Annotated in this window: 66 protein-coding genes and 2 tRNA genes (2 of these 68 running past the window's edge); 38 read left to right on the top strand and 30 right to left on the bottom strand. The window is 35.0% G+C overall.

Going from position 1 to position 56,553, the window contains the following annotated elements; genetic code table 11:
- Positions 1-568: the 3' portion of a hypothetical protein gene (locus SACI_RS06070; protein ID WP_011278116.1), read on the top strand. It extends 77 nt beyond the left edge of the window; only the last 568 of its 645 coding nucleotides appear in the window; the start codon falls outside the window, past its left edge; it ends in the stop codon at positions 566-568.
- 267 nt (positions 569-835) lie between these two features.
- Here SACI_RS06070 and SACI_RS06065 read toward each other — a convergent pair whose 3' ends face one another.
- On the bottom strand, positions 836-1,729 hold the full coding sequence (locus SACI_RS06065) for a hypothetical protein (RefSeq protein ID WP_011278115.1): 894 nt from the start codon (positions 1,727-1,729) through the stop codon (positions 836-838).
- A gap of 424 nt (positions 1,730-2,153) precedes the next feature.
- Between SACI_RS06065 and SACI_RS06060 the strand changes: the two genes are divergently transcribed.
- From SACI_RS06060 to SACI_RS06050, 3 genes are all read left to right on the top strand, one after another.
- Positions 2,154-2,774: a carbonic anhydrase gene (locus SACI_RS06060; RefSeq protein WP_230937953.1), complete on the top strand. Its 621-nt coding sequence runs from the start codon at positions 2,154-2,156 to the stop codon at positions 2,772-2,774.
- A gap of 217 nt (positions 2,775-2,991) precedes the next feature.
- Positions 2,992-3,065 (top strand) — tRNA-Ile (locus SACI_RS06055).
- 15 nt (positions 3,066-3,080) lie between these two features.
- On the top strand, positions 3,081-4,121 hold the full coding sequence (locus tag SACI_RS06050; protein ID WP_011278113.1) for a hypothetical protein: 1,041 nt from the start codon (positions 3,081-3,083) through the stop codon (positions 4,119-4,121).
- Here SACI_RS06050 and sucD read toward each other — a convergent pair.
- From sucD to SACI_RS06030, 4 genes are read right to left on the bottom strand one after another with little or no spacing between them, the layout of a single operon-like run.
- On the bottom strand, positions 4,087-4,926 hold the full coding sequence (gene sucD / locus SACI_RS06045; protein ID WP_080504015.1) for a succinate--CoA ligase subunit alpha: 840 nt from the start codon (positions 4,924-4,926) through the stop codon (positions 4,087-4,089). The genes SACI_RS06050 and sucD overlap by 35 nt on opposite strands.
- Positions 4,923-5,936, bottom strand: a complete 1,014-nt coding sequence (locus SACI_RS06040; RefSeq protein WP_011278111.1) for a succinate--CoA ligase subunit beta — start codon at positions 5,934-5,936, stop codon at positions 4,923-4,925. Before SACI_RS06040 ends, sucD begins: the two co-directional genes overlap by 4 nt.
- Entirely contained in the window at positions 5,923-6,639 is a 717-nt protein-coding gene (locus SACI_RS06035; RefSeq protein WP_011278110.1) for a DNA endonuclease III, read from the bottom strand. The genes SACI_RS06040 and SACI_RS06035 overlap by 14 nt, the downstream gene beginning before the upstream one ends.
- Positions 6,639-7,622: a UDP-N-acetylglucosamine--N-acetylmuramyl-(pentapeptide) pyrophosphoryl-undecaprenol N-acetylglucosamine transferase gene (locus SACI_RS06030; protein WP_011278109.1), complete on the bottom strand. Its 984-nt coding sequence runs from the start codon at positions 7,620-7,622 to the stop codon at positions 6,639-6,641. The genes SACI_RS06035 and SACI_RS06030 overlap by 1 nt, the downstream gene beginning before the upstream one ends.
- 37 nt (positions 7,623-7,659) lie before the next feature.
- Here SACI_RS06030 and thrS point away from each other — a divergent pair, with 37 nt between their 5' ends.
- The 3 genes from thrS (at position 7,660) to SACI_RS06015 (ending at position 10,727) form a co-directional block, all read left to right on the top strand.
- A complete protein-coding gene (thrS, locus tag SACI_RS06025; RefSeq protein WP_015385586.1) occupies positions 7,660-9,309 on the top strand; it encodes a threonine--tRNA ligase in 1,650 nt (549 codons plus the stop codon).
- Positions 9,306-9,773, top strand: a complete 468-nt coding sequence (locus tag SACI_RS06020; RefSeq protein WP_011278107.1) for a methylated-DNA--[protein]-cysteine S-methyltransferase — start codon at positions 9,306-9,308, stop codon at positions 9,771-9,773. The genes thrS and SACI_RS06020 overlap by 4 nt, the downstream gene beginning before the upstream one ends.
- 258 nt (positions 9,774-10,031) lie before the next feature.
- A complete protein-coding gene (locus SACI_RS06015) occupies positions 10,032-10,727 on the top strand; it encodes a nucleotidyltransferase family protein (RefSeq protein WP_011278106.1) in 696 nt (231 codons plus the stop codon).
- Here the strand turns inward: SACI_RS06015 and SACI_RS06010 are convergent.
- Positions 10,714-10,917: a hypothetical protein gene (locus tag SACI_RS06010; protein WP_015385585.1), complete on the bottom strand. Its 204-nt coding sequence runs from the start codon at positions 10,915-10,917 to the stop codon at positions 10,714-10,716. The two genes, SACI_RS06015 and SACI_RS06010, sit on opposite strands and share 14 nt — an antisense overlap.
- A gap of 86 nt (positions 10,918-11,003) precedes the next feature.
- Between SACI_RS06010 and SACI_RS06005 the strand changes: the two genes are divergently transcribed.
- Positions 11,004-11,078, top strand: a tRNA-Thr gene (locus SACI_RS06005).
- Positions 11,079-11,334: 256 nt separating this feature from the next.
- Here the strand turns inward: SACI_RS06005 and SACI_RS06000 are convergent.
- Positions 11,335-11,733 (bottom strand): acyl-CoA thioesterase, encoded by a 399-nt coding sequence (locus SACI_RS06000; protein WP_015385584.1) that lies wholly within the window; start codon positions 11,731-11,733, stop codon positions 11,335-11,337.
- A 225-nt stretch (positions 11,734-11,958) separates the two neighbouring features.
- Here SACI_RS06000 and SACI_RS05995 point away from each other — a divergent pair, with 225 nt between their 5' ends.
- Positions 11,959-13,146 (top strand): MFS transporter, encoded by a 1,188-nt coding sequence (locus tag SACI_RS05995; RefSeq protein ID WP_011278104.1) that lies wholly within the window; start codon positions 11,959-11,961, stop codon positions 13,144-13,146.
- Between the two features lie 52 nt (positions 13,147-13,198).
- Here the strand turns inward: SACI_RS05995 and SACI_RS05990 are convergent, their stop codons facing one another.
- The 4 genes from SACI_RS05990 to SACI_RS05975 form a co-directional block, all read right to left on the bottom strand.
- On the bottom strand, positions 13,199-13,774 hold the full coding sequence (locus SACI_RS05990; protein ID WP_011278103.1) for an NADPH-dependent FMN reductase: 576 nt from the start codon (positions 13,772-13,774) through the stop codon (positions 13,199-13,201).
- Between the two features lie 209 nt (positions 13,775-13,983).
- Positions 13,984-14,553 carry a hypothetical protein gene (locus tag SACI_RS05985; protein WP_015385583.1) on the bottom strand — a complete coding sequence of 190 codons (570 nt, stop codon included), beginning with the start codon at positions 14,551-14,553 and terminating at the stop codon, positions 13,984-13,986.
- A gap of 44 nt (positions 14,554-14,597) precedes the next feature.
- Positions 14,598-15,392, bottom strand: a complete 795-nt coding sequence (locus SACI_RS05980; protein WP_011278101.1) for an MBL fold metallo-hydrolase — start codon at positions 15,390-15,392, stop codon at positions 14,598-14,600.
- Between the two features lie 16 nt (positions 15,393-15,408).
- Entirely contained in the window at positions 15,409-15,954 is a 546-nt protein-coding gene (locus tag SACI_RS05975) for an ADP-ribose-binding protein (protein WP_011278100.1), read from the bottom strand.
- A 92-nt stretch (positions 15,955-16,046) separates the two neighbouring features.
- Between SACI_RS05975 and SACI_RS05970 the strand changes: the two genes are divergently transcribed.
- Positions 16,047-16,439 carry a hypothetical protein gene (locus SACI_RS05970; RefSeq protein WP_011278099.1) on the top strand — a complete coding sequence of 131 codons (393 nt, stop codon included), beginning with the start codon at positions 16,047-16,049 and terminating at the stop codon, positions 16,437-16,439.
- Positions 16,440-16,459: 20 nt separating this feature from the next.
- Here the strand turns inward: SACI_RS05970 and treH2 are convergent, their stop codons facing one another.
- Entirely contained in the window at positions 16,460-18,190 is a 1,731-nt protein-coding gene (treH2, locus tag SACI_RS05965) for an alpha,alpha-trehalase TreH2 (protein ID WP_011278098.1), read from the bottom strand.
- Positions 18,191-18,226: 36 nt separating this feature from the next.
- Here treH2 and SACI_RS05960 point away from each other — a divergent pair, with 36 nt between their 5' ends.
- Positions 18,227-19,561: a glycosyltransferase family 4 protein gene (locus SACI_RS05960; protein ID WP_011278097.1), complete on the top strand. Its 1,335-nt coding sequence runs from the start codon at positions 18,227-18,229 to the stop codon at positions 19,559-19,561.
- Here SACI_RS05960 and SACI_RS05955 read toward each other — a convergent pair.
- Positions 19,551-19,748 carry a hypothetical protein gene (locus SACI_RS05955; RefSeq protein ID WP_011278096.1) on the bottom strand — a complete coding sequence of 66 codons (198 nt, stop codon included), beginning with the start codon at positions 19,746-19,748 and terminating at the stop codon, positions 19,551-19,553. The genes SACI_RS05960 and SACI_RS05955 overlap by 11 nt on opposite strands.
- 145 nt (positions 19,749-19,893) lie before the next feature.
- Here SACI_RS05955 and SACI_RS05950 point away from each other — a divergent pair, with 145 nt between their 5' ends.
- A complete protein-coding gene (locus tag SACI_RS05950) occupies positions 19,894-20,604 on the top strand; it encodes a purine-nucleoside phosphorylase (protein WP_011278095.1) in 711 nt (236 codons plus the stop codon).
- 14 nt (positions 20,605-20,618) lie between these two features.
- Entirely contained in the window at positions 20,619-21,815 is a 1,197-nt protein-coding gene (locus SACI_RS05945; RefSeq protein ID WP_011278094.1) for an HD domain-containing protein, read from the top strand.
- On the opposite strand, the gene mvaD is transcribed toward SACI_RS05945, so the two are convergent.
- Both mvaD and SACI_RS05935 read right to left on the bottom strand, forming a co-directional pair.
- Positions 21,802-22,779 carry a diphosphomevalonate decarboxylase gene (gene mvaD / locus SACI_RS05940; protein ID WP_011278093.1) on the bottom strand — a complete coding sequence of 326 codons (978 nt, stop codon included), beginning with the start codon at positions 22,777-22,779 and terminating at the stop codon, positions 21,802-21,804. The two genes, SACI_RS05945 and mvaD, sit on opposite strands and share 14 nt — an antisense overlap.
- Positions 22,769-23,740 carry a phosphomevalonate kinase gene (locus SACI_RS05935; RefSeq protein WP_015385582.1) on the bottom strand — a complete coding sequence of 324 codons (972 nt, stop codon included), beginning with the start codon at positions 23,738-23,740 and terminating at the stop codon, positions 22,769-22,771. The genes mvaD and SACI_RS05935 overlap by 11 nt, the downstream gene beginning before the upstream one ends.
- 9 nt (positions 23,741-23,749) lie before the next feature.
- On the opposite strand from SACI_RS05935, the gene SACI_RS05930 reads away from it, so the two are divergent.
- Complete coding sequence (locus SACI_RS05930; RefSeq protein ID WP_011278091.1) at positions 23,750-24,352, top strand: hypothetical protein; 603 nt, start codon at positions 23,750-23,752, stop codon at positions 24,350-24,352.
- A gap of 3 nt (positions 24,353-24,355) precedes the next feature.
- Here SACI_RS05930 and SACI_RS05925 read toward each other — a convergent pair whose 3' ends face one another.
- The gene (locus SACI_RS05925) at positions 24,356-24,688 is read right to left on the bottom strand and encodes a helix-turn-helix domain-containing protein (RefSeq protein WP_015385581.1); all 333 of its coding nucleotides are present in this window, start codon (positions 24,686-24,688) and stop codon (positions 24,356-24,358) included.
- Between the two features lie 358 nt (positions 24,689-25,046).
- Here SACI_RS05925 and SACI_RS05920 point away from each other — a divergent pair, with 358 nt between their 5' ends.
- A complete protein-coding gene (locus SACI_RS05920; protein WP_011278089.1) occupies positions 25,047-25,469 on the top strand; it encodes a PaaI family thioesterase in 423 nt (140 codons plus the stop codon).
- A 4-nt stretch (positions 25,470-25,473) separates the two neighbouring features.
- Positions 25,474-26,757, top strand: coding sequence for a phytoene desaturase family protein (locus SACI_RS05915; protein WP_011278088.1), 1,284 nt, complete (start codon positions 25,474-25,476; stop codon positions 26,755-26,757).
- Here the strand turns inward: SACI_RS05915 and SACI_RS05910 are convergent.
- Positions 26,737-27,489 (bottom strand): tetratricopeptide repeat protein, encoded by a 753-nt coding sequence (locus tag SACI_RS05910; protein WP_011278087.1) that lies wholly within the window; start codon positions 27,487-27,489, stop codon positions 26,737-26,739. The two genes, SACI_RS05915 and SACI_RS05910, sit on opposite strands and share 21 nt — an antisense overlap.
- Before the next feature lie 165 nt (positions 27,490-27,654).
- Here SACI_RS05910 and SACI_RS05905 point away from each other — a divergent pair, with 165 nt between their 5' ends.
- Complete coding sequence (locus tag SACI_RS05905) at positions 27,655-28,278, top strand: trimeric intracellular cation channel family protein (protein WP_011278086.1); 624 nt, start codon at positions 27,655-27,657, stop codon at positions 28,276-28,278.
- A 45-nt stretch (positions 28,279-28,323) separates the two neighbouring features.
- Here SACI_RS05905 and SACI_RS05900 read toward each other — a convergent pair whose 3' ends face one another.
- The 3 genes from SACI_RS05900 to SACI_RS05890 all read right to left on the bottom strand — a co-directional run bounded on the left by SACI_RS05900 (position 28,324) and on the right by SACI_RS05890 (position 30,103).
- Positions 28,324-28,644, bottom strand: coding sequence for a hypothetical protein (locus SACI_RS05900; RefSeq protein ID WP_011278085.1), 321 nt, complete (start codon positions 28,642-28,644; stop codon positions 28,324-28,326).
- Between the two features lie 837 nt (positions 28,645-29,481).
- On the bottom strand, positions 29,482-29,874 hold the full coding sequence (locus SACI_RS05895) for a type II toxin-antitoxin system VapC family toxin (RefSeq protein ID WP_011278084.1): 393 nt from the start codon (positions 29,872-29,874) through the stop codon (positions 29,482-29,484).
- Positions 29,858-30,103, bottom strand: a complete 246-nt coding sequence (locus SACI_RS05890; RefSeq protein ID WP_011278083.1) for a hypothetical protein — start codon at positions 30,101-30,103, stop codon at positions 29,858-29,860. Before SACI_RS05890 ends, SACI_RS05895 begins: the two co-directional genes overlap by 17 nt.
- Before the next feature lie 923 nt (positions 30,104-31,026).
- On the opposite strand from SACI_RS05890, the gene SACI_RS05885 reads away from it, so the two are divergent.
- The 7 genes from SACI_RS05885 (at position 31,027) to SACI_RS05855 (ending at position 37,588) form a co-directional block, all read left to right on the top strand.
- Entirely contained in the window at positions 31,027-31,437 is a 411-nt protein-coding gene (locus SACI_RS05885; protein WP_011278082.1) for a cupin domain-containing protein, read from the top strand.
- A gap of 168 nt (positions 31,438-31,605) precedes the next feature.
- Positions 31,606-32,139 carry a DUF488 domain-containing protein gene (locus tag SACI_RS05880; protein ID WP_011278081.1) on the top strand — a complete coding sequence of 178 codons (534 nt, stop codon included), beginning with the start codon at positions 31,606-31,608 and terminating at the stop codon, positions 32,137-32,139.
- 48 nt (positions 32,140-32,187) lie between these two features.
- Positions 32,188-32,955 (top strand): SDR family NAD(P)-dependent oxidoreductase, encoded by a 768-nt coding sequence (locus SACI_RS05875; protein WP_011278080.1) that lies wholly within the window; start codon positions 32,188-32,190, stop codon positions 32,953-32,955.
- A gap of 120 nt (positions 32,956-33,075) precedes the next feature.
- A complete protein-coding gene (locus SACI_RS05870) occupies positions 33,076-34,722 on the top strand; it encodes a hypothetical protein (protein ID WP_011278079.1) in 1,647 nt (548 codons plus the stop codon).
- Positions 34,723-34,772: 50 nt separating this feature from the next.
- Complete coding sequence (gene tenA, locus SACI_RS05865) at positions 34,773-35,429, top strand: thiaminase II (RefSeq protein WP_011278078.1); 657 nt, start codon at positions 34,773-34,775, stop codon at positions 35,427-35,429.
- A 293-nt stretch (positions 35,430-35,722) separates the two neighbouring features.
- Complete coding sequence (locus tag SACI_RS05860; RefSeq protein WP_011278077.1) at positions 35,723-36,226, top strand: hypothetical protein; 504 nt, start codon at positions 35,723-35,725, stop codon at positions 36,224-36,226.
- A gap of 6 nt (positions 36,227-36,232) precedes the next feature.
- Positions 36,233-37,588: a hypothetical protein gene (locus tag SACI_RS05855; RefSeq protein ID WP_011278076.1), complete on the top strand. Its 1,356-nt coding sequence runs from the start codon at positions 36,233-36,235 to the stop codon at positions 37,586-37,588.
- 33 nt (positions 37,589-37,621) lie between these two features.
- On the opposite strand, the gene SACI_RS05850 is transcribed toward SACI_RS05855, so the two are convergent.
- Positions 37,622-38,914, bottom strand: coding sequence for a cryptochrome/photolyase family protein (locus SACI_RS05850; RefSeq protein WP_011278075.1), 1,293 nt, complete (start codon positions 38,912-38,914; stop codon positions 37,622-37,624).
- A gap of 221 nt (positions 38,915-39,135) precedes the next feature.
- On the opposite strand from SACI_RS05850, the gene SACI_RS05845 reads away from it, so the two are divergent.
- Positions 39,136-39,666: a hypothetical protein gene (locus SACI_RS05845; RefSeq protein ID WP_011278074.1), complete on the top strand. Its 531-nt coding sequence runs from the start codon at positions 39,136-39,138 to the stop codon at positions 39,664-39,666.
- On the opposite strand, the gene SACI_RS05840 is transcribed toward SACI_RS05845, so the two are convergent.
- Positions 39,647-39,976: a hypothetical protein gene (locus SACI_RS05840; protein ID WP_011278073.1), complete on the bottom strand. Its 330-nt coding sequence runs from the start codon at positions 39,974-39,976 to the stop codon at positions 39,647-39,649. The genes SACI_RS05845 and SACI_RS05840 overlap by 20 nt on opposite strands.
- Positions 39,977-40,102: 126 nt before the next feature.
- Between SACI_RS05840 and SACI_RS05835 the strand changes: the two genes are divergently transcribed.
- Positions 40,103-40,324 (top strand): LSM domain-containing protein, encoded by a 222-nt coding sequence (locus tag SACI_RS05835; protein WP_015385578.1) that lies wholly within the window; start codon positions 40,103-40,105, stop codon positions 40,322-40,324.
- On the opposite strand, the gene SACI_RS05830 is transcribed toward SACI_RS05835, so the two are convergent.
- From SACI_RS05830 to SACI_RS05815, 4 genes are all read right to left on the bottom strand, one after another.
- Positions 40,321-40,692: a helix-turn-helix domain-containing protein gene (locus tag SACI_RS05830; RefSeq protein ID WP_011278071.1), complete on the bottom strand. Its 372-nt coding sequence runs from the start codon at positions 40,690-40,692 to the stop codon at positions 40,321-40,323. The two genes, SACI_RS05835 and SACI_RS05830, sit on opposite strands and share 4 nt — an antisense overlap.
- 286 nt (positions 40,693-40,978) lie before the next feature.
- Entirely contained in the window at positions 40,979-41,638 is a 660-nt protein-coding gene (locus SACI_RS05825; RefSeq protein ID WP_011278070.1) for an ATP-binding cassette domain-containing protein, read from the bottom strand.
- Entirely contained in the window at positions 41,619-42,617 is a 999-nt protein-coding gene (locus SACI_RS05820) for a FecCD family ABC transporter permease (RefSeq protein WP_011278069.1), read from the bottom strand. The genes SACI_RS05825 and SACI_RS05820 overlap by 20 nt, the downstream gene beginning before the upstream one ends.
- 217 nt (positions 42,618-42,834) lie before the next feature.
- Positions 42,835-43,830 (bottom strand): ABC transporter substrate-binding protein, encoded by a 996-nt coding sequence (locus tag SACI_RS05815; protein WP_011278068.1) that lies wholly within the window; start codon positions 43,828-43,830, stop codon positions 42,835-42,837.
- A gap of 152 nt (positions 43,831-43,982) precedes the next feature.
- On the opposite strand from SACI_RS05815, the gene SACI_RS05810 reads away from it, so the two are divergent.
- Complete coding sequence (locus SACI_RS05810) at positions 43,983-44,366, top strand: helix-turn-helix domain-containing protein (RefSeq protein WP_011278067.1); 384 nt, start codon at positions 43,983-43,985, stop codon at positions 44,364-44,366.
- An 11-nt stretch (positions 44,367-44,377) separates the two neighbouring features.
- Here the strand turns inward: SACI_RS05810 and SACI_RS05805 are convergent, their stop codons facing one another.
- Entirely contained in the window at positions 44,378-44,755 is a 378-nt protein-coding gene (locus tag SACI_RS05805) for a hypothetical protein (RefSeq protein ID WP_011278066.1), read from the bottom strand.
- Positions 44,756-45,024: 269 nt separating this feature from the next.
- Here SACI_RS05805 and SACI_RS05800 point away from each other — a divergent pair, with 269 nt between their 5' ends.
- Complete coding sequence (locus SACI_RS05800; RefSeq protein ID WP_011278065.1) at positions 45,025-45,324, top strand: hypothetical protein; 300 nt, start codon at positions 45,025-45,027, stop codon at positions 45,322-45,324.
- 23 nt (positions 45,325-45,347) lie between these two features.
- Here the strand turns inward: SACI_RS05800 and SACI_RS05795 are convergent, their stop codons facing one another.
- Entirely contained in the window at positions 45,348-45,821 is a 474-nt protein-coding gene (locus SACI_RS05795) for a DUF2258 domain-containing protein (RefSeq protein ID WP_011278064.1), read from the bottom strand.
- Between the two features lie 137 nt (positions 45,822-45,958).
- On the opposite strand from SACI_RS05795, the gene SACI_RS05790 reads away from it, so the two are divergent.
- The 4 genes from SACI_RS05790 to SACI_RS05775 are packed head-to-tail and all read left to right on the top strand — an operon-like array spanning position 45,959 to position 51,302.
- Entirely contained in the window at positions 45,959-47,248 is a 1,290-nt protein-coding gene (locus tag SACI_RS05790) for a TM1812 family CRISPR-associated protein (RefSeq protein WP_011278063.1), read from the top strand.
- A gap of 51 nt (positions 47,249-47,299) precedes the next feature.
- Positions 47,300-49,846, top strand: a complete 2,547-nt coding sequence (gene acnA, locus SACI_RS05785) for an aconitate hydratase AcnA (protein WP_011278062.1) — start codon at positions 47,300-47,302, stop codon at positions 49,844-49,846.
- The gene (locus SACI_RS05780) at positions 49,830-51,086 is read left to right on the top strand and encodes a DUF402 domain-containing protein (protein WP_011278061.1); all 1,257 of its coding nucleotides are present in this window, start codon (positions 49,830-49,832) and stop codon (positions 51,084-51,086) included. The genes acnA and SACI_RS05780 overlap by 17 nt, the downstream gene beginning before the upstream one ends.
- A 51-nt stretch (positions 51,087-51,137) precedes the next feature.
- Positions 51,138-51,302, top strand: a complete 165-nt coding sequence (locus SACI_RS05775) for an AbrB/MazE/SpoVT family DNA-binding domain-containing protein (RefSeq protein WP_011278060.1) — start codon at positions 51,138-51,140, stop codon at positions 51,300-51,302.
- A gap of 13 nt (positions 51,303-51,315) precedes the next feature.
- On the opposite strand, the gene SACI_RS05770 is transcribed toward SACI_RS05775, so the two are convergent.
- Both SACI_RS05770 and SACI_RS05765 read right to left on the bottom strand, forming a co-directional pair.
- On the bottom strand, positions 51,316-52,458 hold the full coding sequence (locus SACI_RS05770; RefSeq protein WP_011278059.1) for a VWA domain-containing protein: 1,143 nt from the start codon (positions 52,456-52,458) through the stop codon (positions 51,316-51,318).
- A gap of 4 nt (positions 52,459-52,462) precedes the next feature.
- Complete coding sequence (locus SACI_RS05765; protein ID WP_011278058.1) at positions 52,463-53,083, bottom strand: FHA domain-containing protein; 621 nt, start codon at positions 53,081-53,083, stop codon at positions 52,463-52,465.
- Positions 53,084-53,142: 59 nt separating this feature from the next.
- On the opposite strand from SACI_RS05765, the gene SACI_RS05760 reads away from it, so the two are divergent.
- The 6 genes from SACI_RS05760 to thsA all read left to right on the top strand — a co-directional run.
- Positions 53,143-54,225: a VWA domain-containing protein gene (locus tag SACI_RS05760; RefSeq protein WP_011278057.1), complete on the top strand. Its 1,083-nt coding sequence runs from the start codon at positions 53,143-53,145 to the stop codon at positions 54,223-54,225.
- Positions 54,226-54,262: 37 nt separating this feature from the next.
- Positions 54,263-54,934: a DsbA family oxidoreductase gene (locus SACI_RS05755; RefSeq protein WP_015385576.1), complete on the top strand. Its 672-nt coding sequence runs from the start codon at positions 54,263-54,265 to the stop codon at positions 54,932-54,934.
- Between the two features lie 10 nt (positions 54,935-54,944).
- Positions 54,945-55,325, top strand: coding sequence for a CBS domain-containing protein (locus SACI_RS05750; RefSeq protein WP_011278055.1), 381 nt, complete (start codon positions 54,945-54,947; stop codon positions 55,323-55,325).
- A gap of 72 nt (positions 55,326-55,397) precedes the next feature.
- A complete protein-coding gene (locus tag SACI_RS05745; RefSeq protein WP_015385575.1) occupies positions 55,398-56,003 on the top strand; it encodes a hypothetical protein in 606 nt (201 codons plus the stop codon).
- A gap of 58 nt (positions 56,004-56,061) precedes the next feature.
- Positions 56,062-56,379 (top strand): hypothetical protein, encoded by a 318-nt coding sequence (locus SACI_RS05740; protein WP_011278053.1) that lies wholly within the window; start codon positions 56,062-56,064, stop codon positions 56,377-56,379.
- A 92-nt stretch (positions 56,380-56,471) separates the two neighbouring features.
- On the top strand, positions 56,472-56,553 hold the start of the coding sequence (gene thsA / locus SACI_RS05735; protein ID WP_011278052.1) for a thermosome subunit alpha. Its footprint extends 1,538 nt past the window's final position; only the first 82 of its 1,620 coding nucleotides appear in the window; its start codon is at positions 56,472-56,474; its stop codon lies off the right edge, out of view.

Below are 56,553 nucleotides of genomic sequence, written 5' to 3'. Positions count from 1 at the left end.
TCAGCAAAGTAGAAGTACTTCCGGTAGTAATACTGTTATAACTCCTGTGGAGGCTTCTTCACCTATTTATCGACAAAACCCTTTAGTAGGTCAGTATCCTTTCCTAATAAAAAGCGGAATTAAGTTCTATAACTTAACTAATCTTACCATAGTTACAGCTTTCGTAATATTAAATATATCAAAGATTGAAGTAAGTAAGGACTGGTTCTTACTTTACTCGCCAATAAATCCCAGTAGTGTGGTTCCAAGTTCATTTTTAAATAATCCGTTACTTAATATATCGCTGATCAATGCGACTGTATTTTATATGAATGGACATGAGTACCTTAACATCACAATAAAGGTTTACAAACCTGCAATAAATGAACTTTCAAGTGGAGGTTCAACTTTTCTACTAGATAATGGTTCAGCAAGGTCAGCCACAGTATTAGATCCACTCTATAGGACTACTTTCCTGTGTGTGGTTTTTAAGCCTTTAAACCAATCAGAAGTAGAGCTTGAATTCTACGTTACCCCTGTAAAGAATTCAGGAGGAGTACTAACTCCTTTGTATACACCGAATGATTGAGATAAATTATTTTTTCTATCAAGTGATATTGTTTTTTGTATAATTAAGTCCTACACTATTTCTAAATATGGTCTTTATTTACAGTAACTACATAGTTATCATACCCTGTAATTTATGTTTCCTTCTGTACATAACAAGTTATAACTAACTTAGACCTTATTCCTCACTAGGTATACCACCAGCGGCGATGAATATAAAAGTTTGTAAATTAGAAAAATTACCTGATATAAAACTATATTTCCCTCTTAGTGATTAATTGAGTTTATTCTATATGAGAATTGATATTAAAGAGCATATTGATAAGAAGTACTCTGATGTTTCTGGATTGATAGCAAAGAGTACTGGGATTATAATACCACTAGTTGAGCCTATGTTCTGTGCTATTCTAAGGTTCTCAGTCCTTTCGCCTTTACTGATAAGATACCGTGGTACTACTGCTGTTAGGCTTAGAGAAAATGGGGCAAACATCAGGACTGCGTAAGGAAATATTGTAAATGTGAGTACTCCAGTTATGAGTGTTGTAGTTGAGGCTAACACTGTTGCTAATTTGTAACCAATATTAGCTCCTACTAAAGGCAATAGGATATAAGTAAATATGGAAAGGATATATGATGGGAGTAGGAGGTTAACTAACCCTTCTTTTTCCAGTATGGAAGGGATAACTTGTAGTAGAAACCCTGGTGTCATTGCTGAAAAGTAGAGGAGTAATGAGGTAAATTTTACTGAGTTCCTCTTCTTTCCCTCTTGTACTTTTCTTTCACTTTTTCTTTCAAATTTTTTAATACCTATTTCTCTTATACCGAGTAGAGAAGCGGCTATGATTATTATTCCACTTAATATGTTTATCTCATTCCAATTGTGTATTAGGGAGTATGATATGTAGGATAGTAGCCATCCTATACTTCTTCCTGCTGTTGTTATTCCGGTCATTAGGTTTGATTTAGAGGCTTTATCTAGAGCGTAGGTTATTGTGAGCCCAAATATTATCCCTATAAGAAACCTTACAATAAAGAGAAGGTTTATTTCGTCTTGTAAAATTGTCAGTATTCCCAGTATAATAAAGGGTATTGAAAATGATTTAACGTGGGTGTAAATGAACCCACCAACTACTCTTGATAGGTATGGTAGAGAGAGTATAAGAAAGACCTCCCAATAGGGCAAGTACTTACTTAGGTCATTAACAAAAAAAACTTGGGTATGTTAATACATATGTGGTAAGAGAATAAGCTAGTACAGATAAAAAAGAAAAAGGCATCATCTTTATTTTATCACTTTTTCTCTGGATATGTCCGTTTAACGTCTCCTGCCTAAGAAATTTAGGTACTTTGTAAAGTTTTCTCATCGATATAGGTGTTTTTAAAAATATGGGATAGTTGGCAGAAAGAGATTTTTGAGAAAAACATACAAATAAGTAAGATAGAAGGATAGAGTTAATCGTTTATGAAATTACAATCTATAATTGAATGAATTCTATTACATATCACTATTTTTGTAGAAGATAACAGAATTTTATGAATAAAATTAAATAAAATTAAAATTATAATTTTGGAAAAACTTATAACATCTAAGTAATAATACTATCTTGATGAAACTAGTTATATCTTGTATGGATAGAAGATTAAATAGATATTTAGCAGAAAATTTCAATGACTCCATTGTTATTAGGAACGCTGGGGCTAATGTAAATTCTCTTAAAACAACTCTAATCAAGTACAAAAATCTCATTGACGAAGTTGTGCTTTTACCTCACACAGATTGTGGAGCAATGAAAGTAGTATACTCAAATATAGTTGAAGGTAAGAAAGCCACTTCCACAGCTGTAGAAGATAAATTAATTAAACAGTTTACTAAGACGAAATTTTCTAGCCTTAATGAACTTGAAGGGTTAAATCTAAAACTTCAGGAAGAGAATCTCAGAAAAATATTTTCAGCACCAGTTAGAGCAGAGTTGATTGACGTCAATAAAATATCCTTTGAACAGTCAAAGGAACCTTTCTCAGTTTATGTCACTTCCCCGGGTAAGCCTATAGATTTAGGGTCAAGCGTTTACATCATTTCGTCGGACGAGAGTGAAGTTTGGGACAGTCTAGATATTGCTATATACGTGATGAGAATTAACAAAATAAAGAGTGAGAATCAAAATCTCTTAGATCAAGTAAGAAATAGATACCCATCTATAGCTGTAGAAAAACTAAGTAACAGATAATTTAGCCAGTAGTAAAAGTAGATAGGATATTTAATTTTGATCTATTAATAATTACGTGTATATTTATGATGAGCGATGGGCGGCTTGATTTGTGAAGACATATTGACCTAAAAGCTGAAATATTGTGATTTGAAAGATCTGCACAAACAGGTGAAGTTATTTTTACGTCTACGGAATGACCATAAGTCTTTTAAAACTAAGTTTCTATGATATAAATGGGCCCGTAGCTTAGCCTGGTAGAGCGTCCGGCTGATAACCGGAAGGCCGTGGGTTCAAATCCCACCGGGCCCATGAGAGGGTCCTCCAATGCAGTTCCTCCCCATACTTTTCGTTCTATTAGCATCAGGAAGTTTCTTATCTTACACATTAAGTTCCTATGCCATAGGAAATGGTACAGCGAATATCTATCATTATGTACTTAATGCGACATCCACAGGGACTGAATATAATGTAAGTGTGTTTCTGAACTGGAGTTATTCTAATCTCTATGAGTACGTAAATAAATATGATTACTCAACATTTCATAAAAATTTTCAGGTACCAGATCTATATTATATATTTTATCATAGTAATCCATCTACCTTAGCATACATCCTCCTTTTCAATAATGTCACGTTAACTACTTATAATCTAGGAGGTAACCAGATTCCTGCAATAAAATTCTACAATGGCGATAATTATCTAACTGTTTCAGCTCAATACGGTGTAATGCTACAAGGATTTGCCAAGAACTATGCAGGTCCTTCAGCTGGTACCTTAAATGTATCAATATCACTAAATAGCTACAAGAACTTACCAAGTTTCGTAAGTAATGCAAACATGTACACATTAAACGTGAGTTTTATGCCTAACCCCTCTGCTTTAAGTTATACATTATATCTAGTCTCCCCTGAGGCTAAGATATCAGGCTCAAATATGTATGTTAGTAAGGAGATATCTATAGCATATCTGAGTATCTTATCAAAAGGGTTTACCACTATAATTATACCTTCAGCTTACAGCATCGTGAGACCGATTGGAGAAGTTATAATTAATCAGACCAATTATTATTACTTTTATCTTAACGGCACTCTAACTTATTATGGAACTTACTTTACACCTAAATATTATAATTCTACCACTCCTTTCACAATAGATACGATTGGGAAATACATTGTTATTTTTTTCCCTACTGGTGGTAATATAACAGTATTTCTGAATAACGGAAATAATCCTCTATATGGAGTAAAAGTTACAGGGGAAACAGGAAATAAAAATACGCCCTTAAGCTTATATCTTATTATTATAGGAGTAGTTATAGTATTGGTTGTTGCTATAATAGTTCTAAGATTTCGTAAGGTGTTTTAGCAACTGGTATTCCAGCATTCTTGAAGGCATTTATTTTACTATCAAATGTACCCATACCCATATAAACTACTGCTCCTGCATGTCCCATTCTTTTCTCTCTTGGTGCTGTCATTCCTGCAATATAAGCAATCATTTTCTTCTTAATTTTCCCTTCTTTCTTGAGCTTGGCAACTCTTTCCTCCATAGTACCTCCTATTTCTCCTATTACAATAATCTCTTCAGTTTCAGGGTCTTGGTCAAACATCTGAACTACTTCGTCCATAGTTGTTCCTATTATTGGATCTCCTCCTATTCCTATGACTGTTGACTGTCCGATATGCTTTATGGTCTCAGATATCTCGTAGGTTAATGTACCGGATCTAGAAACTATTCCAATCTTTCCTTTCCTAAAGGGTCTGGGCGGTAGTATTCCCAGTAAGGCTTCATCCGGAACTATTAAACCAGGACAGTTAGGTCCAATAATTCTAGTACCCTTTAATTTAGCATACTTAGATATTCTTAACATGTCAAGGACTGGTATATGCTCAGTTATCACTACTATGAGCTTTATACCGTTATCTATGGCTTCATATACTGCATCAGTTGCGAATTTTGCAGGGACAAATATTATACTTGCATCTATTTCATGTTCTTTAACTGCGTCTGCAACTGTATCATAAACAGGAACGTTGTTAACTTTTGTTCCTCCCTTTCCTGGAGTAACTCCTGCAACGATTTTTGTTCCGTATTTGAGCATTCTCTCTGTATGGAAAGACCCTTCTCTTCCAGTTATCCCTTGAACTAGAACTCTTGTGTTCTTATTTATGAGCGTAGAGCATCACCTATACAACTTCTTGCATCTTCATATACGGGTATCCCATTCTCCCTTAAAATTCTTCTCCCTTCTTCCTCATTTGTCCCAACTAATCTAACGTAAATGGGGATTTTCACGATTTTTAAAGCTTCAACTATCCCCATAGCTACTTCGTCACATCTTGTTATACCAGAGTATATGTTCATAACAATTTTCTTTACTTTCTTGTTAGACGCAATATTTATAATAGCTTCCTTAACTCTCTCTCTTCCTGCTCCACCTCCTATGTCAAAGAAGTCTGCAGGATTCCCACCCATAATTTTGACCATGTCCATTGTAGCCATAGTTAATCCTGCCCCATTACCAATTATTCCAACATCACCGTCTAGCTCCACATAGTTTGATTCTGCGGGTTTTCTTCCTAATTTCTGTATTAAGTCTTCATGTCTAAATAGCGCGTTATCCTCAAGAATGACCTTTGAGTCCAATGCTATTATTTTACCGTCATTCGTTACTGCCAATGGATTAATCTCGGCAAGTTCAGCGTCGAATTCGGTGATAAGCCTGTAAAGTCCTTTTAAGATAGGTTCTATTCCTTTTACACCTAAGTATTTTTCTATATTATAGACGTCGTAACTCCTTATGCCTCTCTCCATGGGTATGTGAAATATTTTAACATTACTATTGCTCTCTATATCGATTCCTCCTTCTGTAGAAGCAGCGATAATCGGCTCAGCTGTATCCCTATCAATAAGAGCTGATATATATAGCTCTCTGGTGTGCGGAATAAATTCTTCCACTAGAAACTTTTGAATGCCCAATTTTTTCATTTCTGCAATAGTCTGTTCTACGTTATCAGTAACTTTAACAAGACCCCTTTTTCCTCTAGCTCCTTCCAGTAGTTGCGCCTTCACTACAGCTTTACCATCCCACTTTATAGGAGAATCCGTTACAACTCCTTTAGGTATTGGAATACCTACAGCCTTAAATAGCTCCTTTCCCTCATACTCATACAGTTTCAAGTCGTTTCACGGAATTATATTTACAGATCTCCTTAAATATACAACTGTTGCATTTTGGGTTTTGATTACTGCAAAAAGACTTTCCTACGGAAACTATTCCTGCATGAAATAATTTTATTTTGTATAAATCGTGACCACAAATATATTCTCCCAAGAGTCTGGCATCATTTTTGCTCAGTCTAATACCAGCGAGTCTACTTAAAACTCGTTTAGAGTATTCCGATCTTGGAAAAAGTGGTATATTCCCTGCGAATAGTAGTATGGCTTCTTTTGTCTCGTCACCAATTCCCTCTATATTGGATAATAATTCCGGGGAAACAACTAGGCGATGAATTCCTATTTCTTTCACTAGCATGGCGAGGTTTTTTAATCTTTTAGCCTTTGCCCTCCTAAAGTTAACTTTCTTAATTAATTCTTCTATTTCACTTTCTTCCAAGGAGGCGAGGTCTTCAATTCTTCTTATACCTCTCTCTTTTAATTTTTTAAGAACTTCCCTCACTGTTTCCCATCTAGTCAATTGAACTAAGATAGAGGAGACTAGTATATCATCTATGGTCTCTAATCCGTCCCACCATCGCGGAGAGGAAGGATCACTCACTATCCATCCCACATTTGAAAGTAAATCCTTATTTTTTTCTAGTATAAGAAATATTTCTTCAGTTCGCAGTGACCTCTTCACTCTCTCTGTTAGCGCTCGTCTCATCACTCTCTAAGAAATTCTGCTAATTCACTTAAAATTATATCTATTAGCTTTGGTGTACCTATTTCGAATTGGTTAGGTTTTCTAACATTTTGGATACTATCTTCTAGTACTTTAATACTGTCCCAGGTCGAGGGATCGTCTAAAAATGTGGCTCCTAGTATTTTAGAATACAGAATTGTGTCCTGTTTAGTTGTTGCACTTTTCCAGTCTTTGTTATAAACTATTATTGTAGGCTTACCGTACATTACAACTGATTCCATTGCAGTTTTACCCTGATGTGTTATAACTAACTCAGCATTCGCAATATATCTTTCAATGTCTTTGTCAAAAGAGAAGAACGACCAATCAGGCTTCTTTTCTATGTAAGGGGTTGGATCAACTTTACCTGTCTGTATCACAAACTTATAATTCCCCCTTAAATTAAGTAGGGAATCGAATAGTTTTTTAAATCCCATACTCCCTGTGGTAACAAGTATGTAACCCTTATTTTCCGATTTATACTTAGGCTTTTCTACTATAGGACCAACTACTACTCCATTATCGTATAACCCTTTTTGTTCATTCCAATGTAAGAAAACATGACGGGAAAATTTAGAGAGTACAGATACTGTTTTACCTCTTGTAATAATTCTGTCTTGGCTCTCTGTTACATAAAGTGCACTTCCCTTTATTTTCTGAAACATAGCAGGAATAAGAGAATGGTTTGAGCCCGTTGCTATGGTGGCTAAATATTTCGGTATCTTACCACTTTCAATAATGATTTTCAGAAAGTTTCTCATTAATACTATATTTCCTTGTCCAGGATCCTTTCCCTTTTTTACATAGTATAATTTTCTAGCGTAATCGAGTAACATATCTTTGCTAAATCGGTCATTTTCGGGTATTACAAAATCTGGTTTAAAAGGAAGATATTCAGCAATAGCTCTAGCGAAGCCAGTGTGCCCTCCTCCACTGGCGATAATCAGTAATGGGTTGTCGATCATTAAAGTATATTATTCACTTTTAGATAAAATGCCTAACATGGAAAGTTATAAAGAGGTATGGTTAAAAGCAGGTTTGATATACGCGTTAAATTTGCTTTCATCCGGTAATTTGAAACCTGTTGAAATAGGACTAGGTGAAAGATACTTTTATGTGGATATTGACTCTCCTGATATACTAACTCTAGATGAAGCAAAGGATTTCGCTAAGTATAATCAATACGACTACCAGTTAGTAGAGGACAATCGGGGCTCAATTACTGTAGTTTACAATGGGCATCAAATAAAGCTAAATGGGGGTAAACCAAATCAAAATGTCCACCCTAAATACTTTCAGATATTGAGTATATCTGTTCATCATCCCTCACCCGAGAAACAGTATGTTCGAGTGTTAGGTGTTGGATTTGAAAAGGAGGAACAATTAAAGGACTATCTCAATTGGTTGGAGAAAGTATCAGAATACGACCATAGAATTATAGGTGATAGACTAGACCTGTTTAGCTTTCCTGAAGAGGCACCTCCAGGAGTTGTGCTGTTTCATCCAAATGGACAAATTATAAGGAAGGAAATGATGAGATTCATGGAAGAGATAAACGATAGTATGGGGTATAAGGAGGTTTACACTTCTCATGTTTACAGGTCTTTATTATGGAAGATTAGCGGTCACTATGACTATTACAAGGATAAGATGTTACTTTTTGAAATTGATAATGATGAGGAGCTTGGAATTAAACCCATGAATTGTCCAGCTCATATATTGATTTACAAGAGTAAGGTAAGAAGTTATAAGGATTTACCAATTAGATTTTCTGAATTTGGTCATGTGTATAGGTGGGAGAAAAAAGGTGAATTGTATGGTCTACTTAGGGTTAGGGGATTCACTCAGGACGATGGGCATATCTTCCTTAGAGAAGATCAAATTAAGGACGAAATAAAATTACTAATGAAGAAGACATTAGATGTTCTAGCCATATTTGGTTTCAAGGGAGATGATGTCAGAGTGAATTTAAGCACAAGACCTGATGAAAGTATAGGAACTGATGAGCAATGGAATAAAGCTACTGATGCATTGATAAGTGCATTGAACGAGCTTAACATTAAGTACGAAGTTAAAGAAAAAGAGGGAGCATTTTATGGTCCTAAAATAGATTTCGACATCAGAGATAGTTTATCCAGGTGGTGGCAATTATCCACTATTCAGGTTGACTTTAACTTACCTGAAAGATTTAAACTAGAGTATGTGGATAAGGACGGAAGTAAAAAAAGACCTGTAATGGTTCACAGGGCAATATACGGATCTATAGATAGGTTTATGGCAATTTTATTAGAGCATTTTAGGGGTAAGTTACCAACTTGGCTTTCTCCGATACAGGTGAGAGTACTTCCTATTACCGATGAGATAGAGGATTACGGTAATTCCCTAATGGCAAAGCTTAGAGAAAATAAAATAAGAGTCGATATGGACAGCGGGGAGGAGACTTTGTCAAAAAGAATTAAGAAAGCATACGATGATGGTGTTCCTTACCTAATTATAGTGGGAAGAAAGGAGAAAGATGAAGGTAAGGTTACTGTTAGAGCAAGAGGAAATATAGAGATAAGGGGCATAAATGTGGAAAAATTTGTCCAAGCTTTAGTTGAAGAGATAAGGAATAAAGATTTGAATCAGAGTGCTGTAAGTAAATTGAAATGATAGTATATGGCGTTTATAATAGTCCTTTAGGGACAATTACGGTGGCTAAAAATGAACGTGGAATAATTATGTTGGATTTTTGTGATTGTGCAGAGAGAAATCTTGTGGATAATTCTACTTTCACAGACCTTTTTCATAAGTTCGATAATTATTTCCAAGGAAAACCAGTTGAGTTTAACGAAACTGTAGATCTATTTGTGAATAATTTCAGAAGGAGAGTCTTTAATGAAGTGAGGAGAATAGGATGGGGGAAAGTAAAAACGTATAAAGAGATTGCTGAAACATTGAAAACGTCACCTAGAGCTGTTGGTATGGCTTTATCAAAGAATCCTGTTCTTTTAATTATCCCTTGCCATAGAATCATAGCAGAGAGCGGTTTAGGTGGATTCTCAAGAGGTATTGAGCTCAAAAAGAAACTCTTAGAGCTAGAAGGAGTTAACATTGAGGCGCTTGTAAGAGGTTAAGTAAGGTATATTGTAATAATTTCTATAATATTAGATTTTTTATTTTTAAGCTTAATTTACCAGTTAAAATTACCTAATATAAAGGTTTTCAGATATTTTTAATATCCTCTAGTTTATCGTTATTTGGAGAATTCAGCATATAGTTTAATTCAGTATATACTAAATTTCAATCTTTATCCTACACCATATATCTCCTTATTACGTTCTCTAATAGTGAATAATTTTTTATATTTATGTCTTAAATTGATAGAGAATCATATGAAAGCTGTTATTTTAGCTGGTGGCTACGGAAAAAGACTTAGACCTTTGACTGACGAGAAGCCCAAACCTTTAGTTGAGATCGGTGGTAAACCTATTTTAGAATGGCAGATCCTCCTTCTGAAGAGGTATAAAATATCATCAGTTTACATTTTAGCTGGATACAAGAAAGAGGTGCTACTTGACTGGGTATCAAAGAACCAAGAAAGATTGGAGGTAAAATTGGCAATCCTTTCGGAGACCGAGCCCCTTGGTACTGGAGGTGCTATAAAGAGATTAGAGGATTTCATAAAAGAGCCCTTTTACGTTTTAAACGGCGATATTATTACAAATTTAGATCTAGATAAACTGAAGATTAGTGAAGATTCTGATGATTTAGCGTCAATTGCGTTAGTACCACTTAAAAGTCCTTATGGAATAATTAGAATGAAGGATGGTGGAAAAATAATCGAGTTCGTTGAAAAACCTATAATAAAGGATTACTGGATTAATGCAGGTATATATTACATGAAGCCCCAAATCTTTGAATTTCTACCAGTTAAAGGTGATGTGGAAAAAACTACATTTCCCTTGTTGGCTGAAAAGGGTATTTTATCTGGTAAAACCTATGATAGCGTATATTGGCGTTCTATCGACACTTTAAAGGACTATGAAGAGGCTGGTCAGGAGGTTTCTGAAGTCTTCAAGAACTTATAATTTCCACGTCTTCCTCGTCATTAAAGTCCTTGTACCATTTTTCAAATGCTTTTTCTGTACCTAGATCTCTAATATCCCTCAAGAACTTCTTTTCCATTTTATTTAAAAGTTCCTCACAATCTGTGGGTAAATTATCTTTTACAATCATTAGTACCCTCTTCACAATCTTTGTCATTTCCTCTTCTTGCATATCCTTTGTTCTAAAAATATCAGAGTCTCGGAGGACTGAAAATAAGGTGAAAAACTTAAAAAGAATGTATAATTTATTTCATATATGCCGCGGTAGCTCAGCCTGGCTAGAGCGTTGCCCTGGTAAGGCAAAGGTCCCGGGTTCAAATCCCGGCCGCGGCTTACTTTTACAATAATTGAAAGTTAGTCTCTTTGTGTAGATTTGACATAAGTAATGTTGTGTGTGAAATTTAGTAAAAGTTTGTGTAAAAAATCCCCAAGTTAGGACCTAATCTACTTCACGCATTAATTAACTATTTGTGATAAGTTACTTCTGTATTTTTCTATAATTTAATGGAATTCGACTCAGTTATCATGATTTGTATCATTAATTTAGTTTATTGAAACCAGTTATCCTAGGTATTTTTAGGTTATTCTACTAAGCTAATTTACTTAATATTTCATTCGGGATGTCGACGGCTTTCCAAATTTTTGGATTTATTGCAACTTGAGTTAAATTGCCTTCTGTAGTAAGTTCTCCTTTCCTAATAATTTTAAGATCGAATTTTATAACTTTGCTAGATAGGATTTTTGGGGTCAACAATATTGTAAGTTTATCTCCAAGTTTAACCGGTTTGTGATAGGTAGCATGTGACTCTACCATAACAAACCATAATTCATCATTCACAATAGGATATGGTATTCCTACTTTTTCATGAATGAACTTTTCAATAGTGTTCGTAAAAAATCTATAATAAGATGCATAATGCGCTATTCCTTGTGCATCAGTATCATAAATCCTAACAACTTCCTCAAAAACATACTCAACAGATTGCATAATCACAATTAATATGGCTGACAAAAATATTTGATTATATAAAAAATCATTCTCAGTAAAAATCTATGTTATAAGGTTTAACCTTCTATGTGATTCTCTTATTTTATAGAGAGACGTATCTAGCATTGCATACTACTATTAGTAACCTCATAACATGTATCTCACATTATATTTACGCTTAAGGAAGAGGTAGGTTTTTTAACAATTAGTATGTTGTAAAATTTTATGAAGTACAAGATACTTACACTGACTTCAATATCTCATTTCATAAATGACGGAAATTCGTGGTTTCTACCAGTATCCTTTACTTTTCTCATAGAATATCTCGATATTTCAAAGTTTCTAGTAGGTGTGTTGAGCGGTATATTTTTCGGAGTCTCGGCACTAGCCTCACCATTAGTTACTAGACTTGTTGATAGGTCTAATACTCATGCTAGAATAATGGGTCTAGGAATATTATTATGGGGTTTTGGCTTGATACTGTTTGGCAGTTCAATCTCCATTAATTCTCTTCCACTCATGATTCTAGCTGTGGCAATAGCAGGCTTCTCTTCGGCATTTTACCACCCTTTAGGTGCAGCTATATTGTCCATAACATATAAGGGAAATGCAGGTACTGCATTAGGGATTAATGGATCCATGGGTAGTTTAGGCAGGGCTATATATCCTACATTAATGCTGGCAATATTTGGATTTTTCTATAGGAATATGTTTCTAACGTCATTAATACTGGGTGTAATTTCCATTTTAGCATCATTACCTTCCTTTTTTGCCAATATTCAACTTGACACTAGAAAAGATGACTCAGCAAATATAAAATCAAACACGAGTAACAGTAGTTTTTCAATAGTAGCAATAATTCTTCTTACAATTTCTGCCCTTTTGAGAAGTATATTTACACAAGGCATATCTCAGTTTCTTCCTACATTATTAGTGGGAAGTTTTGACTATTCCTACTCTGTTAATTTGGGAGAGGCATTGAGTATAGCGTTATCAGCAGCTGTGGTCGGTCAACCTATTTTAGGTCTTTTGTCTGATAGGGTAGGTAGGAGATCAATATATGGTATTTCATCAGTTGGTGCTGTAATCTCGTTTTTATTATTTTTGCGAATTCCGAATATAGTATTCTTGTGTATCTTTGGATTTTTTACTTTTAGTGCGTTTCCGCTAATGTTATCTTTGGTAGGGGATTTTGTTCCGAGAAATTCAACGAGTTTTGCAAACTCGATAGTCTGGGGATTAGGGGTTACAGGAGGAGGCGTTATAGGACCTATATTAATGGGGTCTTTATCACAGGTTTCAAATCTAATATTCGCCAGTGAAATACTAAGTATAGTTGGAGTTATATCTGCCTTAGTTGTTCCATTTATTCCAAAACCACCTAAGAAAAGCAAGGTTCCGTTATTTGGATAATTAAGTTATGGAAGAAAAATAGAATATTGAACCCTTTTCCACAAAAATTAACTTATAAACTTACTACCTGTTTACTTTTTACCATCTTTACATAATCCACAAGGTTAGTTAGCAATTGAGATATAAATTTTTTAGAGTTTTCGTCTACAAGATTTCCATTTTCGTCAAATTTTTGTTGTGCAAAACTTACGAATACTTCTGGCCCAGTTACTACATTTACATTCAGGAATGATAGGATCTGTTTTAGGTGATAATGTGCTAAAGCTCCTCCAAGCATTCCTATCGAGGCACTCATTATTGCAGCGACTTTTCCGTTAAAGGAGTTATCCATATAAGGTCTGGAAGCCCAATCTATTGCATTCTTTAATACTCCAGGTATTGACCTATTATATTCTGGCGTAGCAAATAAGATAGCGTCGCTCTCTCTGATTTTTCTTTTTAGATCTTTTACAACCTGTGGAGGGTTGTTTTCCTCATCTTGATTAAATGGAGGAATTTGGCTTATGTCTTCAAATATTTCCATTTCAACTCCTTGTGGTAAAAGATTTAAGGTGGCTTTTAGTAGTAGTTTGTTATACGAGTTCTTTCTTATACTTCCAGGTATACCAAGTATCTTTATGTGTGACATAGGAATTTACTTGACGAAGTAAATTATAAAGCTATTGTTTGTGGAAGAATTTATGTAATTAATTAAATAACTTTAAGGCGTTATCAATTTATATGTAAAGATAATCATTTTTTGGTCATAGAAGGGGAAGGAGAACTTTAACATTTCAATGAGTTACTAGTTATATATCTAAAAACAAGGAATATAATTTACTTTTCAAATTATAAAATCTACTCCATTATAGTACTATAATTATTACCCTTTTCGAATAAGTATTTTTTCATAAATATTTTAAGGTCTTGCAACTTAAACTCTTCTATCTGTTTATCCAGTTCATTTATTTTATTTAAATCATAATCTGATAAGTTTTGGATTATATTTTCTCTTTCTTCTTTTCCTCTTCTCGTCAATTTCAACTGGAATTTATGACATGTTAAAAAGCTGTTTTTTTCTAGTAAGGAAAGATGCGCATCAATTCTTGGACTGTAAATAAAGTACAGTTTTCCCCATCTGAAAATGAAAATGGGATCTTGAACCGTATATTTCGTGCTCAAATAATCATAAACTAAGAAGGTTTTTACGAAAAATTTATACTTCTTTTCCTCTAAAGTCTCGTTAAAGGATAGGAGAATTAAATTATCTAATGGTATATCATAATCTGGAAAGCTTTGTATATGATCATTAATTTGAGAAAGTATATACTTTAACATATAATACGCACTTTGACACGATCCATACTTTTCCATCTCCTCCACGGCTTCCTTCATTAACTGAAAAATTCTTTTTTCTATTATCGTCACGATTTCAAAATGAGTATCCTACAGTTTTATTTTTGCCCTAATATTTAATGGACTTTCTTCCTAAATACTAGACCTTTAGGTGTTACTTTATATTCAATATTCTCTAGTCCTAACAACATGGATTTTATAGTAATACTGTTTAAAAGAACTCCTGTAGCTGAAATATCAGGCTTTAGCCTTATTGCAATTTCTTCTGACGTCATTTCTTCGGTGGAGATTAATTCTTTTACTCTTTCAACTAACTTATTATTATATTCAATATTATAATCGATTAGTTTTATCATTTTATTGAGACTAAATATTGGTCCATGACTTATAACAACATTCTCCACACTCTTACTTATTTCCTTTATTTTTTGTATGCTATCTAAGGCAGACCAGAAATCTATGTAAAAAGGCACTGAAAAGTTCTGTAGGACTCTTTCACCAAAAAATGTATCACCTGCATATAGTACATTATCAACTATGTACCCTGTATGCCCTGGTGTATGTCCAGGGAGTTTAATACTCTCTACCTCAGAATCCTTATAATCTGCTGTTAGATCAACTAGATTCTCTTTTACGTAATCATAGCTAAATATCTCTGAATTTAAAGAGGTACACCCATAAGTGAGCATTCTCCTGCCTTGCAACGTTATTGACCAATATTCCTCCTTTGGTAGATATTTTACTTTTGCATTGGAGAGTAAGCCTGAAATATGGTCTGCATGCCCATGTGTAGCCAATTGAACTTCTCCTTGAATTTCTGGGTTATTTCGATCTATAACTATGCGTCCATCATAAATTAATGTATTCGGACTTCCGGGAATAATGTTAATTTTCTTCGTTATTTTAACCATAAAATAAGTTTAGTGTTTAGTTCATATATAAACTATTATCAAAAACTTTTTTGAACACAGAATAAGCTTGATCGCCGTAAACCACTACCAGTATCCTTTTTAGGAATTTAGGCTTATACTCTTTCATCACCTTACTCATTATTCTAGCGCATATTTCATATGGGTAGCCATAAATTCCTGTAGATATTGCAGGCAACGCTATACTAGAGAGTTTAAGCTCATCAGCTTTCTCTAAACTTCTCCTTATTGCTGACTCCAACTTATCATCACCCTCTATTCCATATCTAGGTCCTACTGCATGGATAACGTATCTTGCTTTCAATTTACCTGCTGTAGTAACAGCGACTTCTCCGACAGGAACTGGTCCATTTCTTCTAACATACTCATCACTTTCCTCCTGTATTATATAACCCCCACTTCTTACAATTGCAAGAGCTACTCCTCCGCCATGACTAAGATAAGAGTTTGCCGCATTCACAATTGCGTCTGCTTCTACTTTTGTTATATCTCCATTTTCCAGGATAACCTCTAAACCATTTGACAACTTATAGGCTACTACCATTAATTATTTTTTATATTAGACAGCAAAAAAGTTTTGAATGAGCTTTTTGTCAATAGTCATAATTTTTAGGTTTCCCTAAGACAAATAGGAATATGAGACAATTTTATACTTACTATCTTATAGGCTCAGGTCTATCACTACTGGTTGGAGGTTATTTACTGTATAAAGTAGTGCCGGTATTTTTGTCAGTAGCGACGTTTACCCTGGTAGTGGTTCTATTCATTATGTCATATCTTGTGAGGATAAGTAGGTTTGCAATAAACGTTGGGTTTGTTCTAGCAATTTTAGGTATCCTAGTATCATCATTTTCGCCAGCTCATGACAGAGCCTTGATACAGCTTTTTGATAGTTCTATGTATCTCGTATCCGTCGATATCTTAATGATCTTGGGATTTTATTTATTTCCAGTACTCTACATCATCAACTGGATATTGGATTTTGTCAGCTCGAGAAAAGGAGTCGAGAGACGATTCAATAGTAAGTGAAAATATATGTTCCTTTCTGTTTATCTTACTTCATCAAACTCCAGTATACTTAATACCATTCCAGAATGGGGGAACAAATGAGGATAATTGCCTCTTGCCTCACAAGTTTCAGGATCCACATGTTCTCCTATAAGTCCTAAGTCCTGATTACACTTTATCAGAGTTTCAAGTAACCATCTAGCTCTGTCAAATTCTTTCAATCTGATATAAACCCTAGCCATCCATGTTGTAACTAACGTGAATGGATTCTTTGCCAATCCCATGAAATCTTTTTTATACCTCAAATATAATCCATCTGCGACCCTGAGTTCTTCATCTATCTTCTTCAAAGTGTTCATGAAGAGAGTATCTGTTGCTGGTATGAAATCATATATTGGTAGGGTCAACAACGCAGCGTCTATTTCATCTCCTCCGTAATATCTCACGAAATGATGATTGTCCTTAACCCCATTATTCAGTATGTCTATCTTTATCTCATTAGCTCTGGACTTCCATTCCTCGAATAATTTATTATAACCTAAATCTTTTGCCAATTTTGATGCTCTGTCTAAAGCAACCCAGGACATTAATTTTGTGTGAGTGTAATGCCTACTGATTCCTCTCTCTTCCCATATATCTGTACTTTCCCCTCTCCATGAAGAAGAAACCCAGTCTGATATTGCCTCAACAGCCCAGAAAATAGATGAAATATAATCCTTATCAAGTGTCCTTTTATAGTATTCGTATAACGCATTCATGTAGGCTCCCTCAATATCCATCTGAATCTGAAGATAAGCAGCATTTCCAATTCTAACCGGTTTACTATTCATGAACCCACTTAACCAGTCCAAATTCTCTTCTGCAGGTGGTGGTGTTCCGTCAACAGAGTAAAAGGGGTGGTCAAAGCTTTTTGAGGATGGATCAAGTAGGTTTGTTAAAAAGTCTAAAGCTCGTCTGGCATGTGTTAATAGATTGGCTTTCACTAGGGCTTCTATAGCATAGGAAGAGTCCCTAACCCAGACATATCTGTAATCCCAATTTCGTTCGTCACCAACTATTTCAGGAATAGACGTAGTAGGTGAAGCAATTATTCCTCCTGAAGGCTTATATATTAAGCCTAAAATCACTGATAAGGATCTATAGAAAGCATTCTCATATATGCTAGGTTTTCTAGCTCTTTCCAGTTCTTTTCTAGAATAGTAGAGTAATTTTGAGTATGCCTCATACGGTTCAGAGTATACAAAGCCTTTCTGACTAAATAAACCGTATCTGAGATCTCTGGAATATAGTAGGTATAGGTAACCCTTTCCACTATTTACTGTAATGCGGTAAGGTGAAATTATTTTATAATCTCCATTTATCAATAGTTCTAATCCTTCCTTAGACTCCGGATTTTTATAAATTATTCCATCTTTTCTTGTTTCTGTGCCGGCATTTACTAGACCATAATTGAATAATGGCTTAACTTCAACATTAAATGGTACTTTAGCCTCATATAATCTTATAATTGCCGGTAAGGATAGGGGCAGAAAATCTATCAGTATAAGATTGCCATCATCGAATTCAGTTCTGAGTATCAGTGAGTATTCTACATACTGTTGTTTAACTTTGTTGAATTTTTCAGGAGTTATAAGGAAGTATCCTCCTTTATCTTCATCTAATATCTTTGTAAAAACAGATGGAGAATCGAATTTGGGAACTGGAAACCACTCTATACTTCCTTCCTTCTCTAGTGCAGTTGTTATGCCGTTTGAAAGTAAGGCGTAATTCATTAAAAGAATATAACTACTGAAAGAGTAAATTAGTTTATGTTCTCAGTATCTATCAGTACACAGACACCGCCAGTTAGATTCAGGTATACTTACAGGGATTTAATGGATAAATATGGATTCTTTGAACTACCGATAGAGTTGAGTCAATTGGACTCTTCTGATTACTACTTTTCTGTAGGCGGAGTACCAAAGATGATGTTATCCCTCATCAACAAATTTAATAAGGTTAGATGGGTCTCTTTAGGTCCTGGTTATCCACCTCAGGTTAAATATGGTGATCAGAGGCTTTTCGATTTTATAGATCTAGATCCTGAGAATCTTAAAAATTATACTAGGTATAAAGAGGGAATATATAATGAAAGCCATGGAATAGAGAAATATGAGATTAAACCTTCAGAATATATAAGTTACGCGGATTATAACTGGATCTCAGCTAAAAAATTACTTGAATTTCACAATGACAGTGATGTATATTTCATAAACGATTTTCAGCTATTACTAGTGGGAGGTATAATTGGTCCATCAGCACCTGCAATACTTTGGTATCATATACCATTTGTGCCTGAAAATTTATCACCACGGATCAGGGACTTTATTGTAAGATCATTTGAGGGATATGATTATGTTATACTGAGTACTAAGAGAGACTTAGAAGGTCTTCTGAGGATCGGTGCCAAAATAAATGCCAGGCAAGTTTACCCTTTCATTGATACTAGCACTTTAAGAAGAGGTAGTAAAGGTGAAGTGGATAAGGTAAAATCCAAATATAATATAGGTAAAGACGAAAAAGTAATAACTGTAGTGGCTAGAATGGATCCCATGAAAAGCCAAGATGTAGCAATAATGGCTTTAAAGAAAATTAAGGAGAGTAATGCTAAACTTTTACTCGTGGGGAATGGTAGTTTCACAAGTGGTGCATTGGGCACAAATAAGGCTGGTAATTGGGTAAGAAAACTTCAGTCTCTAGCCAGTAATTTAGGAGTTGACAAGAAGGTTGTATTTACAGGTCATGTGTCAGACGAAGAGTTGAATGCAATATATGAGGCTTCAGATGTGATTGTCCTTCCATCAAGGATAGAGGGTTTTGGTCTCGTTGTGTGTGAAGGTTGGTTCTTTGAAAAGCCTGCTATAGTGAGTAGTGGTGCCGGGGTAAGTGAGCTAGTAATTGATGGTTCTAACGGTTTTGTGTTCAAGAGCGGTAATTATGAAGAGTTAGCTGAAAAAATAGATATTGTCTTGAAAGAACCGGATAAATACAGTAGGCTAAGTAGAGATACTGTAAATAAATGTAATGTTGAATACGCCTTTAATCAACTCAAAGATATATTTGCACAGGCGATGAAAGACTATGGTAAAAATGTTAACCTTTAGTAGGTCTAATTGTTATAGTACCAGATTCTTCATCTACTTGTAGCATATATTTTGTACCGTGTTTTTCAACCATTGATTTTGGTATGTATAAGTTTAGCGGTAACGTGTAATATTCATATTCGTAAGTCTTTCCCCTTACAGTCTTCTTTCCCACCAATCTTTTAGCTTCAACAACCCTTTCTTTCATAAGATAAGGTATTGAATATGACTTTTTAAATATTATCCTAATTTATTCTAATGCTTATATAAGCCTATATGAACTCTGTTTACAGATGATGAACACTGGCTGTATTGACCAAATGATATAAAAACCTTCTAATGTCTGATATCTCATGAATCCCGTACATATTCTCGCAAAGAAAGGAGATGTGGCAGAAAGAGTAATAATAGCAGGTGATCCCGGCAGGGTAAGGTATATAGCTAAATTCTTAGACGATGTAAGGACAGTAAACGAGAACAGAGGATTTCTTGTATATACAGGCAAGTATAAGGGTATTGATATCTCAGTTGCAACTCATGGTATAGGTGGTCCTTCCATAGCCATAGTATTAGAGGAATTAATTATGTTAGGAGGAAAGACGTTTGTGAGGTTTGGAACCACCGGAGCGCTAGCATCAGATATAGAAATAGGCGACTATATCCTAGTTTCTGGTGCTTCCTATAATCCCAGTAGTATAGTATATCAATATTTCAAGGAAAACGTCTGCATTTCAGCAACCCCAGACTTTGAATTAAGTTCAGCACTTTACAACTCCTTCAAGAACAGAAAGTTAAAGTTTCATGTGGGTAACGTTTTCAGCAGTGATGCATTTTATGCGGAAGATGCTGAATTTGCGAAAAAATGGTATGAGAGGGGTAATATTGCAGTAGAGATGGAATGCTCTACACTGTTCATACTGAGCAGATTAAGAAAAGTGAGAAGTGGGGCAGTGTTAGTTGTTTCAGACAATTTAGTTAAAGGGGGATGGATATCAAAAGAAGAGTTAGAAAATAAAGTTAAGGAAGGAGTATATGCTGTACTAGACGCATTAATATTAGTTTAACAAAATAATATATCGTGAAATTAATAAGAGATCCAATACATGGTTACATAGAAATAGACGACGAAATACTAAAGATAGTTTCCTCTAGAGTATTTCAGAGGCTGAGATTAATTTCTCAGAATGCTATGGCACATTTAGTCTATCCTGGTATGAGACACTCCAGATTTGAACATAGTCTTGGTGTAATGCAGTTAGCTGGAGAATTTGCACGTTTTGTTAAACCCCCCTTTTTCACCCCTGGTTATGAAAGATTGGTCAAAATAGCAGGGTTACTCCATGATATAGGTCATTTAGCCTTTTCTCACACCTTCGAATCTGCTTTACAAGTTGCTAATGAGATATATGGTGTTAAAGACGTATTTTATGAAGGCAAAAAGACTCACGTTAAAATAGGAGTTAAAATAATCCAGGAGAACCTATCTTCTATATTGGAAGCCATAAAAGATTCCACTATTTCCGACCCAATAAAATTTCTGACAAACGTGCTCGAGGAGAATGTAAGAAGTGAAGAGGAACGCTTTGCGTTACAAATAATCTCAAACTTCATTGACGCCGACAGAGGAGATTATTTATTGAGAGATTCATACTATGCAGGTGTTGGGTATGGCTCCTATGACATTGAAAGACTTAAGAGAGTTTTAGTTTATGTAGACGGTAGAATAGCAGTTCTAAGGAAGGCTATACCTATTGTTGAACAATTTCTACTGGCAAGGATGTACATGTTTGAAAACGTATACTTCCATAGCGTTGTAGGGATGTATAATTCTATCCTATCTCATGCAATTGCTAAGATGATACAAACTGGGTTATTGGATTTATCTAGACTCTTGGAAATAACGGATATAAATGTGTTATCAAAGCTCGATAAGTTAGATGAAAGATATAAACGAGCCCTTCTTTACAGGGAAGGATACAGGAGGATAAAAAAAGAGGTTATAAATGAATGCCTAAATCGAGTGGATAGAGATGAACTAATAAATCTGAGCAGAGAAACTGACGGAAAGATCATTTATCATGAGTTCTTTGATGTTCCGTATAAGGAAGAAAAGGAAGCTGTCTACATATTTGATGGAAGTAAGCTCCAAGAGTTATCTAAAGTATCTAACTTGATAACTGCCGTTAAGGATTTGAAAAAAGCTGTAATAGTTTACCATGTAAGCGAAGAGGACAGAATTAAGAAGTATAAAGAGATCCTGTCTAACTGCGAATAACTCTAGGTCCCCTTCCAACTTTCGTTATTATATAATCCTTTATTCCTATACTATTTAGATACTGAGTAATTTCATCAAGGTGCTTCTTTGTCGTGAATATATGTGGATTTGGTCCGGCGTCAAAAGTGTAAGCAGCATTTCCAAATTCTTGTATCCATTCCATTATCTTGAAAGATGTGTCATTTAGATAAAAGAACGATGGCCATGAATCAAGGATAACAGCATGCATACTATTACTATGCCTCATGGTCCAATAATAGAACTCTTTTTCGTCCTTCTTCTTAATACTATCTATAACTAAAGGCAATGTATCTTCAATAAACTTAAGTCTACACTCCATCAGTGAAGAAGATAAGGCTGTATTCTTCATCCCCTTCCTCGAGGAAACCTTCTTCTCTTTCAACTGAATTAGCGGAATAATATCTATTAGGTCTTCCCAGTGATCCTCAGGAAAAATTTGATAACAATATGAATCTTCCCCATCTTCCTGACTACCCTTTTCCCATATTACAAATCCACCAATCGTGCTTCTACAAGCACTACCTGATCCAATTCTGGCTATTTTGGATAATTCCCTTTGGCTTAAACCCAAACCTAATGCATCATTTAACGCATAAACTAATGCAGCTATACCTGCTGCAGACGAGGCTAAACCGACTGATTTAGGGAAATTCATGTAGGACTCAACTTTTACGGAGAATTTTTTACCGTAGAGCTCTCTGAAAATATTAATAACTCTCCCTCCATATTCTTCAAATTCTTCCTCTCTCAACTTCTGTTGATTTATGTATATTTCGTCCTTTTGTAAATCGGCTGAAACAGTTACCTTAGTCCTCACTTCTAATTTCTCCAAGCTTATGGATAATGAGGAATTCAAAGGGAGATTTAGTTTATCGTCTCTTTTCCCCCAATATTTAACTATTGCTATATTGGAAGGAGCAATAGCCTCTCCTTCAAGTTTCAACCTTAAGCCCCTCGTCTTCCTTCAAATTAATAACATATATTCCTTTAATTTTCTTCCACTCCTCTATAACCCTTGAAAGATCATAACCTATTGCGAAGACTGACTCGCCCCCAGCTCCGGGGGACATTGCTATTAGTGCATCATACTTTTCAGCTATTCTCCTTAACTCTATGGTTTTTTCGTTCTCTATTTTTACGCCTACCACATTTTCAGCTAGTTGCTCTAACATGAGTCTAGATAACTTTAAGTGTTCTACAGCCTGTTCCAGTTTGTTATCTTTCAATAATTTTATGGCAAATGAATTCTCAGCATCAATGTATTTCATCATTTGCTTAAACTGTTCCAAATCTCTCTTTTCAACGAACTTCGCCACGGAGTTCACAGTATCATAACTTTCCCCAATGAATGCCAATGCCATTTGGTATTTATCCCCTAATCTAAGAGGCTCGATGTAAGTGTCTAAATTTTGTATGTCTGTGAATCTCTTGTAAACTATTGAGCCATAAACTGCGGTAGCTATGTCGAATCCACTACCTATACCTCTTTGTCTTTGATAGTTTGCTACTTGCGATATTTTGTGTATCTCGTTCAAGTCTACATTTTCGTTTACTAGGGCATACAAACATGCAGTTAAGGCAACTGTGGATGCAGAGGAGCTCCCTAAACCTGTTTTTCTGCCCTCTAGCAGGAAGTCTTTGTCGTTTATTAGCTTAACATGAACTTTTGGTAAATTAGGGAACTGTGATATGACACTTTCGATTAAGGAATTTCCTTTACCCTTAAAGACTCCGTAACTAGTCTCGAATAAAGAATCGTCTGAAGGAGAGTACTCACATTCAGCTCTCACTCTTTTATTGATTGCTATTGAATGGGATATTCCTCCAAAGACAACGGAGTAACTACCTATCCATAAAACTTTTCCTGGAGCACTAGCTACTACTTTTTTTATCTTTTTCACCATAATCAGTGTATGGAGTTTGAGCAAAAAAGAGATAGGCTAGTCTTAACTACGATAGCTCAGGCTGGTCCTTCAGGCTTAGATTCTAGAACTTTATTCTCTAATTTGTCATTATTCGTAACGGCTGAGTCAATACAGAGAAGTATTGAAAACTTGTTCATAAAGGGAGATGTGGTTATAGTCAATACAGGTGGAGAAGTAAGGTACATAGCATCAAAGACCGTTAGAGATTCATTACTCACGTTAGAAATTCAGAAAGTCAGACTGGTAGAATACTTAAAGGAACTGAGTAAAAAGAAAGATGAAATACTGAAGATTGAGGATAAGTCAAAACAGGCTGAGGAGTTAAGAAAACTCATAGGTAGGGGTTTCGTGTTAATAGCCACAGGTTTGTTAAGTTTATATGAGAAAAGACCTGAAACAACAATACCTGAATATATAGAGGCACTTCAACCTTTAGTAGACGTTTTAGAGAAATTAGCTAAAATGGTGGAGATTCCGTACTCTAAAGAGGAACTAGACAATATACTTAAGCTCATAGAGAAGTATAGAGGAGAAAAAGATTATCAGATAATGAAGGATCTAATAGAACGTGAGACAGCCAAGAACCAATGAGTTCTATATCCTAGCCATATCCTCACTTATGACTTGGTCAATCAGTTTAGAACAATTCAGTAAATCATTTCGCATTTTATCCTCAAAGTTAATAATCAACGTGTAGTAATACTTCGGTCTTCCTATCCTTTTATCTGTCTTCTTCTCCCTTGTAATTAAACCTATGTCCATCAATTTTTTGAGACTATTCTCTATTGTCGTCTTACTAACCTTCATCATGTCAGATAGCTCTTCAGACGTTATAGGCTTTCTCAGCTCTATCAATTTTAATAAACAGTCAACATCAGTGTCCGAAATCTTATAACAACATCGTATTACTTCTTTATTTATGCCCATTTTTTCTTGGCTCACATAATATATTCAATTTTTAACCTAATAAAAATTTCTCTAGTTTATACTATGTTATATTCAATTACATAACTAATTGGGATATTGCAATTTTTTGCCAATAATAGCATAATATAAAACTTTTGATATATGCAACTTTGTGAATCTTTAAAAATATACGTTATTTTTGATTATGTAAACGGATTAAAGTATATTATTTACAAGGAAATTTTACTATCAATACAACAATAACATAAAGATTACATGGTTAGACAAAATAATTGTTGATTGTATGTGAGAAGCCACTGTGTTGTAATCAAATATCTTAGAAGAAAGAGTTTTTTATGAGATATTTATAGTAATCTTTATGACCGACGAAAGTAGCGGATTTTTTGATCAGGAAAAAATAACATATATGTTAAATCTAGAGAAACTTGCCTCATACATAGGTCTCAAAGTTGTTAAGGTAAGTAAAGGATACGCAGAAACTACTTTTGACTACTCCGAAAATGTCACAAGATTGGGCGGTATTCTGCATGGCGGAGTAATAATGACAGTATTAGATTACACAGGTGGAATTGCTACTATGACAGTAAACGAGGGGTTCAACCAAGTTACACAGGAACTAAAGGTTAACTTTCTAGAAGCTATGAAAGATGGTCCCTTCAAGTGTATAGGTAAGGTAATAAGAGCAGGTAAAACTACAGTCGTAGTTGACCTAAGCCTATATGACGCGAATAACGTCCTAGGTGCGAAAGCTCTAGGAACTTGGCATATCTTGAGAAAGTGATATAATGTCTACAAAGAGAATAGTTATTGTAGGCGGAGGTCATAACGGATTAATACTTTCTGCATTACTCGCTGAACAGGGTGCTAAGGTAACACTCTTAGAGGCTAACAGTAAGTTAGGGGGAATGACAGATACTATCGAAATACAGGGTGTGAAGTTAAGTAGAGCATCGTACGTATTGGGTCTCATGCCTGGTTTTCTTATTAATAAATTTAAGATTCCGTTACTTTACAACGATATTTTTCAGGTCTTCTACGTCAACGATAAGGTAATACCATTCTACAGAGATTCAAGGAAGAGAAGAGAAGAAATGATAAAGGCTGGTGAAACGAGATACCCTGAATTTGAAGATAAATTGTTGAAGTTTAAGAAGTTGCTTTATGATAAATTTACTTTTGTGGAAAAGCCACCAACAAAAGATTCGATCCTTGAGGAAGCTAAGAAATACGGTTTAGAGGAATTCATTCAGGAACCAGCAAAGAAAGTATTGTCAGAGTATATATCTGAGGACTACCACGAGTTCTTTATATATCCAGGAATGGAAAGGACTTCGGCGTATGTTATTGCCTACTTCTTTTCCCCTGAGTGGTCTTTAGTAGAAGGTGGAATGGGTACAGTGAGTCAGAAAATTGCAGAGTATGCTATCGATAAGGGAGTTGAAGTAAGAGTGAACAGCAAGGTAGAAGAGCTCATAGTAAGAGACGATAAGGTGGTTGGTGTAAGGATGGGTAACACTGTGGTTGACGGTGATGTATTTGTGATAGCCACTAGTCCTTTACAATTTCCTGAGCTCGTTCCCAATGTCCCTAAGAGGGGGTATTATCCCGGATGGAAGAAATACAATGTTATTTTATCGGACTACCCCAGGTTTCCTGAGAAGCTTAAAGGTCTTGAGAATTCCCTTCTCGACACTGAATTTGGTGAGTTGTTATTCCCGTCTATCTTAGATAAGAGTAGAAACGGTGTAGTGATGGAGACCATGGCTGACCTGGAGGATCTCTACCAAATGTTCCCAGACCTTAAAAGTAAAGTTAAGTATGTCGATGAATTGAACGCATTTAACGCAGAAAAGATCTATAACTTGCCTTACGGCGATTTGAACCATCTACCAATGAGGGAGGAATTTATCCTTGAAAAGAGGCTTGGATATGAAACAAAGTACGATAATGTTTACTTATGTAGTGCAGGGACTTATCCAGGTGGTCAAGTTACAGGCATTCCTGCAGTAAATGTAGCCAATTTAATACTAAAGAAGTACTTTACTAGGTCAACTTTTGTTGTCAGTTAATTCCTTCACTTTTTCTATATCTTTTTCAGCTTCTTGATCCATTCCCAGTTTCATGTAAACTTTAGCTCTCCTGTAATAAGCCTTAACTAGTTCAGGCTTATACTTTATTGCCTTACTGTAGTAGTTTACGGCTTCATTTAATTTACCCCTTTGTTCCAATATTACGCCTTTACTGAAGTATAACTCAGCATAGTATGGGTTTAGGTTAATCGCCATATCTATGTCATCCTCATATTCTAACCCCAGCTCTGCTTTCACTAGAGCTCTGTAATAGTATAGCTCAGCATCCATGGGGTATTCTCTTAAGGCTATTGTTATGGATCTCAGTGCCCCATAATAATTTGCAGTATGGTATTCCACTATTCCCTTTACCTTGTGGAACAGAGGAGAGTTGGAGTTTATGTTAGCTATCTCCTCTTTTGCCTTATCGAAATTCTCCATTTTAATGTAAATTAATGCTCTCAATATCTTTGATTCATCATTTGTTTCGTCCTTTATTTCATTTAATGCGTCTTGATATAGACCCTTTTGAATATAAATTCTAGCTACTTCGAGCCTATTATTAGCCTGTCTAAAGGCTTCAAGTGCCTCTTCATCCTTACCTAACTCCAATAATATCTTTCCTAATAGGTTATATATGTCAGGGGAGGGATTACTCTTAATAATCTCATTAATCTTTCTTAGTGCATAGTTTAAATTACCCTCTTGGTAAGCTCTTACAACTTCCTCCATATATTAAAAATATGATTACTCAACTTATAACTCCTTATTTTTATTTAATATCAAAAAACCTTTATCATCATCTAAAATCCATAAGAAAACACATTGCTACTCTGAAAGAACATAGTAATAAGGGGAGGAGAGACTTTTTAAATCAAAACTCAATTCATCACATACGTGATTGTCTCATCATCAATCGTATTTGATATATTTAATTACATAGGTATAGTTGCCTTTGCAATCTCAGGGGCAATAAAAGCGGTAAAGAAGGGCATGGATCTTTTAGGAGTTCTAGTATTAGGTTTCTCAACAGCCTTAGGAGGAGGTATTATATCAAATCTGTTATTGGGTAAAACTCCCCCCACAAATCTAATCTATTACCCTTATCCTATTACCGCATTTCTAGCTAGTTTAGCTACCTTCGTTTTCTATAGGATATTCACCAATGTGGGAAAACCTCTACTATACGCTGATGCAATTGGGTTAGGTGCTTTTGCATCTTCAGGTGCCTCATTAGCCTACTCAGTATCCAACAATGTAATTCTAGTTGTAATAGTAGGGGCTATAACAGCAGTAGGAGGTGGAGTAATTAGGGACATACTATCAAACGAAGTGCCTTTAATCCTCACTAGAGAGTTTTATGCTACCACAGCTGTAATAGGTTCCTTCGTGTATTTCATAGCCTCTGATCTCTCTGTGCCTGAAGATGTAGCTTTAATAGTCTCATTTCTAATAACCTTGATTTTACGGATTTTAGCAATGGAACTAAAATGGGAACTACCGAGAAAAAAGATAGAATAATCTAACACTAATAACACTGATGGCAATTTGGGATTGTCTTTTAGCTTATCTCCTTAAACTATATCTCGCCTTTCTCTTCTCCGTAGCTCTATCTACCTCTTTAGCCTTCTTATTTTCAGACAAGACCCAATAATCTCTTATTCTAGCAAGAGCCTCTCGGTAATCTTTTACGCCCTTCAGCATTTCGGCTAAGGTGTTATTTCCAATATATCTTAACCATGCTACTATATGACCTTGCTCTAAATGCCAATTAACACATGGAGGATCAGCTGAACCAATTCTCATAATCTCTTTTTCAAGTTCTTTTTCGTTATGGGCTACTCCTACTACTTTATCATATGATTTAAAATAGAAGGGCTCGTTCATTTCACCTATCACTTTTCCCCTCACAACATTAATAAGGGAGAGGGCTAATACCAGTTATAAATACTAAAAACTTGATGATTTTAAATTATAATATAAAAAAGTGTTTTATTAATTAACCACTTTTATCATTTTAGAGTCTAAATAAAATATTTATCATTAAAGCCATTTTACCTATTAAAACAAAATTTTTGATTATAATTAATATTACTACAGAGAAAATACACTATTGGTATAGCTCTGTGAAACAAAGTTATTGGGTATTACGCTAATCAGGTAATATCACTATATCAAGATATTAGAGATATTTTTATTGGCTTAATTTCTTCATAAAGCTGTCAAATAAACAGAAACTTATCTCAGTTTAGCTAGTTCTTTACTGTTTATTTTTATCAAATGAATTTACTTGATATCTATTTTTTAAGTGCATACTGAGTTATACTTTTCTTCCAAATATAAATACAATAAGGAAATTACGTCCGAGGTATATCTCCTTCGTGACTGCTTTGAGGAGTAATATCCATGTTTGTAATATCCTCCTCTACGGGTTTAGATCTAGTTTTAGTATCCTGTTCTTTATCTGTCTAGGTAAAGAGACCTAACTAATGAAAATGGGTGGAAATGTTAAAAATAGTCGTTTAAAAACAACTGTTTCTTACCTATGGCAAGTCTATGTTAAAACCCTTCAGGAAATAGAGATTATCGGAAAGACATAAGCAGTAAAATGAATACAAATTTATATTTTATCAGGTTTCCTTCTCTTGCTACAATATTCTCTTTCTCTACTAATTTACAGAAATTATGACAAACGCTAATTCAAATCATATTGACTATTCTACGTTATAGCTCATCCGCGAAGACAACGTTTGATATGCTTTTATCTATCTCTTTCTCTTTTTTGAATATAGCGTTGATTTTCAGTTCTTGAGCAGCTCCTATATTAAACGCGTCCACTATAGAAACACTGTGAGCACATTTTATTTCAGCAGCCTTCCTAGCAAACCTCATACTATTAACTATTCCGAAAAACCCGCTCTTTAGTAGTTTTTGGATAACTTCGTTTGCCCTCTTATTCCCATATTTTCTACACGTAACATACTGTAGCTCTGTCAAGGTAAGGTCTGTTATTAGTGGCTCAATTTGGTTTTGGATAATTAACCTTGTTATCTTTTCTCCTATATCTGAGCCCTCTAGGATTTCAACTAAAACTCCTGTATCAATAATCGCTTTCATCTTCTTCCCTAGCCTTCTCTAATTCTTCCCTAATCCCTTTCATCGAACCGAGTAGTGAGAGCAATAATTGAGGGTCTTTTTTTACCTCTTTACTCTTATCATAAAAGTCTATGAGGAATTTTATTGTATCATTGATACTTACTTTTTCTCCCTTATTTTGTTGCAGTTCTGAGGATATTCTGATGAGACTTCTTTTTACTTCCTCATCTACTCTCACTAGTGTACTCATATGTAATAGTTAGTTAAGGATATAAATAAAGTTTACTTTGTTAACAACCTTCTCAAACAAATTCATAACGCTTTTCACAACCTTTGTCTCTAAACTAAGTTTTGAAGTACAATCTAATGTTACAGCTATACAGATTATTACTATATTGATACCAGTTACTAATGTGTGAAGCAAACTGCAATACAATTTATCTCAATCTTTTTAAAATAATTTTAATTTCCTTTAACTAAATAAAGTATCTTTCATAGGAACTATCTATATCCTATCTCTAGAGTCTACATACGTTAATTTTAGGGGTTTAATTTTACATTCTCAACAATTATTCATTAATTCTCAGCTCCCGAAGAATTAAACATTAATTTTCCTTCACTGTAGTTTTATTGATTTATACTATCCTTTTCTACGAAAAATTGTTGGTGGAGTGGAAACTCGGCAATCTTTAAACTTTATCTTGTTTGAAGGTTTTATCCTTATTTGTGTTGTTACTAAGGTGGTTGAAAACTGGGTGTAAAGTTGTCAAGTTAAGTTGAAGTTAACTTAACACTGTATTATGTTGTCTTGATTAAGAGAAAGCAGAAAACCTAAAATGGAGAGGAAACAGAGGATTTTTTAATCATAAGATAAATTGAAAGTAATACGGTACTTACGTATTACACATAAGGAAAACTGTACTGAGATAGCTTATTTCTTTATCTAAATTTCAAAAGCCAGGTGTCGCATTGCATATGCTAATTTTTTGTTGAAAGGCTCAAATTAGAAGCTTTTTCTGTGAAATACACTGATAGTTAATAGAAATTAAGCTTACTTATTTTCCCTTATTTCTCCATGTTTTCTCACTTGCAGTCCTAAAATTATATGATGAGAGTTAAAATAAAAAATGGGAGAGTAATCGGTTTTTATTGAGACTTCGCAATACGATATATATGGATACAAAAGTTGTAATTAGAAGAGATCAGTGGAAACCAGGATCGGCGATGGAAATAAAGCGAGGCGTTAAGGATTGGAAAGTAATATATCCAGAGACTGGTTTTCCTGTCAAATCCTTAGTTTTAGGTGTAGTTGAGGTAGAGCCAAATAACTCAACTCCCCTTCATAAACATAACTGCGAAGAAGTATATTATGTTCTAGACGGAGAAGGTGTAGTCGAAATTAATGGAGTAAAATACGAGATTAAGGCTAACGATTCAGTCTACATCAAGGAGAATACTCCACACAGGGTCTTTAATACAGGTAAGACCACGCTTAGGTATGTTGCGGTAGCTGGAATTATGTTTGTTCCTTTGTTACCTAATTGGCCAACTGAAAGTCCATATGAATTTGTTGGAGAGAAATAATCAGATTGATCTTATTTTTTCGCTAAAAGGCTCTTAGAGGGATTGGGGAGAATAAAAACACTAAAGCATAAAATTTAATCATGTTCTCTCTTCATAATACTGAAGCAGTCAAGTTTATCTCACTTACAATCATGAAGTTATTTTATAATCAGAAACTAGTGACCATTGATGACAACTATCAAAGCATATACAATAGGGCATTCAAACAGAACCATTAGCGAGTTCTTAAATCTCCTTTCAGCATATAAAATAGAGGTTTTGATTGATGTTAGGAGATGGCCTAGGAGTAAAAGTTTCCCTCATTTTAACAAAGAGAATTTATCCATAACTCTTGAGGATAATGGTATTCAGTATATCTGGTTTGAGAGTTTAGGAGGTTATAGGAGGTTTGGCAAAGACATCAAAGACGATGGTATTGGAAGATGTTTCAAGGACGATAGCTTTAGAGCTTTTGCCACGTATATCCTCAAGTCAGTTGACGCTAAAAAAGCATTGGAAGATCTTCTACACTTGTGTTCAACTAGAACAGTAGCTATAATGTGTGCTGAAAGCCTTCCGTGGAACTGCCATAGGAAGATAATATCTGATTGGCTCTACTACAAATCAGTGGAAGTTATTCACGTACTTGGAAAGAATAAGACTATTAGCCATAAGCTTACAGAGTGCGCCAGGATAGAAAACGGAGAACTAAAATACTTATAAGACTAGCGTCTAGGATAGTTTATTATCTATCAAAATGCATAGTAGTTTATGTCATATCAGAGTTTGAAAAATAAAGTAGTAATTGTGACTGGTGCAGGAAGCGGAATAGGTAGGGCTATAGCTAAGAAATTTGCTCTTAATGATTCTATTGTTGTAGCGGTTGAGCTGTTGGAGGATAGGTTAAATCAAATTGTTCAGGAGTTAAGGGGTATGGGGAAAGAAGTACTTGGGGTAAAGGCTGATGTCTCAAAGAAAAAGGACGTAGAGGAATTTGTGAGAAGGACCTTTGAAACATATTCTAGGATTGATGTACTTTGCAACAACGCAGGAATAATGGACGGAGTTACTCCTGTAGCTGAGGTTAGTGATGAATTATGGGAGAGAGTTTTAGCTGTAAACCTGTATTCAGCATTTTACTCTTCTAGGGCTGTAATCCCTATAATGCTCAAGCAGGGTAAAGGTGTCATTGTAAATACCGCATCAATTGCCGGTATAAGGGGAGGCTTTGCTGGTGCTCCATACACAGTCGCAAAACACGGCTTGATAGGTTTGACCAGAAGTATTGCTGCCCATTATGGTGATCAAGGAATAAGGGCTGTGGCTGTTCTTCCTGGTACAGTTAAGACAAATATAGGGCTTGGTAGTTCTAAGCCAAGTGAATTAGGTATGAGGACTCTTACAAAACTTATGAGTCTTTCGTCGAGATTGGCTGAGCCAGAAGATATAGCTAATGTAATAGTGTTTTTAGCATCAGATGAGGCATCCTTTGTAAACGGAGATGCTGTGGTTGTAGATGGTGGTTTAACTGTACTGTAATGTTTTATCTTTTCTTTTTTTGTTAGAGTTTCTTTATAAATGGGATTTTTAACGAAAGATCAGGCTTAATCTGTTCTCTATTTCCAAAAAATTTATTTTGAGTCACGGATACCAGAGTCCGTGGCACTAAGGTACAAAGAGTCTCTGAATGCTAACATCTCCCAGTTTCTCCTGTTCCTTGCTACTAGTATAATGGGCGCAAACGCTTATCTTAACACATGGACAGTTGTTGCTGATCTCGTAATTGTTACATTGGCTGGAATTGTGCTGTTCTTAGATTTCAAAGAGGTAAATGAGCGTATACTTACATATATAATTTACACCGAACTGGCGCTAATTCCAATCTTTTACATCATACTTACCCAGAATATATGGTTATTTCTGTTCACGTATGTGATTTTAGGTCTGGGTATATATTTCAGAAAACTGAAACTCTTTAGCCTGATATTTTTCTTAGCTTCGATGATCTATTTTCTACAAATAAGAGTGTTTTTCGGTACAGATTCTTCAATGATATCTTACTACTCTGCGTACCTTTTTTTGCATGGTCTTAACCCTTATAATCCTATAAATACTGCTAATGTCTACCAGTTTTATCATCAAAATATCTACCTCTCTTATCCAACTCCCATACTTACTGGCGGTTTTGTAACTAACCTGAATTATCCTTCATTATCATTTCTCGTTCTTATACCTGCAGTCCTGCTAAAGATTTCTCCAAACTACGTTTATCTGACATTTGATCTACTGATAGGTATCATTACATTCTTTTACCTGTCTGAAAAGGAATATGCTTTGTTTATAAGTGCCTACCTAATCCCCTCATACATATTTTATTCAACAGGAGGAGTTACTGATATTGTATGGGTGTTCTTTCTATTACTATCTTTACTGGTAAAAGACGTAAAATGGAAGGGTGTATTCTATGGTCTATCAATAGCGTATAAGCAGACTCCCCTTGCAATTTTGCCATTTTACTTAATATCGTATAGAAAGGATCTAAAGAAATTTCTCATCCCAGCAGTGTTGGTATTTTTCCTCTTTAATGGTTATTTCATTCTGATTAATCCTAGTTACTATATTCAAGGTGTAGTAACACCTATGGGTAGCTCCCTGTTACAGATAGGTTATGGTTACAATTTGTTATCGTTTACCAATATCTTCTATCTTTACCCATTATTCTTCACTGTAGCCCCAATTCTGATAGTTGTAATGGGTCTGCTTCTCTTTAGAAATAAGTGGTATGGGATAGCATATTTTGCCTTTCTATTTTTGTACAGAGTGTTATGGAATTATCTAATATATTGGCCGATGTTCTGCTACACAAACACTCTAAATAGTAATGATAACAGTGGTATTTCACTGGGCAGTAAGAGTAAGACAATAATAATTTCCATGTTTCTTCTAGCTATACTAGGGTTTGCATTCTTTTTCCATTACAATTTTCTCTCCTATCCCAATTCTATTCACATTGACGTATTAAAGGTAAATTATGATAATCAGGGTTACATAGTTAGTATGCTCCTGAATGTCAGTTATAATGGTCCTGGCTCAATCACTCCATTGTTCAGAATACTTGTTGATTCAGCGGGTCCACCTAATGGGTTTGTTTGGATATCAAACTCCACTAACCTGAAAAGTGGGGAATGGGAAATAGTTAATGTATCTGCACCACTACCTCAGCTCTACATTAGCCCAGATACTAAAGCATTGATGATAAATGCGTATTATTCAGTCTACCAAGGCTTTCTAGAGATAAACTTGTGATATGAGCTTGGTACGTAAGCTTATATAACTGTTTTATTAAACTTTATAACGTGCTTTCTGAACGTCTGTGGGAGTCAATATCTGATGTTTATTCTGCAATATTATCACATCCTTTTATTACAGGATTAGTGAGTGGGAAGTTAGAAGAAGAGAGATTTAAATATTATATAATTCAGGACTATCATTACTTAAAGGACTTCAGTAAAGCACTAGCTGTTTTATCCGCTAAAGCAGAATCTCAAGAGCAGTCAGTTCTATTTGCTACACATGTTTCGGACGTTATAAAAGTGGAAAGAGATCTTCATAATTACTTCTTCACTCACTGGAAGATAAATCCTGAAGATTTTGAACAGTCCCCCTCTAACCTTATGTACACTTCTTATTTGTTATCTACTGTATATTCAAGACCATTCTATGAAGGTGTGGCTGTTGTTCTCCCTTGCTATTGGATCTATATGGAAGTAGGCAGAGAATTAACAAAGAAAGGTTCTCCAAACCCATTATATAAGAGATGGATAGATACTTATGGAGGAGAGGAGTATGAAGTTGGAGTTAAAAATGTATTAAATATAATAAATTCTTTTAAATTGACTGATAGTCAAGAGAAAATGATGTTTAAGCACTTTAGATTAGCATCGATTTTCGAGTATATGTTCTGGGATATGGCTTATAGATTAGAAAGGTTTCCTTTTAAGATCAAAGTATGATTTTATTTTCCTCAACTTTTACCTTAAACTGTGGTTCACAGGATATAGTCTCTTTTTTATTTGTTGTAGTTGTATTACTGATTGAGTTAATACCACTGAAGAGGTTTATTTTTCTATTGGGTTAATGGCTTTTCCTACTTCTGTTTTAATGTCAATAAAATCTAAAAAGCTGAGTTTCTTATAGTAACTAGTGAGCGAATTGGTCTTTACTGAACAGTGATGACTGCACGTCAGAGCGATTGGTATTATGTAGCATTTTGGTTTAAAATTCTTCTGGTTAAACTTTTAGAATCATGATTAACAAGGACGTGGTTATTTCAGTTCTTCAGGAACTTTATGATGGAAAACCCATAGCTTTTTCCAAAATAAAAAGAAGAATAAAGGAGGATCCTGAGGATATAGAGAAAGTATTAACTGAATTGGAGAGTGAGGGTTTAGTAAAGAAGTATGATGTTAATGGTGGAAAATCATATGAGCTCGTTAAGGTTGATTCTAATACTATTGTAATAGGTTTATTGAGAGAAATAAAGGATGAAATAAAGAAACTTGAAGAAATAGTAGGTGAAAAGTGGAAACTTAACGTTGGTTCCTTTGACGAGGTTTATGATAAAGTTAAAGACAACTTGGGATATGCATCATTGGAAAATATCAGGGTTGAACTTGGTCTAACAAAAGAGGAATTTTACTCAAGATTCAGGTCTTACGTGGAATCTAATTATGATTTAATTGCAGGGGGGAATGAGGGATACGTAAGGAAAGGAGCTGTATACGGAATAGTAAAAAGAAAGAAGAGGTGAGGAAGTTTGATATGTAATATACCTAAGGTTACAGTTACAACCTGGTCTGCCAAGAATGTTATTTTAGCTGGACCCACATACAAGCAATATTTGAGTAAATCGTTAGAAGTCATAAAGAACAAGGACATTGCATCCATTATAGGACAACCCGGTATGGGAAAGACAACCATTCTCAAGAAGGTTGAGGAGATTATCAGTAAAGAAAAATTCACATTATTCCTAGACCTTTCAAGCAAGGGAGAAATAGAGAGTGAGTTCTGGGACAAGATTGATAGATTCATGGTGAAGAACCTTGTAGTAGGCAAAATGGATAGGAAAAAGTACAAATACGGCTTTCTGAAGAAGCTGACCGGAGTAAGTTTTGAAAATCACCTTTACTCCATGTGCGGTAAACTGGATGACTTCTTACTAAGGTTATATTGTTTAGACTACAGTAGGGACTTTGACGGTATATTAAAGTTTGTAAACGATTTGAAAAACGTCATGGATATCACTATTTTAGTTGATGAGATTAGGGAAGGTCATCTATCTAAAATACATAGACTGATAAATTCCGGTCTAAACGTGCCTATTTTAATGGCAATTCCGACTGATGCTTATAATAAAGTTACCGATTTAGCCATAAGGAGGAGATTAGATGAGAGCAGGATAAGTTTAGACAGTGCTCTCACATCTGATGATATTAAAGAGATAGTTGAGGCTTATTGCAAGCCAATATCTGATGTGCTATTTCCGATAATTTTGGCAATGTGGAATGGCAGAGAATTAACCACCGTAAGCTCTATCCTACAGTTCATAAAATCAGAGGTAGAGAGGATTGAAACTGACTGTGAAGGAAATGTGGAGTGTATAAAGGACAGTATTCAATCCTCATATACGTTAAAGAACGTGGAGGAGAATTCCACGACACTGGAGAAAATGCTTAGAGAGACAATTTCGTCACTATCTAAAGAGTTTAGAGTATCTTATGTACATCAGAGGGGAAAGAGAGTCGAGGTCAAAGGTAAGAACATAACTGTAGGTATATTCTTTACTAAGGATGACTACGGGTATCTAGGTATTGTTAAGTTATCTAATGGAAATGAGATATCAGGGGACGAGATTTCGTTGTTACCCTATGTGGAGCAGGTTGAAAATGACAAGAAAATCTACAAGATAAGGAAGAAGTTCATAATAACTAATACCAAGATTAATGTCCAAGGTGTCGACGTGGTGGAGATACCTACATTAGAGGTTATACGGATTATAAGAGGCGATTCACTAATACTTGAGGAGAGAACACGGAGCATTCTAAAAGAGTTAGTGTCTGATGACCAGACTACTAACGTACAAAATAATTTTAATGCAGTGGCAACAACGTAGTAATTGTTTTCTCTTTATACTTTTTCCCCTTGGTCATGCCTTCGTGCTAAAGTATACTTGTTTGACCATTTCCACTCTTTCTCGCCAATTCACAATTGGTGACGGGTAACCTGTTATTTTATGTAAGTATACTTTATGAATTACTGATGGTGGATAGTCTCTTAACTCCCTTACATAATCCTTTATGAACTTAGCTTCTGGGTCATATTTTTCCTGTTGTTTCCAAGGGTCAAATACTCTGAAAATGTAATCTGTGCCTGTTGATGCTACCCATTGCCAATTCCCATTATTTACAGCTGGGTCATAATCCACTAATTTTGTCGCAAAATACCTCTCTCCCAGTCTCCAGTCGACAAAAAGTACTTTTGTAAGGAAGAATGCGACCAACATTCTCACTCTTCCGTTTATGAAACCTGTGGTATTTAGTGCTCTCATTCCTGCATCTATTATTGGATAACCCGTCATCCCATCCTTCCACGCATTAAAGTATCGTTCACTATTTTCCCACTTTATCTTGTCATACTCTGTTTTGAATGAATGACCAAATACGTAAGGATTTTGATATGCTAATAACGTGTAAAAGTCTCTCCAGTAAAGTTGTCTAGTGAAGGCTTGGTCAGATATTTTTTTGTGGTATACTTCTCTGGGTGATACTGTACCAAATTTTAAATGAGGTGATAGCATAGAGTAGTTCTTCTCAGCTGGGTAATCCTTTCTGGAGTAATCTATCTCCCTATCTAATAACATTAAACCTTCAGGTCTTCCCCCCTTAAGTAAGGGTGACTCAACTTTTTTGAAAGTCAATAGAAAATCTATTGATAAACTATTGCTTATTCGTTCCACATTTATGCTTTTGTCCACAGATTGTGGCTTGGGCACTTCTAGTTCTCTTGCTTTAGTGTAAAATGGTGTAAAGCTCCTACCTATTTTAATTTTCTTTTCTTCAGCTGAAAGTAAGACATCTGGATAAGAGAAGAATTTAATTCCTTTATTCAAGGCATTTTCCTTCATTTTCTCGTCTCGTTGAATGGCGAATGGTGTGTAGTCCTCGTTAATGAAAATCGCATTTACCATATCTAGTTTTGAGACTATATTCTCAGGATACCCGTAATACACGTTTAAGTTTCCATTTAGTTCTTTATCCAATTCAACTAAGGAATTTATTAGGAAAGTAGCAGCGAATTCTGATTTATAAGGATTGTTTATCATTTGTCTAGGGTCAACAATGAAAATGGGATAGATTTTATTACAATGATACACAGCGTTTACAAGTGCTGTATTATCGAATAATCTCAAATCCCTTCTAAATATTACTGCACAATCCACACTAATGATTATACTACAACTAAATAATCTTTTGTTCTAAAACATCATACATTCAGACCGGTGGTCTCTCTTCACTTATCAGCATCCCAGCGTTTACTGATTATTTGAATCTCCATTTAAATAAACTTTTTACATCCTCTCATTTTATTCCTATTTTTATATTCTAATCTCTTTTGTAAGCATAAAGAAATGTTATAAATTCCTAATCAGAGTTAGATTATATGAATTGTGATAAGGAAGCACTTAGGATAATTGACATCATTTTCAACAGTAACCTAATATATGGAAAGGTAGTTTACGAGGACGAGCTAAAGCGTTTAATAGGAAACGAGAAGAAACTGCTGTGTAGTGAAAGGGAGCTCATACAAGCTGTAAAGGTCTACTTGAGGTCCTTAGGCATAGTCGTCATAAAAGGAGGTAACTACACCGGTAAGAAATTAAAGGTTTTTGATGACGGGACTTTTCTGTCTGAGGAGATATACGGTGTAGAATACGACATAATCGATGAGAGAGGTTACATTAACGATAGAATTGTCTTATATAACGATAGAACCGTAGTAAAAGTTGGAGAAAATGAAATGGAGTACAAGATAAATAAAAATGAGGTTATAAAAACGTTAATTAGTCTAGCTACACAGTCCTCAACTAGAGACGAGTTTATAACTAAACTTCTGAAATTTCTTAATGACAATAATGACGTTAGGACTATTCAGTGGTTAAAGGACTTCATTGTCAGTAATAAACACGTTTAGTAAGGTAAATTCTCTGGAATAACTGGACAGCTTTAAGTATTAAAGCATCATCAATTTGTTTCTCCTTTACCATAGGCAGCTTTATCTTTACCCTGTTTCGATAAAAGAAAAGGTAACCTGTGAATCCGTCTATCTTATTGTCCGTGGGTCTTGATAACCATACCTTAAACCGGAACACCTTCTTTTCAATATCTTCTGATAGTTTTATGATGTAAAAGTCATTTATTACTGAATTGTTATCAGCAAAATACTCTTCGAGAAGGATTTCCACGAATTTACTATCGATTGTTCTCAGATCTATTTCATCCATGTCTATTTCAGCATTTTTAAATGTCTTACTGTTGACTGAAACTAAACTCCTGATACTCTGTTAATGAGGTTTGGCATATCATTAAAGTTAAATATCCTTAGATCATGTATGATAGTGGGTGTAATAGTGTCCGAAACAGCTCATAAGGTTTTAGCTGAATCTTTGGGTTCGACTGTTCTAGTTAAACTAAAAGGAGAAAAAATAGTAAGAGGTACTCTAAAAAGTTATGATATGCATATGAACTTAGTCTTAGAGAATTCTGAAGAAATAATGAATGACGGAAGTACAAGAAAAGTAGGTACTATAGTAATAAGAGGAGATAATGTTATCTTAGTGTCTCCTGTTTAAGACTTAAAAATATACTCTTTTAACTTCGCTATCGAAGCTTGTACTAGTTCTTCAAGATCTCTGCTTATTCTCTTAAATAGTTGTTCCCTATCAACATAGTAAACATATATTGGTCTTCCTTTTCTCCCCTCATTAGATACTTTTTCTCTCTCTATAAGACCTTTATTAGCTAATTCACTTAGGGACTTGCTTATTAGTGCCTTACTTACCTTAAATTCTTCAGCTAATTCCTCTATATTTAGTTTCGTGTCAGAGTATAGTAATCTGAATATTAGTTGTACTTCCTTTTCATTGAGTCCATACATGAACTCAAGTAGTTTTTCAATTTGTGTTTTCTTTTGATATGGAATTTGAAGTACTGTCTCCATTTTGTATCACTCCGAATATTACTTGTTTTTGCTAACTAAAAAAAGTGATATATTAAAAAATATGCAAATGTGTACATTTGTACATAAAGAACCACTTACATATAAAATTATATAAGAAGAAATAGGATCTCCTAATAATACTTACCTACTTATATTATCACGGATTGATCGCTTACCCTATATTATACTATGTCAAAAACAAAATATATACTATTTGCTCCGTAAAGAATGGTATTTCTGACATAGAGACTAGAGCTTAAATTACCAATTATTATTTAACTAACCTTTACTCATGGAAAAAGAATCTCCTTCCAGCTACAACTAAAGATCTTATTCTCACATCATAAACTTGCGACAGAATTAAGTCACTAACATTCTCCTTACTTCCTGAATATACTACTTTTCCGTTTTTTACCAAGATTATTTCATCTGCGTAATTTATAACTTCTAGCTCATGCGATGTGATAATAAAATTCTTCTCACTCTTCAGTTTCAATAGGGAATCTAATACAATCATCCTGTTTTTCATATCTAAGTTGGCAAAGGGTTCATCCATTATTACCAAGTCTCCTTCGCCTAAAGCCTTTACTATTAGGACAAGTCTCTTTTGACCAGAGCTTAAATTTTGAAAGTCATTTTCCATAAGATCCGCTATGTTAAAGAGTTCAATGTATTTTTGGTATTCCCCTTTCTTTCGCCCAGCCAGGATAACATCAATCGTTTTCATATTTACCGTATAAAATTCTGCTGGGGAATATGACAAATTCTCGTTAACTATTACTTTGCCTTCAATTGGTTCAATCATACCGATTATTGTCTTTAATAATGTAGTCTTACCAGACCCGTTAGGTCCAAGTATTAGCGTAATACCTGGTCTTAACTCAATATTTACGTTGTCGAGAACAATCTTCTTACCTAGTTTTACTTTAAGCCCCTTCACTATCATTTCTTCTCACCAGAAAAAGTATGAGAAAGGGTGACGCGATCACTGCAAGAATAGGAGTTATAGGGATTATGGTTCCTAACATTCCATCGGCAATTATGTTACTAAGCAACATAACAGTTATTCCTATTCCACTTGAATATACTAGTAGCGTTCTCATATTGCCCCCAATACTTAATCTAATTAAGTGTGGAACCAAAATTCCGATAAACCCTATGACTCCAGCTATTGATATGGTGAAGGAGACAACAAAGCTGATCAAACCTAACCAAAATATTCTAAACCTATTTGGTCTTATACCATGTGTGTAACTTATTTCGTCACTTATCGATACTAAATCTAAGGCTCTTGACATTTTATAAGCTAGAATTAAAAGGACTAGGGTAAGTGTAGTAAGGGCTGGAATTAGTGACCAGCCTACAACTGTGATCTGCCCCATTAGCCAAAAAATGATTGGAGGTATCTGAGGGTATCTTTCCTGAAGCAGTACTAGTAATATAGAATAGGCAGATGAGAAGATATACGATACTATTACACCTGCAATTACTAGCCCATATATTCCTCTACCTCTACCTATTAGAACAGTTATAATTGTGGCTAGAAACGAGAAGAAGAACGCTATCAGTGGTTGGGCGTATATCATTACCGATAAGGGCAGACTAAATCCCAAGAGGAAATAACTTAATATTGCCCCGAATGCTCCTCCAGATGATGTCCCAGCTATATAAGGGTCTATCAAGGGATTTCGTAAAAGGTGTTGCATTATGCTTCCGGATACTGATAAAATTATTCCTATGAGTGCTGCCGTTATTATTGTGGGTAATCTTATTTCGTAAAGTATTAACCTGTAAATCTGTGAGGGATGTAGAATTTCCTGAGGAGGGATATATACGTCTCCATACATTAGTGACAATAGGAGTGATGTAACTGGAAGTATGAGTAATAGTAAGATCTTTAGATAAGTTGATTTAGTAATTTTCACAATAATGTGGATAGCTTATCCATATAATAAAATTTCCTCATTTTACCAAGTTTCTGAGGTCCTCAAGGCTAATACGCTCACTTAACGCAAGTCTTTTACTTAAAATTGTATTTTAATACTACATAAGTCTAGTTAATACTCATTCTTTGTGTAGACGGCTTGTTTACAAGAGAAGAGTAAGATATGTAAAAATATTAATTTTGTTAAAGGTTTTCATTTAATTTTGGTCAAAAATTGGCAACGTTATATTTAATTTAGTCATAAACCAGTTGGTGCTGATGTAATGTGGTACAGGTACACCAGTTATTATATCATGAAATAAGGGAATAGCATAAACAGATAAGATGGATGGCTCGTCAACAACATCAGTAGCCAGACCGGTTATGACGTATACTTGATTATTTTTGACAGCATATGTGTAGTTAAAATATTTGTGTATTAAGTAAATGGTATAGGAATAATTGTAAATTTCCTGTGCAACTATTACATGTGGATCGGCAAGTAAAACTTGAGATGGTGTAACTGTAATATATCCTGTAAAGTTAGAAAATGAGTTGAATCCACCAGCCCTGTCTATTAAATCATTAATGAACACGTTATTACCTATGCTGTAAGCTGTTCCATCACTATCTATCCAGTCAAAATATGCAACAGACACATTTGTTTGTGGGTAGCTCACCATGCTTTGGTTCATCCACTTAATTAACTGATTTGCCTGATTTGTGACATTGAAGAAAGTTGCTATTTGAGAAATGGTGTTGATCACGTTTTCCAAGTTCGAGGCATAGTCACTGTTTGTCACGAGTACTTTCAAACCTGCATTCTCCAGCTGGGGGATATAGCTTCCACTTAGTCCATACTCTAAAACAACGACAGTGGGCTGTAATGCTATAATCCCTGTAATATTTAGGTTGATAACAGAGGTTATCACGGTTACATTAGGGGGTATCATTGAAGTCATATTCAAGGTCTGGAGTAATTGATAAGAATATATGTCCATTCCTACTATATCCTTTCCTAAACCTAATGAGACTAATATTTGGGTATCTGATGGTGCTAAACTAACTATTCGTGGCTTTTCAGGGTTATTTGTTGTATTAGTACTGCTCAATTTCTGTGTTTGGTTTGTATTGTTGATATGTATTAATGTTAAGGAAATTCCAACTAAAATAACTATAATTAAAACGATTGGGATTAAATTTGATATCTTCATGTGTAGTAGGATAGGCTATCCATATTATTTAAAATTTTTCTCTTCGTTTTGATTATCTCTATCATTAACGTAAGCCGATTTAATTAATTGACGTATAGTTTTATAAAAATCGAAGGTAAAGTTTTTTAATTTTTAATAACTTTATATTGCTTATGAGCAAAGAGATGAAGGTGTCTTTCCCAGGTGGAAAAGAAGTAACTATGGGTGACCTAATATCCTTTATCTACGGTTTACCTAAAAGTGATATTGATGTATTACAGGTTCTTATCTCACAAAAGAGAAGGATGAGTAGTGATGAAATTGCAGATGTATTGAAGGTCAGTAAGGCATCTATAAATAAATCACTTAATAACCTGTATGATAAAGGGTTAATTTTAAGAGAGAAAGAGGAAGCAGGAGAAGAGAAGAAGAAGGGAAGACCAAGTTATATATATTGGGTAGATGGAGAGAGGCTTTACGAGAAACTGGAGAGAGATTTAGAGACGTTAGCCTCTCAGATAAAGAAAGAGTTAGAGGAGAGAATGCAAAGTATCTAAAACTAAAGTATCTAACTTTTACTTTCTTCTTGCTTTTCCTCCTTCTTCTGTTCCTTCTTTTCTTGCTTACTCTCCTCCTTTTTCTTCTTCGCTATTTTCTGTGTCTGTACTTCGATCTTGACACTAACTTTTTCTTTACCTTTGCACTCAGTTCTCATAACACCTTGTTCTTCTTCGATCTCACCACAGGTGATGAACTCATTAAGGGGCAAGTCTGAGCTTTTAACCTTATTCTGCTTAGCATACTCACTCAATGCTCCCTTTAAATTAGAATCAGCATTCTTAAGAAATTCAAATATATTCTTTCTATGTCTAAAAGACCTTTTTATCTCTATTTCTTTTCCATCATAATCAATTTTTGCTGTTAGTACATATTTTACAACTTTCATATGATTTAATTATGGGTTAATCATATAAAGCTGACTTCTTGTTTCATAATTTTTAGTAATATTCAAGTTAACAGACAGTTTTAGCTCTAATTAATAGTATTTTATCAGGAGTAGATTTCATTCTTTATTTCATAAGTGTAACCCGTAAAGACATAAGAAAATAAACTAAATATGTCTATTTTTAAGGAAAATGTAGTACCTAAAAATTTTCTATTGAATTTTCTTATTATGGTTAATCATATAAACTTCTCCTTTAATACATTCTATTAATGCCAATAGCAGGTATTCCTTATACTGAAATAGTAATGGCTATAGTAGCGTTTGTACTGGGTTTTCTAGTAGGCTATCTGATAAAAAATGTAATAAAGATCGGTATAATAGTGCTAGCCATAATAGTTATACTAATAGCCATCGGAGTAGTTTCCCCCCATACAGTGGTTTCTGGTCTTCAAAGTATGGGTGTCTATGCAACGCAGGCTGAGCAATATGTGTCGAGAATAATAAATTATCTGCCATATAATTCTATATTGTTTATAATAGGATTTGTTATAGGCTTAGTGAAAGGTTAAGTAAAAATAAATTAAGTTTTTTATTAACTAGAAGATAACAGTTGTTCAATTTTTTTAATTTTTTCCTTATATGTTTGGAGTTCTTTCTCTAGATCTTTAATTTTTTCATTCAGTTGCTTTAACTGGTTACTACATTCCTCTTCAGTGAGATATCTAATTACCCTAATGTTATCAAATTCAAGTTTGTTCTCTCTCTCGTTATATTCAGCGTCAACCAATATTCTTATCACAGATAACTTGTTAAGTTTCATCTCCTTAACTATTATATCATAAAGTTTCTTGTTAAGTTCAGCCACGTCCCTTACAATTACATCTTTAGGAGCAACTCTACTGAATGCTACGAGAGCGACCCTCCTTAACTTATCTGCATACCTTGCTGCTATTATAAGACCCGTGCTTAATTCTATCTTATTTTTTCCTATTACAGTAGCTCTTGCGGTAATATGTTCATACTCTTCAGCTCTCTCTAAATCTCTTTTTTCCTCTTCAGTTGGCATAATATAATTATAGATTTTAAAGGTAAAAAAGTTAATGATGAAAAAATTCATAGTCTCTCCTTATTGTTATTTTTTTAGAGTGTTTCTACCTCACTATTATCATAAAAGTTAATAACGAGAAGTAAGATATTAAACAGATGAAGATATTACTAATTTCAATATGGACAAATTTGAATAATAGAGAAAATAAATACGAGATAATTAATGAAAGAGGAGAGGAGACAGAACGTGAAGTTGTTGAGAGCAAACCATCACTAGCTGAGGTCAAATTCCTAAGGGAATCGGAAGAACAAGTAGACATGTTAGTTTTACTTCCCTCATTTTTATCTGCGTATCTAAAAACTCAAGACTTACCAGATTCTTATGTAGAACTTAAGAAACGTATACAGGAGGAGGTTTTAAAGAGATTTCAGGGGATTGATGTGGAGGTAATCCCTTCATCTGGAACTATTGACGCTGATGGCTTTATGCACATTCATGATAACAGTTTAGGCAATTTCAATTTCTCAGTATACTATTCTGTTTATAATGCATTGACTAGATACAATCCCGATACTGTATTACTAGACTTAAGTGAAACGACATCTTACCTCACTTATTACACGTCAGACGCTGCGAAACTAGCTATTCAAGATTATTATATAACCAAAAGAAAAGCTGATATTCCTCTAATTGAGTTCTCTACTGACTTCGCTAATAAAATAATTACTCTAAAAAAATCAACGATTAGGAATGTCGATATATCTGACTATTTGACATCGCAAGAGATAAAGTTAGCTAAAGGAATGCCAACTTTAAGTAAATCGGAGTTATTCGCTATAGGTAGAGCTTTACAGTTGGGGTTTCCATTGGCATTATTGTATCTTTTGAATGGTATAGAAGAATTGACTAAACCTGAGGACTTTATGCAAAAAATAGAAGAGAGTATTACCGTTTCCAAGAAGGAGCAGGAAAAAGAATATCTTGTAAGTTCTGGGGTCAGAGCATATAACACAGCTCCCTACTACTTTATGGGATACCACTTTATCGAAGCTTATAAGGTTAAATCGGAAACCGGTGAGTATACTTTAGACGATTTACTAAAGCTAATAGATGTATATAATGAGCCAGCCAGATCTCTGATTAAAAGGGAACTAGAAATATTGAAGAGATTAGCTGGACTTAAGGATGACGGTGAGTATATTCTTGATTACTTAATAAGATTAGGAAACAGCAGGGTACTAGATTGGTTAGAAAATGTACCGATTGGGGAAAGTAAAATAGATTGCGAGATTTCAGAATACGAGATGATATCTCATGCCGGTATGGGTAGATACTTTACTATAGTCAATAGGGATAAGGACGGTAAGATTAAGATAAGTTATGCACAGGAATGTTTAAAAGACATCACGAACTGGATAAAGAGTCTGGGTAAAGAGGGTGAGTAATACTCTGTATATCATAAAATTCTTATTCTCAGAGCTTACAGTATATATTCGATGAGTCAAATCCTAGAGTCTAATATAAGGTATTATCCAATAAAGCAGTTGAAAGACAGAGGATATGACGTAGACTCCTTACCATATTCTCTAAAAATCCTGGTGGAGAACACATTTAGGAACCTTGATAACGTAAAAATAACGGAGGAAGATTTAGACGCAATCGCTTCATGGAAAACAGGTAAGGAATTTTCTTTCCTACCTACGAGAGTTGTTTTACAGGACTATACTGGCATTCCCCTTCTTGTGGATTTAGCTGCGATGAGAGACGAGATGTCTAAGAGGGGAGAGGACCCCCTAAAGATAAACCCTATAGTTCAGTCTGATTTAATTATAGACCATTCAGTACAAGTTGACTACTATGGAACTGCTTCTTCATTACTCCTGAATAAGAAGAAGGAATTTGAAAGAAATGTTGAGAGATATAAGTTCTTGAAATGGGCTCAGAGAAGCTTTAAGAATTTGAGAGTATTTCCCCCAGGAAAGGGTATAATTCATCAGATAAACCTAGAGTACCTGAGCAAAGTAGTAGATGTTAAGGAATTTAGAGGTCAGTTAACAGCTTACCCAGAGATTGTGATAGGTACCGATTCTCACACACCAATGACCAACGGTTTAGGTGTGCTTTCATGGGGAGTTGGTGGACTTGAAGCTGAGGCTGTAATGCTTGGAGAACCTTATACCATGGCAGTTCCTGAAGTAGTGGGAGTAAGGCTTGTAGGAGAGATAAAGGAAGGGGTAACACCCACAGATATAGTTCTGTATATAACCGAAAAACTGAGAAAGAAAGGAGTTGTTGGAAAGTTTGTCGAGTTCTTCGGTCCATCTCTTGGAAATCTAACAGTACCTGATAGGGCTACAATAGCAAATATGGCTCCAGAATATGGGGCTACAGCAAGTTATTTCCCAATTGACTATCAGACCTTAAACTATTTAGCTGCAACTGCTAGGGAGTACAAGTTAGTAGAAAAATATGCTAAAGCTCAGGGAATATTCTATGAGAGTCAGCCAAAATATTCTGAAGTAGTCACAATAGATCTGTCTGAAGTAGAACCTGCAATAGCTGGTCCCAAAAATCCAGATGAGAGAGTTCCCCTGAAGGACCTGAAAAAACTATTTCAGGAGAAGAAGGATAAGAAGAAGGGAAGTCTAGTCAAAGACCTCGATGTAGTACTTACTGCCATAACCAGCTGTACTAACACGTCAAACCCAACAGTTATGATAGGAGCTGGAATTTTAGCCAAGAAGGCTATTCAGCACGGCATAAGAAGTAAATCCTATGTAAAAACCAGCATGGCTCCTGGTTCTCCTGTTGTTGTTGAGTACCTTAAAGAGTCTGGCTTGCTACCTTATCTGGAAGCTCTAGGTTTCCATGTTGTTGGTTTTGGATGCACAACATGTATAGGTAATGCTGGTCCTCTACCCAAAAAGATAGAGGAGGACGTTAAATCAAACAAGTTAGAGGTTTATGGTGTAATTAGCGGAAATAGGAATTATGAGGGCAGAATAAATCCCTATCTCAGTGGAGTATTTCTGGCTTCACCAGTTCTAGTGGTTGCATTTTCACTCGCAGGGAGAATAGATATTGATTTCTTCAATGAGCCAATTGATTATGATCCTAATGGTAATCCTGTATATCTCAGGGACATATGGCCTACTACTAAGGAAATTTCAGAATACATTAAGCTGGGAATGAATCCTGAGTTCTACAAGGCTGTCTATTCGCATATCTTAGAGGGAGATGAAAACTGGAATAATTTACAGGTTAAAGAAAGCGAATTATATAGTTGGGATGAAAAGTCCACATATATAAGGATGCCTCCATGGATATCTCTAGATCTTAAACTTGATGACGTAAAGAATGCTAGGATCTTACTACTCTTAGGCGATAAAATTACAACAGATCATATATCACCAGCCGGTCCAATCGACAAGGATTCCGTTGCAGGAAAATATCTTTCAGAATTAGGTGAACAGGATCTTAACACATACGGAGCTAGAAGAGGAGACCATGAGGTTATGCTTAGAGGGGGATTTGCAAACTCTAAGTTGAAGAATTTACTAGTAGATGTTCAAGGCGGTTTTACTAAACACTTCCCTGATGGTAAAGTAATGAGTGTTTACGAAGCCTCACAACAGTATAAGAAGGAAGGTGTTCCTTTAGTCATAGTTGCAGGTAAACAATATGGATCTGGAAGTTCAAGAGATTGGGCTGCTAAGGTAACTGCATTACTAGGGGTTAAGGCTGTACTGGCTGAGAGTTTTGAGAGAATCCACAGAAGTAACCTAGTGGCTATGGGTGTTGTGCCAATAGAAATACCAGACTGGAAGAGTTTAGGTATTAAGGGAGATGAGATAGTAAATGTATATCTGAAGGATTTGAAGCCGAAATCTAAGGTTAAGGTGGAGTTCATAAAACAGGATGGTAGTAAAGTTGAAGTACAAGGATTAGCTAGAGTTGATACCAACGTAGAGCTAGAGTACATTAAACAGGGTGGAATTTTAAAGTATGTATTTAATAAATTAATACATGAGAGTCAGAATTAGAGGCATTTATGCTACTGCTCTTACTTACCTCTTTTTAAAGAATGGCTTCGAGATAGTTCAACAAACTCCGCAAATAGCGGAGCGTTTTTTTATGGATATTATTAGGTCACCTGCAGATGTTACTGTAAAAGATGGTATAGACAAGGGGGAGATAGTAAGCGTAGGTGAAGATATATACAACTTTATGAGATCTATTTTTAAATATTCTCCTATATGGAGGTCTCCAATTAAGTTATATTCAGTAGTAAGCACTGAAGATTGTAAATTCATGAATTTTATTGTAGAGCCTTGCCTATCTGAGGGTCTAGTGATAAAACCTCCAGTTGAAGGGAAGATAATACTTTCTTCCCCGCGAGCAGTAGGAAAATTTGCTATGGTTTGGAAAGGAGATGGGAGAACATTTTTCTCAGAGCATATTGATGAGAGAGACAGTCAACGGCTTTTGTCTGTTAGTATTCCGTTTAATAAGAAAGGGTATAATGTAAAATGGAGAAGTAACGCAGCAATGGCGACTACTGCAGAGCTTAAAGAGGAATTGGAAAATTTAACAATGAGATATAGTTATAATGACTTTAGAGAACAGGGAGAGGACTTCCTGAAAGTTACCTTATCATTAGAGGATAAACTATTCTTAGATGACATTAGGAGTCTGGTAATTAACACCATGAAGTTTCATCATATGCTCAAAATGACCTATTCAAACGAAGTAGACATTGAAGAAGGTAAAGTAAATCCTTCTCCTGAGAAATTGTTAACATCGTTAATTGGAGATAATATGATTGAAGCCATTGAACATGTAAAGCCAAATGGTAAACGTGTACTCTTGAAGGGTGGTACAATTGTCCAGAAGGAGATTGGTAGAGATTACTATTGGCTTAAAATAAGGAGGGAATTCAAGAGTGGGGGGATTTATGACGGTTTAAATCTGAAGATTGAAGACGGTGACTATGATTTAGTCGAATTAGACTCACGAAACTGGTATCAAATTCACAGGTATCATGACAGAAACAATAATCTAAAGGGTTTATATGTAAATATTTCCACTCCTCCTGAATTACTTAAGAATAGAATAAGATACTTAGACTTAGAAGTAGACGTGGTAAAAGTAAATAATACTGTCAACATTATTGACCTGGAAGAACTGGAGGCAAATAAGCCTATACTAGGTGAATTTTTGTACAAGAAAGCTCTGGAGATTGCTCAAAATATTAAAGACAAATTGAATGAGGATAAAATTTGAATAAAAAAAGAAACAAAAACTTTATATTTTCAGTTTTTAATTTATTATTTGATGGTAGAAGATATTGTTAAGGTCTCTAGGAATTTTCAGATAACTATACCGGTTAGAATAAGAAAGAAATTTCCGATTAAAGAAGGAGATTTAGTGAAAGTAATATACGACGAGAAGGATAATACAGTTAGAATAGTTAAGATAACTGAGGAAGAACTAAGATAAATTTAGTCCTTGTTTAAGACCTCAACTTCTTAGTAACTTCACTAGTTATTTCCTTAGATATCTTTCTAGTTTGCTCTACTGTACCTATTCTTCTAGTTGTCTCTATACTTTCGCTTATTCTTCTAGTTGTCTCTATTAGCTCCATTCTTCTAGTCTGCTGTGCTATCATTTGCATTTGTTCTACAGTTCTGGTTGCTTCTGATAAATTGTTGGAGTTCAATTGATTAGCTAACTTGCTCATTAACTCATAGTAACGATATTCATTAACCAAATCATTATTTATACCGTCTAGGAAGCGCTTTACATCATTTGCTCTTGTTATATCAAAGTTAACCTCTAGTCTATTAATCCTACTTGACAAAGGATCTTCATAAGATATTTTGACTGTTGCAAGCCTCCCAGTGAAATTAGGTGGAATTATTATCTCGCCATACACTCTTACCACTGATTCCACTGCGCCTAGCTTTACTGGTGGTCCAGGATAATTCAACAATTTGACCTGAGTCTCTGAAACTATATCTATGCTAACGTTCTTAGCTCCTATTTCCGTAACCGCTGACTGTGGCAACATTTCAGCTATTTCCTTAGCATCCTCTACGTGATACAGTATTCCTGCAGTCTTATCTGTTATTACCTTAAGTAATCTTTCATTGTAATCATCGCCTATACCAAACGCTATTACCTTATAGGCTTCAGGATAATTCAGTTTTTCATAAGCATCTGTCTCAGGTACGTCAGTAGGCTGTCCATCTGTTAATAATATTATGTATCCTGGTAAATCGTGTTTTTTGGCTATTTCGATTGCTCTCTCTAAAGCTCTATACAGGACTGTTTGTCCACCTGACCTTATCTGTTTAATTTGTTGAACTAATGATGGTGCATCTGCATATTCGCTTAATATATTAACGTTATTGGAGAATGTCAGGAAAGATATCTTATTCCCTTCAGGTATCCTGCTCAATAGTTCCATTGCTCCTTGTTTAGCTGTCTCTATCTTTACACCATACATGGAGCCTGATGTATCTAGGAGTATTATGTAATGAAACCCACGTGCAGTCGAAACTTTTTCCGGAACTATAATTAATCTAAACACTCCTTTCAGGGGGGAGGTAAAAGAGTACTTGTGACTTAATTCGGCTTTAACTGATATGGTCATAAACTCACTCCTTTAATATTCGTACTATTGTCTGATTACCAAGTTTAATAATTGAGTTAGGCTCTATCTTCTGTTTCCCCTTAATTGGAGTAAACTGCTTTCCATCGTAAACATAAGTCCCATTCGTACTATTCAGATCTTCAATATATAACTCACTATTATCAAGATATATAACTGCGTGTTTTCTAGATACTTCTGAATCAGGAACTATGACAATGTTTTCAGGACTCCTACCCATTGATACACTAGGAAACAGATCGAAATTAAGTAGGACTTTTTTGTTTACTAAATTCTCATTTGGTGTTTGTATAAAGTAAATGTAATATCTGTTTGTAGGCTGTGATGCCTGTTGGGGTGCTGGAGTCGATGAGACCGGTTGAGGTTGAGCTGGTTCTGGTTGTGGTAAAACGGGCTGTTGAGCAGGCTGTTGAGGTGTTGCTACTTGAGCTTGTACAGGAGGGTTCGTAACCACCTGTTGCTGTGTTACTACTCCTTGTGCTTGTGGTTCACTTGGTTGTTGCTGTGGTAATTGTTGTGCTTCTGAACTCTTTTGAGCTCCACATTTAATGCAAAATAATGCATCATCATCGTTTTCATAACCGCATAAATTACATTTCCACGTCATACACGTAATATTCTGTATTAAAGTATATATAGTTTTACCCCTATAATATATTATAACAAATGACAGTTAGCGTTTCTTTAAAATCTTCAACTAATTTGGCGTTTACAGGGAAGCCCACACAGGTCAGTTTGATAGTTAGGGTAAGCCCTACTTCATTTGCCTCCCTCTCAGGTATACATTACGTTGTTATGATAGACAATAGTCCATCAATGAAGAAGGAGAATAAAATAAATTTGGCATTGTCTTCAGCAAGTAGATTGGTTCAAGATATAATCCCTGGAAACTTCATATCAATATACTTATTTTCCAATGATATAGAAACACTATATGAGGGTGAATCTGGCAAACAAATAGAGTTAAAGAGTATTAAAATGGGTTATACTACTAATTTACATAAGGCAATTACTAAAGTTCTTGAAAAATTTAAAAGTTCTGAGATACCGGTTAAAATAATCCTATTATCTGATGGAAAACCGACCGATAAACGATATTCCAGAGATTATGAGTCCTTACAAGTCCCTAAGAATGTCCAACTTATTACTATAGGGTTAGGCGAGGACTATAATGAAGCGATTATGAAGATACTCGCAGATAAGGGTTCAGGAGTGTTTTATCATATTAATGACCCTTCACAACTCCCAACTACTCTTGTGGAGCAGAAATCTGACAAGGTAGCTGCTTATAATCTTACTCTGAATTTTTCAGAAGGTCTCGAAGTAATAAACTATGAGATGCCTGTGAATATTCCTGTTGTAGACAAGGACGTGAATGTATATGCTGTTGGAAATATCCCTCCAGGAGAGACTGATTATACTTTGAAAGTCACAGGAAATTATGTAGATAGTGTTAGCAATAAAAACATAGAAATTGATGAAAGCCTAGTTATTAAGAGAGCTCCTGACGATGAAGTTAGAAGTAATTTTGATCGTACAGTGATCAACGAGGTAAGCTATTACATGCTGCTCAGGTATTATGGTAACCTTATATCCGAAGGAAAGTCTGAAGAAGCTACCAGAGTCGTGCAAGAACTATTAACAGCCGCAGAGAGAACTAAAAGGGTGGAGTTAATAGAAAGAACAAAGAAATTGGTAAACGATCCTAAAGTTGACCTATCTGAAGTTACAAAAACAATGAGGACATGAGTTGATTTTAAAAATATTTGCAACAGATATCACCACAATGATTAAGATAACATTCTTTCATGATGTAATATGCCCGTTCTGTTACGTTACGTCAAAGCGGCTAAGGAAAGTTATAACTGAATTTAAGGATCAAGTAGTTGTAAAGCATAAGGCTTTTGCTATAATATCATCGCTAGAAGATCTAAAAGAAGTAGCATTTACACCTGAAGAGGCTAAAAAATTATTCTTCAATGAATTCCAAATAGTAAAGAAATATTTTCCAGATTATGATCCAGATAAGATAATTGAGAAAAGTAAATTCACTTATGTATGGTCTATTCCACCTTTAGTTGCATGTAAAGCTGCAGAGTTTCAGAAGGGAGACGAAGGGCATTGGGAATTCTATGACAAAGCTCAAGATAGATTCTTTCTTCAGGGGGAAGATATAACTGATGAACAAGTTCTGATAAGTATTGCGAAAGAGTTGAATCTCGATTTAAACAAGTTCAGAGAGGATATAAGGTCTAAGAAGACTAGATTATCTGTGATTCAGGACGAAGAGGAGGCTAAGGCTATGGGAATCAAGGGCGTACCAGCGATACTAATTAATGACGAGTGGCTGGTTAGGGGAGTTCAGTCTGAGGAATATTATAGGGACGTTATTACAGACTTGCTTCAAAATAAACAGCCCACTAAAGTGAAATTAAAAGCTTATTGGGAAAAAGATTAAGTTTTATATTATGAAAAGTGTAAAAACCTACATGTCTACACCCATATTTCAAGTAGAGTTAAATACATCAATACAGGAAACCTGTAAATTAATGCTCGAGAAGGGTGTAGGGTCTGTAATAATAACAGAAAATGGTGCTCCAAAGGGAATTTTTACTGATAGAGACGCTGTAAAAGCTTTCTCTAGTGGTCTTAATCCTAATGATGAGGTGAGATTAGCGGCTACTATGGGCAATTTAATAATAATTGAGGAGGACACAGATCCCTTTACTGCCATAGACCTCATGACTAAGAATAAAATAAGACATCTGCCAGTTAAAGATAAGAAGGGTAACATAATTGGTATGTTTGCGATAACTGATATTTCAAAGGTACTTCATGATATATATTAAGGATATATATGAATAAGGACTGAAATATCTACATATAAAAATATTAATGCCCATAAATATTACCTCATATAAATGATACTATTACGCCTTCTACCTGAGAAGTCCAGTAACTTGAAAGAAGTCTTAAATGCCGAGCTTAGAAACTGTACAGAGTCAAAGAGTATCAATCTCTCGTACGGAAAAATACTACCACTCACTGAACATACATATGACTTCATAATATCCCCAAACCTTTTGAACGGAGAACTGTACCTGTTATCTGCTTTTGAAGGCCTCATTATAATTAATTCACAATTCTTCTCACCTAAAATTTACGAGAACAATCTTAATCTAAGATTAAAAGGGAGGACCCTACAAATAGGTTCACCGTTAATAAAAGACGCAATCACGGTAACTGGCACCACATACAAGCTGGACAGTAAGGATGAAATAGTAAGAGCAATAATTCCATTACCTTTCAAGGACTCTGTTTTCGATAATGTTGTAATCTCTGAAGTCATGGATTATGATGTTGTTAGAGAGGCATATAGAGTGACTAAAAGGGGAGGAAAGGGAATGATAATTGTTCCACAAAATAACGCAGTTGACGCATTAAAGGTACTTTCTATAAAATTCAGGATAATTTCAGCTAGTGAAGTAAATAAGTATTGGATAATAGAGGGAGTAAAGGTAAGATGATTTGCGTAGATGACATGGGTAAGTAAATCTTATTAAAACGCTCATTGAATCGTTAAATATGGTTAAGGTATACAAATATAACGATTATTATTTTGCCGGAGTAAGCCATGTAATTCCTGGATACCTGCAAGATGTGTTATTTATTTATAAAAACGGTAATACATGGGTCACAGTTAGTGCAGAGAGATTCAATTCCCAGAATGGCTCTTTAATTCAGATAAAGGAGAGAATAAAGTATGCGACACATGAGGACGATATTGATAAAGCGGTAAATGAGCTAAGAAGGATGGGCATAAGTATAGAAGAAGTGAGGAATCCTCCATTTAACACTAAGTTACTAGAGGGTAAAAAGAAGATTCAGGCTGAGTTCGATTAAGCAATTCTCAGACCCTGTTTCTCTCATCAAAACGTCAGTTCCGCAGAGTCACATCATGTAGTTTTAAATATTATGGTGTTCTTTTTAAATGCATGTACTCGCTATATAAAGAGGGAACGAAGGAGCAAAGTGGTGTCACAGTAATAAAGAACAACATATTAGCAGTAAGAACTT

Source organism: Sulfolobus acidocaldarius DSM 639, assembly GCF_000012285.1.
Taxonomy (GTDB): Archaea; Thermoproteota; Thermoprotei_A; order Sulfolobales; family Sulfolobaceae; genus Sulfolobus; species Sulfolobus acidocaldarius.
Note: the sequence above shows the minus strand (reverse complement) of the source record. Positions and strands in the feature narration are given on the sequence as shown.

Excerpts from the sequence above, each read along its gene's own strand:
- SACI_RS06060 (WP_230937953.1), top strand. The coding sequence starts at position 2,154 with ATGAAACTAGTTATATCTTGTATGGATAGAAGATTAAATAGATATTTA.
- SACI_RS06050 (WP_011278113.1), top strand. The coding sequence starts at position 3,081 with ATGCAGTTCCTCCCCATACTTTTCGTTCTATTAGCATCAGGAAGTTTC.
- SACI_RS06035 (WP_011278110.1), bottom strand. The coding sequence starts at position 6,639 with ATGAGACGAGCGCTAACAGAGAGAGTGAAGAGGTCACTGCGAACTGAA.
- SACI_RS06030 (WP_011278109.1), bottom strand. The coding sequence starts at position 7,622 with ATGATCGACAACCCATTACTGATTATCGCCAGTGGAGGAGGGCACACT.
- thrS (WP_015385586.1), top strand. The coding sequence starts at position 7,660 with ATGGAAAGTTATAAAGAGGTATGGTTAAAAGCAGGTTTGATATACGCG.
- SACI_RS06020 (WP_011278107.1), top strand. The coding sequence starts at position 9,306 with ATGATAGTATATGGCGTTTATAATAGTCCTTTAGGGACAATTACGGTG.
- SACI_RS06015 (WP_011278106.1), top strand. The coding sequence starts at position 10,032 with ATGAAAGCTGTTATTTTAGCTGGTGGCTACGGAAAAAGACTTAGACCT.
- SACI_RS06010 (WP_015385585.1), bottom strand. The coding sequence starts at position 10,917 with ATGCAAGAAGAGGAAATGACAAAGATTGTGAAGAGGGTACTAATGATT.
- SACI_RS06000 (WP_015385584.1), bottom strand. The coding sequence starts at position 11,733 with ATGCAATCTGTTGAGTATGTTTTTGAGGAAGTTGTTAGGATTTATGAT.
- SACI_RS05995 (WP_011278104.1), top strand. The coding sequence starts at position 11,959 with ATGAAGTACAAGATACTTACACTGACTTCAATATCTCATTTCATAAAT.
- SACI_RS05990 (WP_011278103.1), bottom strand. The coding sequence starts at position 13,774 with ATGTCACACATAAAGATACTTGGTATACCTGGAAGTATAAGAAAGAAC.
- SACI_RS05980 (WP_011278101.1), bottom strand. The coding sequence starts at position 15,392 with ATGGTTAAAATAACGAAGAAAATTAACATTATTCCCGGAAGTCCGAAT.
- SACI_RS05975 (WP_011278100.1), bottom strand. The coding sequence starts at position 15,954 with ATGGTAGTAGCCTATAAGTTGTCAAATGGTTTAGAGGTTATCCTGGAA.
- SACI_RS05970 (WP_011278099.1), top strand. The coding sequence starts at position 16,047 with ATGAGACAATTTTATACTTACTATCTTATAGGCTCAGGTCTATCACTA.
- treH2 (WP_011278098.1), bottom strand. The coding sequence starts at position 18,190 with ATGAATTACGCCTTACTTTCAAACGGCATAACAACTGCACTAGAGAAG.
- SACI_RS05960 (WP_011278097.1), top strand. The coding sequence starts at position 18,227 with ATGTTCTCAGTATCTATCAGTACACAGACACCGCCAGTTAGATTCAGG.
- SACI_RS05955 (WP_011278096.1), bottom strand. The coding sequence starts at position 19,748 with ATGAAAGAAAGGGTTGTTGAAGCTAAAAGATTGGTGGGAAAGAAGACT.
- SACI_RS05950 (WP_011278095.1), top strand. The coding sequence starts at position 19,894 with ATGAATCCCGTACATATTCTCGCAAAGAAAGGAGATGTGGCAGAAAGA.
- SACI_RS05935 (WP_015385582.1), bottom strand. The coding sequence starts at position 23,740 with ATGGTGAAAAAGATAAAAAAAGTAGTAGCTAGTGCTCCAGGAAAAGTT.
- SACI_RS05930 (WP_011278091.1), top strand. The coding sequence starts at position 23,750 with ATGGAGTTTGAGCAAAAAAGAGATAGGCTAGTCTTAACTACGATAGCT.
- SACI_RS05925 (WP_015385581.1), bottom strand. The coding sequence starts at position 24,688 with ATGGGCATAAATAAAGAAGTAATACGATGTTGTTATAAGATTTCGGAC.
- SACI_RS05920 (WP_011278089.1), top strand. The coding sequence starts at position 25,047 with ATGACCGACGAAAGTAGCGGATTTTTTGATCAGGAAAAAATAACATAT.
- SACI_RS05915 (WP_011278088.1), top strand. The coding sequence starts at position 25,474 with ATGTCTACAAAGAGAATAGTTATTGTAGGCGGAGGTCATAACGGATTA.
- SACI_RS05910 (WP_011278087.1), bottom strand. The coding sequence starts at position 27,489 with ATGGAGGAAGTTGTAAGAGCTTACCAAGAGGGTAATTTAAACTATGCA.
- SACI_RS05900 (WP_011278085.1), bottom strand. The coding sequence starts at position 28,644 with ATGAACGAGCCCTTCTATTTTAAATCATATGATAAAGTAGTAGGAGTA.
- SACI_RS05895 (WP_011278084.1), bottom strand. The coding sequence starts at position 29,874 with ATGAAAGCGATTATTGATACAGGAGTTTTAGTTGAAATCCTAGAGGGC.
- SACI_RS05890 (WP_011278083.1), bottom strand. The coding sequence starts at position 30,103 with ATGAGTACACTAGTGAGAGTAGATGAGGAAGTAAAAAGAAGTCTCATC.
- SACI_RS05885 (WP_011278082.1), top strand. The coding sequence starts at position 31,027 with ATGGATACAAAAGTTGTAATTAGAAGAGATCAGTGGAAACCAGGATCG.
- SACI_RS05880 (WP_011278081.1), top strand. The coding sequence starts at position 31,606 with ATGACAACTATCAAAGCATATACAATAGGGCATTCAAACAGAACCATT.
- SACI_RS05875 (WP_011278080.1), top strand. The coding sequence starts at position 32,188 with ATGTCATATCAGAGTTTGAAAAATAAAGTAGTAATTGTGACTGGTGCA.
- SACI_RS05860 (WP_011278077.1), top strand. The coding sequence starts at position 35,723 with ATGATTAACAAGGACGTGGTTATTTCAGTTCTTCAGGAACTTTATGAT.
- SACI_RS05845 (WP_011278074.1), top strand. The coding sequence starts at position 39,136 with ATGAATTGTGATAAGGAAGCACTTAGGATAATTGACATCATTTTCAAC.
- SACI_RS05840 (WP_011278073.1), bottom strand. The coding sequence starts at position 39,976 with ATGGATGAAATAGATCTGAGAACAATCGATAGTAAATTCGTGGAAATC.
- SACI_RS05830 (WP_011278071.1), bottom strand. The coding sequence starts at position 40,692 with ATGGAGACAGTACTTCAAATTCCATATCAAAAGAAAACACAAATTGAA.
- SACI_RS05825 (WP_011278070.1), bottom strand. The coding sequence starts at position 41,638 with ATGATAGTGAAGGGGCTTAAAGTAAAACTAGGTAAGAAGATTGTTCTC.
- SACI_RS05815 (WP_011278068.1), bottom strand. The coding sequence starts at position 43,830 with ATGAAGATATCAAATTTAATCCCAATCGTTTTAATTATAGTTATTTTA.
- SACI_RS05810 (WP_011278067.1), top strand. The coding sequence starts at position 43,983 with ATGAGCAAAGAGATGAAGGTGTCTTTCCCAGGTGGAAAAGAAGTAACT.
- SACI_RS05805 (WP_011278066.1), bottom strand. The coding sequence starts at position 44,755 with ATGAAAGTTGTAAAATATGTACTAACAGCAAAAATTGATTATGATGGA.
- SACI_RS05800 (WP_011278065.1), top strand. The coding sequence starts at position 45,025 with ATGCCAATAGCAGGTATTCCTTATACTGAAATAGTAATGGCTATAGTA.
- SACI_RS05795 (WP_011278064.1), bottom strand. The coding sequence starts at position 45,821 with ATGCCAACTGAAGAGGAAAAAAGAGATTTAGAGAGAGCTGAAGAGTAT.
- SACI_RS05790 (WP_011278063.1), top strand. The coding sequence starts at position 45,959 with ATGAAGATATTACTAATTTCAATATGGACAAATTTGAATAATAGAGAA.
- acnA (WP_011278062.1), top strand. The coding sequence starts at position 47,300 with ATGAGTCAAATCCTAGAGTCTAATATAAGGTATTATCCAATAAAGCAG.
- SACI_RS05780 (WP_011278061.1), top strand. The coding sequence starts at position 49,830 with ATGAGAGTCAGAATTAGAGGCATTTATGCTACTGCTCTTACTTACCTC.
- SACI_RS05775 (WP_011278060.1), top strand. The coding sequence starts at position 51,138 with ATGGTAGAAGATATTGTTAAGGTCTCTAGGAATTTTCAGATAACTATA.
- SACI_RS05770 (WP_011278059.1), bottom strand. The coding sequence starts at position 52,458 with ATGACCATATCAGTTAAAGCCGAATTAAGTCACAAGTACTCTTTTACC.
- SACI_RS05765 (WP_011278058.1), bottom strand. The coding sequence starts at position 53,083 with ATGACGTGGAAATGTAATTTATGCGGTTATGAAAACGATGATGATGCA.
- SACI_RS05760 (WP_011278057.1), top strand. The coding sequence starts at position 53,143 with ATGACAGTTAGCGTTTCTTTAAAATCTTCAACTAATTTGGCGTTTACA.
- SACI_RS05755 (WP_015385576.1), top strand. The coding sequence starts at position 54,263 with ATGATTAAGATAACATTCTTTCATGATGTAATATGCCCGTTCTGTTAC.
- SACI_RS05750 (WP_011278055.1), top strand. The coding sequence starts at position 54,945 with ATGAAAAGTGTAAAAACCTACATGTCTACACCCATATTTCAAGTAGAG.
- SACI_RS05745 (WP_015385575.1), top strand. The coding sequence starts at position 55,398 with ATGATACTATTACGCCTTCTACCTGAGAAGTCCAGTAACTTGAAAGAA.
- SACI_RS05740 (WP_011278053.1), top strand. The coding sequence starts at position 56,062 with ATGGTTAAGGTATACAAATATAACGATTATTATTTTGCCGGAGTAAGC.